We start from the raw sequence: 57,671 nt of genomic DNA on the forward strand, positions 1-57,671 counted from the left end.
GCCAGCCGTATCTACTTTACCGAGCACGCCAAAGTACCGGCCGAGTCCAGCTACCACCCGGGCTTTGTCAGCCGCAAGAAGCAGGGTCTGCCCTGGGTGATGGATCTGCTGGCCAAGGCCTGATCCTCACTCGTCATTACCTATTCCCAAGCCCTGCCACTGCGCAGGGCTTTTTCATCGCAACCGCCAGTCGCACTCCCCCCTCTTGCTGACCATCTTGCTCACCACTGCAGTCTCTCGCTTACTCCTTTCACGGCTTATTGACAATTAACGCCATAACTTTGCTTACATATTTGCGGCTGTTATTTATCAGGGCTTTGCTGCAGGATAATCGCCGCGCACAATCTTTTCAGTTTCCATTCAGGTGATCGATGAACATAACCCCCAAGCAGAGAACCCTGGCCATCACCATGCTGATCGCCGTGGTGCTCCTCGGCTGGCTAATCTGGCCCAGTCAACCCCCCAAGGCGATGCTGACCGCTCAAGTGACCCGCGAGGATATTGCCCAGACCGTACTGGCCAGTGGCGTGCTTCAGGCCGTGGAGCAGGTGGATGTGGGGGCTCAGGTCTCCGGTCAGGTTACCAAGCTGGCGGTCGAGGCCGGTGATCAGGTCAAACAGGGAGACCTGCTGGCCGAGATCGATCCCCTGATTGCCCAGAACAACCTCAAGACGGCCGAGGCGGAGCTTGCCAGCAACCGCGCCCAGCTCAAGATCAAGCAGGCTCAACTCAAACAGAACGAGCTCGCCTGGCGGCGCCAGCAGCAGATGTTCAAGCAGGAGGCGAGCTCACGGGCCGATCTGGAGAGTGCCGAGGCCCTGTTGGCGGTCACCCGAGCCGAACTGCAAAACAGCCAGGCCAATATCGACAACGCCCTGATCAAGGTTGAGCGGGCCAAGACCGAGCTGGGCTATACCAAGATCCTGGCGCCGATGGATGGCACCGTCATCAGCATTGTGACCCGTCAGGGCCAAACCCTGGCTGCCAGCCAGACGGTACCGACCGTACTCAAGCTGGCCAACCTCGAGACCATGACGGTCAAGGCGCAGATCTCCGAAGCTGATGTCACCAAGGTCAAAGCCGGCATGCCGGTTTACTTCACCCTGATCGGCGACCCGGATACCCGCTATCAGGGTACGCTTCGCGCCGTGGAGTTAGCGCCTACCAACATCAACGATCAGGCCACCACCGGCACCACCACCAGCAATGCGGCTGTCTACTACTACGCCCTGTTCGATGTACCCAATCCCGACCATACCCTGCGGGTTGCAATGACCACCCAGGTGACCATAGTGCTCGGCGAACGCAAGCAGGTGCTCACTGTGCCGCAAACCGCCCTCGGCAAGTCGCTGGGTGATAACGAGTATGAAGTCACCGTGATCAAGGACGATGAAACAACCGAAACCCGCCATATCAAGACTGGTATGAAGGATGAGATCCGCATTGAGGTGATCAGCGGGCTGAGTGAGAAGGAGGAGGTGCAGCTCAATCACGGTGCCCCCGCCGACAATGATGAGATGGCGGTGATGCTATGAGTGAGCCCCTGAACCAGCTGCCGTTGATCCAGCTGAAAGGGGTCGAGCGACGCTACCAGAGCGGCGACAGCGAAGTCACCGTGCTCCACCCTCTTGACCTCACCATCACGGCAGGAGAGATGATCGCCATTGTCGGCGCGTCCGGCTCCGGCAAGTCGACCCTGATGAACCTGCTGGGTTGTCTGGATAGCCCGAGCGGCGGCCAGTACCTGTTTCGCGGACAGGACACCGCCACCATGGATGCGTTGGCGCTGGCCCGACTACGCTGCCACCACTTCGGCTTTATCTTTCAGCGCTACCACCTGCTGCCCCACCTCGATGCCGCCGCCAACGTGGAGATCCCAGCCGTCTATGCCGGCACCAATCGCCCGGATCGCCAGGCACGTGCGCGTCAGCTGCTGGGCAGACTGGGTCTGGCCGATCGCAGCCACCATACCCCGGGCCAACTCTCTGGCGGTCAGCAGCAGCGGGTCAGTATCGCCCGGGCGCTGGCCAATGGCGGCGAAGTGATCCTCGCCGATGAACCGACCGGCGCACTGGATAGCCAGAGCGGCAAGGAGGTGATGGCGATCCTCAAGGAGCTGCACGCTCAGGGCCACACCATCATTCTGGTCACCCACGATATGAACGTGGCCAGCCATGCCGACCGGATCATCACTCTCAAGGATGGTCGGATTGAACAAGATAGCGGCCCCTGCCAAACGGCGGTGTTGGCTCCAGCCACCGCTGTAGCCCCTCAAAAAATAGCGCCCACTAAAGGCGCCATGGGCCACGATTGGGATCGTTATCGGGAAGCGGGACGGATGGCAATCCATGCCATGCTAGCCCACCGGATGCGCACCTTCCTCACCATGCTCGGCATCATCATCGGCATCGCCGCCGTGGTGAGTGTGGTGGCGCTGGGGCAAGGGGCGCGCGCCAAGGTGATCGACCAGATCAATGCGATGGGCACCAACACCATCGAAATCTTCCCGGGTAAAGGATGGGGCGATGAGAAGATGGCCAGCATCCAGACCCTCAACAAGGGGGATCTCGATGCCCTGTTGGGGCAACCCTATCTTGCGGGCGCCAGCCCCGAGATCGGCAGCTCAGGGCAGTTGCGCTATCGCAACAAGACCAACAGCGGCAATGTGACCGGGGTCGGTAACGACTATTTCAAGGTAAAGGGGATGACGCTGGTCAGTGGTCGCTTACTGGAGTGGCAAGATATCCAGCAGCGTGCCGCCGTTGCCGTGGTGGACAAGAAGAGCATCACCAGCCTGCTTGGCAAGGAGGAGCCGGTCGGCAAGGTGGTACTGGTCGGCACCTTGCCGGTGCGGATTGTCGGTGTGGTTTCGCAGGAGACCGGCTTCGGCCCCACCAGCCAGTCGGTCAATATCTGGCTGCCCTACAGCGCGGTGATGAGTCGCCTCATCTCGCAGCACCACTTCAGCCAGATCACCATCCGGGTCAAGGACGGGGTACAACCGGCGCTGGCCGAGCAGGCGGTGATCGAGCTGATCACCAAGCGCCACGGGGTGAAGGATTTCTTCACCTTCAGCAGCGACAGCATCATCAAATCGGTGGAGAAAACCACCGCCACCATGACCCTGATGGTCTCGGCCATCGCGGTGATCTCGCTGATCGTCGGCGGGGTGGGCGTGATGAACATCATGCTGGTGTCAGTGGTCGAGCGCACCCGCGAGATCGGCATTCGCATGGCCGTGGGCGCCCGCCAGTCGGATATTTTGCAGCAGTTCCTGATTGAAGCTGTGATGGTGAGCCTGCTGGGGGGTATCTTCGGCGTCGGCCTCTCGCTAGGCATTGGTGCGCTCTTTGCACTGCTGGTGGACTCCATCAAGATGCAGTTCTCGCTCTTCTCCATCCTGATGGCCTTTGGCTGCTCGTCACTCATCGGGATCCTGTTTGGTTACCTGCCGGCACGCAATGCGGCGCGGCTCGACCCTGTTGTCGCACTGGCGAGGGAATAACAATGCACAAACTCTCCTGGCTGGCTCTCTCTATGGCCCTCAGCGGCTGTAGTCAGCACAGCACCTATCAAAGACCCGAGTTGGCAATCGCCCCCACATGGCAACAAGCAGAGGGCGCCCAACTGGCTGCGCAGGCTGGCCTCTGGTGGCGGGAATTTCATGATCCCCAACTCGACAAATTGGTCGAGGCGGTTCTAGCCGCCAACCCGGACATGCATGTGGCGGCCCTCAAGCTCAAAAGCGCCAGACTGGGCGCCGAGCAGGCCGATACCAACCTCACCCCCTCGGTCAATGGCACTATCGCAGCCAGTGGCAACAAGGATCTGAAAAGCGGCAAAGGCACCAACAGTCTGGGCCCCTCGCTGAGCCTCAGTTACGAAGTGGATTTGTGGGGCAAGCTTGCCTCGGTGCGAGATCAGGCAAGCTGGGAGGCGGCGGCAAGCGAGCAGGATCTCGCCAGCACCCGACTCCTGCTGATTGGCAATACTCTGGAGCAGTATTGGCAGCTCGGCTATCTCGGCTCTGCCATCGCACTCGGAGAACAGCAGCTGGCCAACCTGACGCGAACCGAGCAGCTGACCCAGACCAAATACCAGGCTGGCGCCATTACCCGGCTCGATCTGGCGCAGGCACGCCAACAGTTGGCCGGAAAACAGGCTGAGCTGGCCTCCCTCAAGGCGCAGCAGGAGCAGGCTCGCAATGCCCTGCGTCTGCTGCTGGGACGCAGCAGCGGGCCACTGGAGTATGCACCCGCTTCCCTTGCAAACCAGACCATCCCTGAACTTGCGGTGGGTATCCCGGCTGATGTGCTGGCGCGCCGCCCTGATGTCAAAGCGGCCGAATTGCGGCTGCGCAAGACGCTGGCAAAGGGGGACGAGATCCGCACCAGCTTCTACCCCAGCCTGACCCTGACCGGCAGCGCCAGCACCGCATCCGATAGATTGGCGCAGGTGCTGCAAAATCCGGTAGGTACGCTGGGAGCCAGCCTCGCCCTCCCCTTCCTTGAATACAACCGCACCCAGCTCGCCATCGCAAGCTCAGAGCTGGATTACCAGATTGCTGAAACCGAGTTTCGCAAACAGCTCTACACCGCACTAGTGGAGGTGGAAGACAATCTGGCCGCACGCCACTATGGCCAGCAGCGACTCGATTATCTGCAGGAGCAGCTGAGTTATGCCCGGGAGGCCGAACGGCTGGCCAAAGCTCGCTTTCAGGCAGGAGCGACCGGCGTGCAAGCCTGGCTTGATGAGCAGAACCGACTGTGGGATGCCCAGCAGAGCCTGCTGGCCCAGCAAAAAGAGCAGCTCACCACCACAGCCAAAATCTATCGCGCCCTGGGTGGCAGCGATAGCGTGACGCCCCGATAGCGCTTCACCTGGGCATTCCCCACTCTGCCGGCAGAGTGGGGAATATCATCGCCATAGACCATACAGAATTTCCTCTCCCACACTGCAGCCGAACTTCATTGCCCATTATCAGGGGCAGTCATGGCAGCGCAGTCAATTACATGCATCGGTGACCCAGAATATACCGGCCATACCTTACAGCTATCTCTATCCCTCACGCTCCCTGACCAGAGATAACGGTTACCGGATATTCAATCAGCAGAGAGCTTGGCTCTTGCCGAGCGGCGCCCCGTGAATCGTGAGAGACATATCCGAAGCGCATATCTGCGCGACGCATACAAATAGCGATATCACGCAGTTAATCCTGCACGACAAAGTTAATCGCGAACAATGAGTGATATTGAGCAAAGTAACAGTGAAGTGAAACGACGGTAAAAAGGATACAAGCGAGGATGTAGATAACAGTGGGGCGAAGGGGCAGATTGGATAACCACGAGTAAAACGGCAAAAATAATGCCGCCCAAGGGCGGCATTATTCAATCTCTAAACCTGACGAATTAGATCAGGAAATCGTTCAAGTCTTTACCCAGAGCTACTTGAGCAGCAATGGCTTTCGGCATACGGCCTTGACCGGTCCAGGTTTTTTCCTGGCCATCTTCTTCGTACTTGTATTTAGCCGGACGCGGAGCACGCTTGCTCTTGGCTGCGCCAGTCGCAGCAGCCGGAGCAGCGGCAGTCGCCAGCAGCTCGCGAGGATCAATACCAGCCTGCTGCAGCATTTCGGTGAATTCATTCAGCTTGCGCTGACGCTCTTCCTGTTCAGCACGCTCCTGTTCAACAGAATCGGCGCGCTCTTGGTAAACCAGGTCAAACTTCTCTTTAGCTTCCAGCAGTTGCTCAAACGGCAGCTCACGAATAGCCGCACGCAAACTGCGAATGTTCAGCAGAACTTTCAGAAACTCGTTCATTATTTCCTCACAAAAAATCGATCACAGGGATTACCGTGTCAGAATAGCATGGACAATTGATAACAACATACTGTTTTTCTGTATTTGTATTATTTTTTATTTTGTACTCACTATGCTCTCTTGACACGAAGCGTGATAACAAATCAATGCTCCGTTGTGATCGCAATCCCCCCTCCCTCTGATGGATTATGACCTCAAATATCATAGGGCTCATTAATACCCCATTACGCTCTATCAGAAGACTCCCGTTATAGTAGGTCCAAATATGTCAAACCACAGCGACCTTGATATTCATCAGGTGAAATACTAAAACTAGCAAGTAACTTGCTTGCAGAAAAAACTCAAGCAAACATAAAATTTAATCATTAAAATCATAGTGTTAGAATGCTTTCGATAATGATTTCATATGTCTGAAGAAACATGAAAAGCCTGCATTTGAACATAACAGGCTTTAACCTTTTGTTAGATTACGCTAATTCGCGAGAGCATTACTTTGTACCGATTGCTCAACACTACTAGTCACCGATGTCGCTACAGAACCAGTGAGAAGAGGCTCAGAAGGATAGAGTTTGAGAGCTTCTAGACGCATCGCATTAGCAGCCTCTTTGCGACCTAGTGCGTTAAGTGCGATCACCATATTGGCGTATATGTTGGCACGTGGAGTATGACGTACAAAGGCCTGCCCCCACTCCAGATAAGCCTCCAGTTCAGCCTTGTTGTGTGTCTGCAAACCGACCATTAGACGGACAGCGTTTACATCAAACTCTACTCGTGTCAGCCATGCCATAGGATTGATAATCTCCAGCAATAGCGTCGGCTCTTTATAACCTCCTCGCTCGTATTTGGTGACGACCCAAGCGGTATGAAGGGCAGTCAGCATAAATGGGACAACCAATAAAGGAATGGCTATTGCAATAAATCGCAACAACAACCAGGGACGATACACCATATCCCACCACGATGATCTACCACAACGCACAAGACAGGTTTCTTCAATCTCGCTGTCAACGACATAAATCAGCGTCAGCAACAACCACCACAACACGATCGCATGGTAAAAGGGATATTCCGTCTGGGTATGGAGCAATATCGGTGTAACCAGGGCAAGCAGTGCCATGGCATTTACCCAACGAACCTTCGCCAGACGCCACAACAATGCCCCTCCCATGATCACTATGCCAACCATGGGGGCAATGCCCCCCTCAACAGACCAATAGAGAAACTCGTTGTGGGGGTGGTCGAGGTTGTAAATTACCATTCCAATATTTGGATCTACCTGCCGAGCCTCTGTGTATGCGTGGAAGAATGCAGATTCAAATCCACCATATCCGACTCCCAGTAACCAGTTCTGAAAAAGTAAACGAAACGTAAAAGGCCAGATATCTGACCGGGCACCACCCGAAAGATATTCATTCATCCCCCGACTCACACCTGACACCCAATACTGAGAAGCGAATCCAAGAACTGCTCCCAGCAAAACCAGGCCGAGCATTCGTACCAATAAACGTTGACGATGCAACTGGGGTCCAAGCAGAATAAATGCTAGCAATCCCCCAAGCTGCCCCACCCGAGACTGCAGCACAATCAACAACAGGCTTGCGGCCAAAATCACCCCATAGCTAACCCTTCGCAACCAAACGTGATCATTGCCGCGTAGCACCAGCCAAATGGCCAACGCAATCCCGGTGGCCATAAAAGTCGCCATCACATTTGGCTGTTGAAAGATCCCGTACGGACGATTTGCGTTGGTGTCGTAGCCAATCCAGTTACCTGGCGTCAACAAATAGAACTGTACAAGACCAAGAGCAGCTTCCATTGCGATCGCAATCAAGACGAGATAGAGCAAGCGATCACGCAGTAACCGTTTAAAGCGCCATTGATACAGACCGAATAAAAACAAGAGACCAGCAAATAGCCCCAATAATCTGGGCATAGCATAATCCTTGAGTGGAAATCCTGGATAGAACATGGGAAGCAGAAGCAAAAGTGCACCAATCCATAAAGCCGCTTGTAGTCGAGAAAAGACCAAACGTTGGCGTAAAGTCACTTGCCACAACCCCAACCCAATTGCCAGCGAGGCAAATATCCATCCCCATGCGTTAAACGGCAGATAGAGCCCAGCGCCTCCCGGGTTATGCATAAAAAAATGCATCCCCAGCAACCAATAGAGCGCACATAAAACCATCATGATTCGCGTTAACATCACAGCCCAGCTCCTTAGGCCCACCCATTATTGAAAGGGCATACAAGATACAGACAAAAAGAGAGGGGGCACATTGCCCCCTCGATTACATCAACGATTCCTATTATGCCTCTTCTGGTCGGCGAAATGCATGGCGAATCAGAACAATACCAATACCAACCATTCCTCCAAGCAGGGTCGCCAACACCACAATCAAGGGACGTTTCGGCTTGTCACGGCTAAGGGCTTCATCTGGAGCATCAAGATAGGAGAAAGGACGAAATGAAATACCGTCCAAAGATATGCTTTTTAAACGTGCCATCTTTACCTGCAGAGACTGCAATTTGGGTTGATAAACCTCAAGGTCGATGGATTTCAGTAATGACAGTTTTTCCTCCAAACCTTTCGAACCCAAAGAAATGAGGAGACGATCCCGAACGTTATAATTTTCCAATGGAGCACTGACTCCAGCCGCTTTGGCTACTTTGTTAGCCATCGCCAATTCTATTATTTCCTGTTGCAGGGCACGTTTAGTGTCCTCCTGCATGATCAGGTACTCAGTTTTCATGCCATCCAACTGCAGATCACGCTGTTCAGTAAGCCGGTGTGTCAACTGCTTCTGCTGCATTCTGACAATATAATCAATATACTCTTCTAACATTGCCAGCGACCTCTCGGAGGTAGGGGCCGCAAACTTGAGCTCAACACCCGGCACCTCCCCCTTCTTATCTACGGGCTGAGCAGTGACAGATTTACTCCAGTCGCGCAGCCAACGCACCTGCGCCTTGCTATCCAACCCATGGTTTTTTACAACCTCTGCAAATAAAGGGCTGGCTTTGAGATAGTTACGGCGATTCTCGTAACTGTTGAACTCCAGAATAAATTCCTGGTGTAGATCTTTTCCACTGGGAAAACCGCTAAGACCCAATGCAGTTGCATGCTTTGCCACTTTCAGCATCGGAGTCATGTCCTCCGGCTTAGGCTCTGCAACCACTGCCGAAGCTGACCACTGCTGCGGAGCCAACAACGCATAAGAGATACCACACACTGCAAATACGCCAGCAATAAGCACTATCAGCAGCTTCTGGCGCCACAACACCAGCATCAGCTCACGAAAATCAATCTCATCAGAGGCAGCAGGTACTACCCACTGTGCCGGTACATCTGGACTTTTTTCTTTCATCACTGTCTCACGTTAGGTTAAAACAAAAGATACAGGCATTTCAGTATGTAGCAACTCAAACAATTCGATATATGCACAAAGACTGGTCTAAAATAACATGAGTACCCAGTTAACTAAAACTCATTGTTTCCGCCTAATCCAAGCTAAAAAACGCCATATTGAATTCAAACCCCAAAAATAGAGCATAAAAAAACATAAAAAAAGAATAAAACTTAATAATTCAGGAGCCCGTATTGACTCGAAGTAAATACCAATTACAGCACATGCTGTTGCCAAAAAACAAATAAAGCATAACGCCTGATTAGGAGATAACCCCGCACGCATACATATATGATGTAAATGTTCTCTGTCAGGTTTAAAGGGGGAGTGTCCTTTACGAATGCGCCTAATCATAATCGCTACCATATCAATCAACGGTATAGCAATTAACCATAATGCTGTGACAGGATACATCTGCGCTTTAGGACCCTGCGTACCTTGTAGCAAGGTCCAGATAACCGTAAAGCCTATCAACATACTCCCTGCATCCCCCATAAAAACCTTGCGACGCGTTCCAAAAGGAAATCCAAGATTAAGAATGACATAGGGGATGACAACAATCATCATCAATAAACAGAAGCGAGCCAATAATAACTGTTCATCAATATAATTAAGGTACGCTAACCCACCAAAGGTGACTAGAGTTAGCCCGCCTAGCAAGCCATCGATACCATCAACCATATTAAAAGCATTGATGGCGCCCAGAACGGCAAAAACAGTCACAATATAACCAAGAGGCCCTAATACAATTTCATGGCCAAATGCTAACCCCCCCAAACTTTTTAGAGAAAGTCCAGCACCAAAGATCATGGCGCAAGAGATTAATATCTGCACGACCAAGCGAATACGATAGTCAACATCATATTTATCGTCTATTGCACCCATGATAACCAAGACCGAGGCACACAAAACATAGATATCTGAACTAGTTAATAAGTCAGGTTTGAACCATAACGCCAACATCAAAGTCAAATATATAGAAATGCCACCAACCAAAGGAATTGCGCCTTGGTGTAGTTTTCGCTCGTTAGGTCGATCAACTAGATTTATTTTTTTAGCCACCTTTCGTAAAAAAAATAAGAATATAAAAGCTGTAATGAAAAATGTTGCATATTCCATTCTATGCCACCAAAGAAAGATATAAATATATGGTTAGAAATAAAATCAACTCACTCAAAAATAAAATCCAGCCCCTAATAAATTAAGCAATTAAAATCAGTGTCAATGAAACGATTAAACGAAAAGCTGTTCATATTTATCGACGATACTACACCATTGATAATTATCACTTGCAATTTGCTTCATCCTCTCCCCAGAATGAACTACATGTTCATCATACTTTTCAATAAGCTGGCGCAACGTTTCTATGCTATTAAAATATAGAGCACTGTTATCTGTAGTATAGCGATTGAAAATACAATCAAATGCATATATTGGCATGCCAAATTGCATGGCTTCAACCAAAGAAGGATTGGTACCACCAGCAGAATGACCATGCACGTATCCCTTACATTGCCTTCTCATCTTATAGAGCACGGAGATATCATAGATAGGATCAACAATCTCTATATTTTCATAATGCGAAAACCTGCTTTTAAGCGCACGTCCATATTCACTTGCCTCCCAGTTACCAATGAAGCACAATTTCTCTCTAGATTTAGAAAAGGCAGTCAGGATCAATTCAATATTATTCTCAGGCTCTATCCGACAAAGTGAAAGATAAAAATCATCTTTGACATAATTTTCCTGGTGCTCGACTTGTAATGCATGGTCCCCACCATAAGCTATGACCTCACTGACAACACCATATTCATCCATTACATAATCAGCGATACCCTGATTATCTGATACGACAGTATCTGAAAAACGAACAGCAAGTTTTTCCGAAAATTTCAAAAATTTTTTTGTCAGCCATCCCCACTTATCGCGCCGCCACTCCAGTCCATCAATATTCGTAACAATACGTGACGAACTAAACAACCGATAGATGGGTAAGAACAAACAACCAGAGACCCCCAATATCAATGTGACATCAGGTTTTTTCTTAAGGCAAATTATCAGACTTAATATATCATAGGGTATACTAGAGACCCCATTAGCCTTGATCGGGAGATATAACAACGAAGCATCTTTATAATTATCAGATTTTATTTGATAAGCGTGAGAAGAGCAAAATATATGATATTTTACACTGTCTGACTGAAAGTCGACAAGATTTTGCACTAAAGATTCAAAACCGCCATAGCAAGCCGGTATACCGACAGTACCAATTACAGCAACATTATTCATCAAATCGAGCCCTAATTATAAATATTTATCACCACGAATTCTTTATCTGAAATATTTCAGAACTTCATAAATGGGAGACGATATATTTTTATAGAAGATATTTGTTTTTGATAGACAAATTGTAATGGCTAGTACTCTTATAAAAAGATCACGTGTTGTCGCTGATTGTATAGAGACATATCGAGTATTCTGTCATCTATAATTGGATAAGTAATCTCCCCTGCGCAATATCTCACTCCCATTGCTCATGTTTAGATTGTTTAGATTGTTTAGATTGTTTAGATTGTTTAGATTGTTTAGATTGTTTAGATTGTTTAGATTGTTTAGATTGTTTAGATTGTTTAGATTGTTTAGAAACATAAAATCAGGGAAATCTTGACTAACAAGAGAATACTTTATAGAAAATGAACGATTTAAGATGTTTGGAAGTCCCTAGAGCATTAACCCTGATCTTTATTTTTTAACCGTAGTGCAAGTTGATATGCCTCTAATGTTTGTTTAGCCGTGTGGTGCCAAGTAAACATAGAAGCAATTCTATTTTTTAAATCTGGATTAAATTCCTTGCTCATAACGGATATAACCCCCTTCCTTATTGACTCAACATCTCCTGGTTCACAATACTCTGCATAATCCTCAAAATAAAATTTTGTATCCCCTCGATCAGTAACCAGAATATTGCAATGCATCATTGCGGCTTCAAGAGAGGATAGACCAGGAGTCTCCATCCAAGATATTAACGCATGAGCCTTTGCTACATGGTACAACTCTGCTAGTTCTTCTTGATCTACATGATTAATAAACACCACATTCGCGCCAGCTTCACGAACACATTCATCATAATAGGCTTTACTATTGGGACTTGGCTTGCCCACGATAACTAATTTATAGGGTAAATCTTTTACGGCCTTAATAAGGTCTAATTGACACTTTCTGATTTCAACACGAGCAGCACTAAGCAAGCAACCTTCAAACTCTTTATATTTACCTGAGAATTTTCTTGAATGATCGAAAACCGATGTATCAACCGCGTTAGCTACCCATAAACCGTTATATACATCAAGCTTCATATCAGACACAACACGATCAAGCTCAGTAGGACTATTTGGTAAAAGGACATCTATATTTTTTGCAATGAATTGCTGGGAGCGATAGTGTCCTTTAAATAAGTAACGCAACATTCCATAATGGAAATTACCATTAAAAATAATTCTTGCAGTGGTTTTTAGATACTCTAGCGAATACTCAGAAACATTATTAGCAATCCATTTCTGAAGGCCTCTCCTAGTTTTTCGATCACATTCATTGTAACTTCCCCAAATAGTAGAAAGCACTGTTGGAATGGAGAGTTTTTTTGCTGTTATCACATGATGTAAAATATCTTGTGGATTTCTCAGGTTAAAGAAATGAATTAAATCATAGTCAATGAAATTTGGTTTACTATCACCTGCAATGGCAACAATAATTCCTAGCTGCTCTAAATGTTCCTTAGTTTTCAATAACTGTATTGTATCACCACCAGGACCGGAAAAAACTGTCGGTCTTGTAATAAACAGAACTTTCATCTCACTACCTTTTTTTATAATTTAGAAAATAAACCTGCTCAATAAAAAATATTATTGAGACATAAAATGAAATATATAAAAACTCATGAGTAAGCATAGGAACTATTGTTGTGACAAGAATAAAATAAATTAATACTTTCGCCTTGGAATAAAATTTTAACTTGATAGAACTGAAAAGTAAAAATCCGACAAAAATAGAATAAGCGATAAAACCAACTAAGCCAAAGTAATAGAGAATAAACATAATCCCATTCTCTATATATTTAGTCCCCGCACTATGAACCTCAAAGTTTGGCGACATAAATGTGCCAAACATTATACCACTTATCCCCATCGAAAAATAATTTGAGCTAATATTTACTAACATATCAATGCGACTTGATATCGTTTGCAGCGTGAACAGTTTAGTCTCGAATGCGAAGAGCTCAATAAAAATGAAACTCAAAGCAATTATAGGAAGAAATAAAAATAAAAATCTATAAAAAAATACTAACATACCACCCAATAAAATAGTTCTATTAATAGAAAGCAGCAACCCCATAAAAGGGATATACCTTTTAAATGCACCTTTTATGCTATTATAATTAAACATCAACACAAGAATTGCTAGAGAAGCAAACGCTTGCGGCGTCGTAGTGAACCCCTCAAAAGCATAAATGTTTGGCAACCCCTTGTTTGCTAGGGAAAATATAAAAACACCTTTCCCTAAGACTAAAGAAATGAAAGAAGCTATAAAACCAAAATAAAAACATAACTCAACACCTAATTTCACTGCGTTAAAGTATAGTTTATTACCAAAAGGATAAGTCACTAAAAAATAAAGATGAAGCATTAGAACAAGAGGATATAGGTCAACATTATATCCTTCACTTGCTATTGCAACTAAATATTTTATTATAAAAACTGAAGAAATAAACAATATAGATAAGTAAACATATCGATTAACCTTGAAGAAGTATATATTAATCGATATTAAAATAATGATCGCGATTTTACTAAAAAATCCGCCAACAAGTGAGGGTGATGCACATATAAAAGTAGACAATACAACTAAGTAATAGAGTAGGCTATGATGACTTAACGCCACTTTTTCCATATATACCGTCCCAGAGGCCTCTCAGTGAACTTTTAATAAATCTAAAGTCGTTTTTTTTAAAACTATTGATTAATGCAGAGGAGACTGCTGAAAATATGAATAAAAAGTGATAGAATTTACCACATTCATTGGGCCATTTTCTGTTTAAGAGAAAACTATTTCTAATAAAATAATAGTAAGCATTTATACTTCTATCTAAAGAGTTTGACTTTCTAACAACACTCGATTTAGTTGTAGATAACAACTTATACCCGGATTCTCGTATTCTTAGAGACAGATCAACCTCTTCCCAATATAAAAAAAACGCCTCATCAAATAACCCAACCTCTCGAATAACATTCCTATCTAATAAAATACAAGAGCCAGCACAATAATCAGTTTCATTTATCCCCTCAAATGTAATTGGAAATTTTTTGTACGTTTGCTTAAAACCATGAAGTATAATTTTATCATAAATCACCACACCAAACTCATCAAAAGTTCTAATCATCACTGCGCCTACATTATTATTTTGCAGCTTTGCAGAGACCAATTCATATAACGTGTCAGCTCTAACTTTGACATCAGGGTTTATTATTAATATATCTCCTGGAATACCGTTCCCTTCAAGATATTCGAACCCTACATTATTTCCCTTAGCATATCCGAAGTTTGAACTATTAAAGATTATATGAATTTCAAACTCTGGAAAAAAATCGATTAAATCATTTAACCTCTCAGAATCATTGCTAAAATTATCAATAATCAACACCCTAAAGTCTTTAAAAACTGATTTTCTTATAGAAGATAGGAGCGTAAATATCTCAGCAGAGCTATTCCAATTTAAGATCATTATATTTATCACATTCGCCCCTTAATAACTCGGAGAAATGAACCTACAAAAACTCTTAAATGCTTATACAATGTGGCATATTTCGCTGCCGCCATCATTCTTTGATTAGACATGCTGAAAAACACAAAACCACCTATTTGCTTAGCAATATGACGCACTAAAATTGTTGATTTTCTTTCAAATTGCGTCACTTGCACTTTAGACAGTTGTTCAATATCATAATCGGTAACAGTTATGACATTGTTAATAACCATTTTTTCTACTATAGATTTACCAGTTTCACTTCTTGCAAGTACAAGCCCTTGCCCGTCTGATTCTGTAAATAAAGGATAACCCCTATCGTCGCTATGCCAAACATCAGCACTAACAATATCAGCCACCTCACCAGTACCATCAGCGCAAAGTTTACATCTACTTTGTATCGTTGGCCCTAGAATCTCCCCCCAAGAACGAGAATACTCCATTGTAGTAGAGAGGCCATTTTGCACTAAAGTCGTTTTTCCTGGCCAACCTTTGCCTCGAAAATAGAAGTTTTCAACGGGGATATCAACATTATAATCTAAAGCTTCAGCAACCCTTCTAACACCTGATCGGCTTGGTGTACCCGCACAGAAGAAACTAACAATTAATTTAACAGCATTTTTTACGTCATTATCTATTGACATTAAGTTGCGCAAAGCTACGCAATCACACGGTTTACCAACAAACGCAATCCTCTTGTTAGGATTGTCTCTTAGAGTCTGCAAAAAATACTCTAATGGTGATGCAGGGCTATAACGAGATCCTGTGGCCTCAAGTAAATCTTCTCTAGACCTACTTACTTTAGAAAAACTTTCTAGTGGATTACGCTTATCTACACCTATCTGAATAACAAGATCGACTATATTCTTATCTAACGCATATAGTAGAGTTTGAGTAACAATGCCACCAGATGAACCTAAATAGCGTATCTCATTATCATTTGAATAACCGATATAGCATTTTTCAATTGGCCCCCAGATCGGGTGGCTTGAATTAGTTTTAATACTTGCCTGATTTATACCAGGGCAAACAGTTCTGAAAATAGCCTGCTCATCACCGTTTAACTTTTTGCTGCATACAGGGCGATTATATTCCCCCTTATTGACAACAATTTTACTAGGGAATAGAGATGAACACAGACCGCAACCTGTACATAAATCGTTTTTTAAAACTTTCTGAATCACATCCATACTATTATTTCAACACCCCTTCCAAAGCGCTAGTGTATTTTTCAGTCAATTGGTTTTTTTTGTCTGTTAAGCCTTGAAGTTCTAATTTTATTTGGATGCGTTTATTAAAATGGTCAACATTCATTTTTATTGCATTTTTTAAGGATAACTCTTTAGCTTCTAACACCTTATCATAGCCTAGCGTTGTATATAATCCCTTAAACTTGCGACTGTAAGCATAAGGTGTAACAGGTACACCACTTGAAAAGGCTGCAATTGTGGCGTGCATTCTTGCTCCAGTGAAATATTCAAAACTGCTTATATAATTTTTCACCTCAATAGGATTCGTAAATCTTGGCGCTACAATACAGCGTGGAAATAACTCAGCCACCTCGATGCATGCAGCATAGTCGTCTTCGATTTTCTGAACGGGTGAGGTAGCTATTACATGAGAAACCAAGTGTATTTCAATATTTTCAACTGACAAGAAACTTTCTATTAGCTCATTAATATAATCTTTATAGTTATGAGCCAAACCAAACTGGTTATCTCTTGTATATCCGCCATTCCAGAGTAATCCAGAAACATTAATTCCAACTTTAATTTTATCACTAACCTCACGAACCGTAGAATAAGGCATAGATAATGCTACATCAGTGCCTAGATTACAGGACCCAAACTCCTTACCAACTTTAAAACTAATATCGTCTCTTGCAAATACTAAACTTGTATTTCTGATAATGAATCTAGATACAATTTCAGCAAACCTAGATTTAAAGGGTCCAATGGTTTGGGGCGACAACACTGATTTTCGAGCAAAAATTGCATTAACTAGCTTAGTAAAAACTTGAATTAGAAAACGACGATTACCATATATATCAGAGAAACTATCACCGGCTCCAATATCTAATACAAGATCAAAATCTTTTATCATTTTTATGTAAGATTTCAACTTTATTGGGTTAGAAATCAGTTCTTTGACACTGATTGTTATATGCTCGAATTTGCGACCTATTTGACGCTCCACAAGAGCCTTATTTTGCTCACTGGTTACCTCATTATCACCTATAGTAAAAAAATCTGCATCAATACCCAAATTTTGACAAACCCGATCAACTAAAATCATATTGCCAATAGAAAGTGCACCAACACCTAAGTTCCCTGACGATACATTATGCCAAAGGAAACCAATCTTTACTTTATTCATCTACTTCCCCTCCCCAAAAATGCCAAATGAACGTAAGTTTTCATATTTGTCTTTCAACCACCATTGCGAGGATTCAATTTGCTTTTGCTTCTGCTCTTCAAAACGATACTTGATAATCTTTGCTGGTACTCCAGCTACAACTGCATAAGCAGGAACATCTTTTGTAACAACAGCTCCAGCCGCAATTACTGCACCTCTACCAATTTTTTTGCAAGAAGCAACAATAATTGCATTGTGACCAATCCATACATCATCACCGACTTCAAATGAAGTACGACTAACCCTATCTTTTTCAACATAACCCAGTAAAGAGTTATAAAAAAAAGGATGTAAAGATACCTCTTCAAGAGGATGATTAGCATTTAAAAATTGGCACGTTCTAGAAAAAGAGCAATACCGACCAATTTTGGAATTTTGGGGGATTCTCAAAGGGTCAAAGCAACCATAGCTGTATAAACCTATATCTGTATTATATAATTTTTTAAAAAAAAACCTTAAATACTTACTTTCGAATTCATTTAACTTTATTTTCCTTCCAATTAAAAACAATACTTGATAAATTTTCATCATTATATATAGCCCACAAATAAGAGGTTAAAATAAATAAATTTGAAAAAACAATCACACCCAGCAAGGCATTTTTAAAAGGGTAAATTTGGCAGATGAGTAATACTGAGGTTATTTCTATAAGAAATGATATGATGTTAACCTTAGCCCTTAATTTCTGCATACCGGAAAGAATTAGAAGGCAGCCCAAAACCGCATTGTTAAATCTTATCATAACAACGAAACTACATATACTTAGAACACCTAACAAGTCAATATATTTACCATTTAAAAAACCAGAGAAATCCAATGGTGAGAGATAATAAAAGAGAGAAAATAACAGTGCACAACAAGGCAAGGAATTAACTACTAGAAAGAAATTTTTTATTTTGTTTCTTACAACCTCTTTTAAAGCCCAATTACTTGCTAGGCTAGGATAAAAAACATTATTAATAGCTGAAAAAAGTGTTGTGAATGCCTGAATTATTTTTTGCGCATATCCAAATATAATAAACTCTGATGAAGCCAAAAATAATTTAGCAATAAAAACTTGAAAAAAAGGTTGAATGTTCATTGATAACGAATCAACAAAAAACCTCCTGCATTGAAATAACTCACCCTTGATATTTTCCCATGTCACATTATCTCGTTTCAGCTTTAAATATAAGAATACAAAAACACAAAACTTCACTACTGAAGAAAATAAAAACAACGTATCAAGCTGTACATTTAATACAAGCAAGCAAGCTGAAATTAAGAACGGGAAAAAATGAACTAATGTAGTAAAGAAAAACTCTAACCAATATTTACTTTCAAACCTCAGACTGAATGAGAAGGACTCCAGCCAGCATGTAAGGACAGAGTTAATAAATATTAATAGGAAAAGCATATTGAAATCATAAAAAAAAGAAAAAATTAAAAATAAAAAAATAATAGATAACGATGCAAAGCCCCTCACCAAATAGGATTCATGAAGAGCTCTAGACTGTTTTTTTTCTGTAAAATCTACGACTATCTTCGTGCTGTAACCCATATCAACTACAGCAGCTAAAAATGCAGCTATAACAGAAATATATATATATTGACTAAAAACACTCGGTTCATAGAAATGCCCTATTAAAAAAAACAACCCAAAGTTACTAATTGTTTTTGCTGCAGTACTGAAACTGCTAGCAATAAATGAATTTGATTTAATCACAGATTATAGCCAAATGTTAAATTAAGAGCTTACTGCAAATATACTTACTAGCATAACCATCACCATATGGATTATGAGAAAAACTCATCTCTTTGTAAATATTAACATCATTAAGTAATTCAGAAAGACTAAATACTATTCGCTCAACATCAGTGCCGACTAGTTTAACAGTTCCAGCTGCAACAGCTTCAGGACGTTCAGTAGTATCACGCATCACTAATACAGGTTTTCCTAGTGAAGGAGCCTCCTCTTGGATTCCACCCGAATCAGTTAAAATAATATAGCTACGCATCATTAAATAAATGAATGGCAGATACTCTTGAGGCTCAATCAAAATAATATTTTCGATACCACCTAAAATGCGGTTAACCGGCTCACGTACATTAGGATTTAGGTGCATTGGGTAGAGAATCTGCACATCAGGATTGGCTTTAGCTGTGATAGCTAAAGCTTCACATATTCGTTCAAACCCATCGCCAAAACTTTCGCGGCGATGTCCAGTAACCAAAATTAACTTTTTTGTCTCATCTAAAAATGAGAACCGAGAGGCTAATGTAGCTTGCAGAACACTATTTTGTTCAATCTTATCTTTTACCATAAGTAGCGCATCTATTACAGTATTTCCGGTAACGATTATGCTATCTTCAACATAGTTTTCTTGAATCAAATTTTGCTTAGATGTTTCAGTAGGTGCAAAATGGTATTTTGCCAATGCGCCAGTGAGCTTGCGATTTGCTTCTTCAGGCCATGGAGAATAAATGTTCCCTGTGCGCAAGCCTGCTTCGACATGTCCTACAGCAATTTGCTCATAATAAGCAGCCAAACTGGCAGCAAAGGTAGTTGCAGTATCGCCATGTACTAACACAACATCAGGTTTAAATTCTTGTAGAACCGGTTTTATCTCAAGCAAAATACGGGCTGTAATATCATTTAATGTCTGCCCAGCCTTCATAAGATTCAAATCATAATCTGGTTTAATCTCAAATAATGATAATACTTGATCTAGCATTTCACGATGCTGGGCGGTGACACAGACTTTCGCCTCAAAACGTTCATCAGCAGCTAAAGCATGTACCACAGGTGCCATCTTTATTGCTTCTGGCCGGGTACCAAATACCGTCAACACTCTCTTTTTTAACATATCAATAGCCTTTTAAATTCACTTTTAAGTAGCTGTTCACCAGATTACGAAATCTGACATGCTTAAAGGATTTGAGAAAGGAACTAATTGTTCTTACTCACCAGCTTTTGATTCATCTTCACATTTAACTTAAAACTAATTTTCCTGCCAACTTATACAATGCGATACTCACCTTATCGAACTCCAATATTTAACCGATAATACAATAAAGCACCTATCACCAAACATCCTAAACTTGCGGCCAATAATACATCTTACAGTAATAGCCACTGAGCCACCGCCGGACTAACTTTTCAAAATATTGTAATATGGTATTCAAAATTAGGCGGGTACAAACATTCACCTTGTGGGCATCTATTTACATTTAAAAGGTAACCGCCAAATTCAATGTAACAGCATCTTGATCTTTCTTTGACAAACTCACCTTACTTGTTATCGGCCACCTAATCCCGACTAGTGGGTCATCCCAATGGATTGAGCCTTCACTCTGCGGTGAATAGTAATTGGTTGTTTTATACAAAAACTCGGCCGTCTCTGTCAGAGTAACAAAGCCATGCGCAAATCCTTCCGGGATCCACAGCTGTCGCTTGTTTTCTCCAGAAAGGTAAACGCCTACCCATTGCCCGAAGGTCGGGGAGCTTTTACGAATATCTACCGCTACATCAAACACTTCACCGGCCACACAACGCACCAGCTTGCCCTGGGCATGGGGCGGCAATTGATAGTGCAATCCACGCAACACCCCTTTCGATGATTTGGAGTGATTATCCTGCACAAACGTCACCGGATACCCTACCGCCTCTTCAAACAACTTGTGGTTGAAACTTTCAAAGAAAAAACCTCGCTCATCACCAAACACTTTTGGCTCAAAAATAAGCACATCTGGAATTGCTGTCTTGATTACATTCATCTGTCTATCCACACTTGCTTCAATTTTTAATGGGGGAAGTATTTTCCCTCCCCCATATCACATCAGGCTTTGGCAACCATTCTTAACAGATATTGTCCATACGCATTCTTTGCCAACGGCGCTGCAAGTTCACGCACCTGGTCGGCATTGATAAACTTCTGGCGATACGCAATCTCTTCCGGGCACGCCACTTTCAATCCCTGACGGGTCTCGATAGTTTGAATAAAGTTGCTCGCTTCAATCATGCTTTCATGGGTACCGGTATCCAGCCAGGCATAACCACGGCCCATCATGGCCACCGACAGATTGCCTTGCTCCAGGTAGATACGGTTCACATCGGTAATTTCCAGCTCACCTCGGGGCGACGGCTTCAGGCTCTTCGCGATCTCCACCACGCTGTTGTCATAGAAATAGAGGCCGGTCACCGCATAGTTGCTCTTGGGCTCCAACGGCTTCTCTTCCAGAGAGATAGCGGTCCCCTCTTTATCAAATTCCACCACCCCATAACGCTCGGGGTCATGCACATGGTAGGCAAAGACGGTCGCGCCACTCTCTTTGGCCGCTGCGGCCGCCAACTGTTTCTGCAGGTCGTGGCCGTAGAAGATGTTGTCCCCCAGCACCAGTGCACAGGGGTCTGACCCGATAAACTCTTCACCCAGAATAAAGGCTTGTGCCAACCCGTCCGGACTTGGCTGCACCTTGTACTGCAAATTCAGGCCCCACTGGCTGCCATCACCCAGCAATTGCTCAAAGCGGGGAGTGTCTTGCGGCGTGCTGATGATCAAAATATCGCGAATTCCCGCCAGCATCAGGGTGCTGAGCGGATAGTAGATCATCGGCTTGTCATAGATGGGCAACAGCTGCTTGCTCACTGCCATGGTCACCGGATAGAGACGGGTGCCAGAGCCACCGGCCAGAATAATGCCTTTACGTTTGGTCATGATGCTTGTTTCTTATTTTTAAATTGCAAAAGAAAAGGGTGGCTTGCGGCCACACCTTTCTGTTTTATCCCTGCCAGCCAGAGAGGCGTTCAACACATCTCTGGCCAGTGATTTACTTACCGAGGATCTCGGTCAACATCCGCTCCACACCGACGGTCCACTCCGGAAGCACCAGCTCGAAGGTGCGCTGAAATTTGCCAGTATCAAGGCGGGAGTTATGGGGGCGTTTGGCCGGGGTCGGGAAGGCACTGGTCGGCACCGCATTGAGCTGCGTCACCGCCAGTTCAACACCGGCCTCTCTGGCTTTGGCAAACACCAGCTGGGCGTAGTCAAACCAGGTGGTGGTGCCGGAGGCAATCAGATGGTACAGCCCGGCGACCTCGGGGTTGCGCTGCGCCACGCGGATCGCATGAGCGGTGCAATCAGCCAGCAACTCGGCGCCGGTCGGAGCGCCAAACTGGTCATTGATGACTGACATCTCGCTACGCTCTTTGCCAAAGCGCAGCATGGTCTTGGCAAAGTTGGCACCCCGAGCGGCATAGACCCAGCTGGTGCGAAAAATCAGGTGACGGGAACAAAGCGCGGCCCCTTGCTCACCCGCCAGCTTGGTTTCGCCATAGACGTTGAGCGGAGCGGTGGCATCGGTTTCCACCCAGGGGCGCTCACCGCTGCCATCGAACACATAGTCGGTGGAGTAATGCACCAGCCAGGCACCCAAGGCTTCCGCTTCTTTGGCAATCGCAGCCACGCTGGTCGCATTGAGCAGCTCGGCAAACGCCCGCTCGCTTTCGGCCTTGTCGACTGCGGTGTGGGCTGCGGCGTTCACGATGACATCCGGCTTCACCAAGCGCACAGTCTCCGCTACGCCGGCCGGGTTGCTGAAATCACCGCAATAGTCAGTGGAGTCAAAATCAACGGCCGTGATACGCCCGAGCGGCGCCAGTGCGCGTTGCAGCTCCCAGCCTACCTGACCGTTTTTACCAAACAGCAAAATATGCATCAGGCACGCTCCCCGTAATTCTGCTCAATCCAGGATTGATAGGAGCCACTCTTCACGTTGTTGACCCACTGCTGGTTATCCAGATACCACTGTACGGTTTTGCGAATGCCCGACTCGAACGTTTCTTGCGGTTGCCAAGCAAGCTCACTGCTCATCTTGCTGGCATCGATGGCATAGCGGCGATCGTGGCCGGGGCGATCCGCCACATAGGTGATTTGCTCACGATAAGAGCCCGCCTTCGGCACCATCTCGTCCAGCAGATCGCAGATGGTGTGGACCACCTCCAGATTCTGCTTCTCGTTATGGCCGCCGATGTTGTAGGTCTCCCCGACCACGCCTGTGGTCACCACCTTGTAGAGCGCACGCGCGTGGTCTTCCACATAGAGCCAGTCACGGATCTGGTCGCCCTTGCCATAGACCGGCAGCAGCTTGCCATCCAGCGCGTTAAGAATGACCAGCGGGATCAGCTTCTCGGGGAAGTGGTAGGGACCGTAGTTATTGGAGCAGTTGGTGACGATAGTCGGCAGACCGTAGGTACGGCGCCAGGCACGCACCAGATGGTCACTGGAAGCCTTGGAGGCAGAATAGGGGCTGCTGGGGGCGTAGGGGGTGGTTTCGGTAAAGAGCGGCAATGGCTCACCGGCAGCCACTTCATCCGGATGGGGCAGATCCCCATATACCTCGTCAGTGGAGATATGGTGGAAGCGGAAGGCCGCCTTGCGCTGATCATGAAGACCATTCCAGTAAGCGCGTGCCGCTTCCAGCAACATATAGGTGCCGACGATATTGGTCTCGATAAAGTCAGCCGGCCCTGTAATGGAGCGATCAACATGGCTCTCGGCGGCCAGGTGCATCACCGCATCCGGCTGGTGCAGAGCAAACACCCGATCCAGCTCGGCACGGTTGCAGATATCCACCTGCTCAAACGCATAACGCTCGCTTGTCGATACATCGGCCAGGGATTCCAGATTGCCGGCATAGGTGAGTTTATCGAGATTGATAACAGAATCTTGGGTATCACGGATGATATGGCGCACCACGGCAGAGCCGATAAAGCCGGCACCGCCGGTCACGAGGATTTTCATAGATATGTATCTCTTGCGAGGCGTTGATGTGACATCGGATAGAGGCTGGCTGTTCACTGGTGCACTGTTGAAACACCTAAATAGACGGCAATTTAACCATCTCAAACAGCAACAAAACACCGAGTGAACATTATTCACACAAATCACCAAATAACCCCAAGGCTACCGCCCCTGGGTTACAGCTCCCACCATGCTGCTTTTGACCTGATTGTGTTTGCTGTTGGTCATCATGTCCTCCAGCATTTTTCTGTATTGATTGTGTTTGGCAAAGACATACAAGGCTCAAGACCAAAAAGGTCAATGTCCGACGACTCACCACTTACCAGCCCGATAAGACGCAGATTCTATCTCGTTTCCTACAAACCTGCACCGCAAAAGTCGTTCGCCAACTACCATAGATAAGGATTCGATAAGGGGCGACGGAAGAGCGAATAACTCCTCATACACATCTGGGCGCAGCCAGATAATCAAGACCAAGTTACCGTTTTTACAACAAAAAAATAGAGCGACATTCCAAGTCGCTCTATTTATTACTCACTCATAACTGATTTATTTGTCTTATTGTGATCTGCCCCCAGAACTCAAGGGGTCACTTTGCTCAGTCACCTTTTGACTCAACTGCTGCAAGCATGCGCGCCTCTTTGCTCTGGTGGCTGGTGAAGTAGCGCATCACCAGCACGAAGAAGAGCGGAACGAAGAAGATGGCCAGCACGGTGGCACTGATCATTCCCCCCATTACGCCGGTACCGATGGCGTTACGGCTGCTGGCACCAGCACCGGAGCTGATCACCAGCGGCAACACCCCGAGGATAAAGGCGAGCGAAGTCATCAGGATCGGACGCAGACGCAGGCGTGCCGCCTCCACTACGGCTTCACCCAGTCCCATCCCCTTGTCATAGAGCTCTTTGGCAAATTCCACGATCAGAATCGCGTTCTTGGCCGACAAGCCTATGGTGGTGAGCAGGCCTACCTGGAAGTAGACGTCGTTCTCCAGCCCACGCAGGGTGGCGGCCACAATGGCTCCCAGTACCCCGAGCGGCACCACTAGCATCACCGAGAACGGAATGCTCCAGCTCTCGTAGAGGGCCGCCAGACAGAGGAACACCACCAGCAAGGAGATGGCGTAGAGCGCTGGCGCCTGTGAACCGGCCTGACGCTCCTGGAAGGAGAGCCCGGTCCACTCGATGCCCACCCCTTCCGGCAGCTGTTTCACCATCTGTTCGATGGCAGCCATTGCATCACCGGTACTCTTGCCGGGCGCAGCTTCACCGACGATCTCCATCGCTGGCACACCGTTGTAACGCTCAAGACGCGGCGAGCCGAAGCTCCACTCGGTGCTGGCAAAGGCGGAGAAGGGCACCATCTGACCGGCGCTGTTGCGCACATACCAGAGTTTCAGATCTTCCGGGTTCATCCGGAAGGGGGCATCCGCCTGCATATAGACCTTCTTGACCCGGCCACGGTCCACGAAGTCATTGACGTAGGAGGAACCCCAGGCAGTAGCCAGGGTGTTGTTGATATCCGCGATGGAGAGCCCCTGCGCCAGCGCCTTCTCGTAGTCGATCTTGATATCGAGTTGCGGCGTATCTTCCATCCCGTTCGGGCGTACCCGCACCAGTGTGGGATCCTGCGCCGCCATACCGAGCAGCTGATTACGCGCCGCCATCAGCTTGTCGTGACCGATACCGCCACGATCCTGCAGGAAGAAGTCAAAACCGGTCGCCGTCCCCAATTCAGGAATAGATGGCAAGTTGAAGGCGAACACTTGCGCCTCCTTGATGCTGAACAGATAGCCCATGGCGCGACCGATAATGGCGTTGGCACTGCGATCAGGACTCTTGCGTTCGCTCCAGTCCCTGAGTTTGATAAACGCCATACCGGTATTTTGACCGCTACCGGCAAAACTGAAGCCCGATACAGTCAATACGGCATCCACGTTATCCTTCTCGTTGTCCAGGAAGTAGTCACGCATCTGGGCCAGCACCACCTCGGTGCGCTGCTTGGTAGCTCCGACCGGCAGTTGCACCATGGACATGATGACCCCCTGATCCTCTTCCGGCAGGAAGGAGGTGGGCATCCGCATAAAGAGCACTGCCAGCACCGCCAGCATGGCGCCGTAGATAATGCTGTAACGCACGCCCTGCTTGATCACCTTGCGCACACCGCGCTGATAGCGCTGGGTACCGGCATCAAAGGCGCGGTTGAACCAGCCAAAGAAGCCGCGCTGGGCGCCAAACTCGCCGTGTTTCATCGGCTTGAGCAGAGTGGCACAGAGGGCCGGGGTCAGGATCAACGCCACCAGCACCGACAGCACCATGGCCGAGACGATGGTCAGCGAGAACTGGCGATAGATGGCACCAGTCGAGCCTCCGAAGAAGGCCATCGGCACGAACACGGCGGATAGCACCAACGCGATCCCCACCAACGCGCCGGTGATCTGGGTCATCGACTTGCGGGTCGCTTCCAGCGGGGAGAGATCCTCCTCGCTCATCAGCCGCTCCACGTTCTCAACTACCACGATGGCGTCATCCACCAGCAACCCGATAGCCAGCACCATACCGAACATGGTGAGGGTGTTGATGGAGAAGCCGAACGCCGCCATCACCCCGAAGGTACCGAGCAGTACCACAGGCACCGCAATGGTCGGGATCAGGGTGGCGCGGAAGTTCTGCAGGAACAGATACATGACGCAGAACACCAGGAAGATCGCCTCGATCAGGGTCTGCACCACCTCCTCGATGGAGATCTTCACAAACGGCGTGGTGTCGTAGGGGTAGACGATCTCCATGTTGGCCGGGAAGTAATCCGACAGCTCATTGAGCTTGGCACGTACCTTTTCGGCGGTATCCAGCGCGTTGGCGCCGGTAGCCAGCTTGATGGCGACCGCGGCGGTAGACTGACCGTTGTAGAGCGCATCTGCGTCATAGCTTTCGCCCGCTAGCTCGACCCGGGCCACGTCTTTGAGCCGTACCTTGGAGCCATCCTGATTCACCCGCAGCAGGATGTCGTTGAACTGCTCCACGGTAGAGAGACGGGTCTGCCCCATGATGGTGGCGGTGAACTGCTGATCTTCCACCGACGGAGTACCACCCAGCTTGCCGAACGCTACCTGGGCGTTCTGCGCCTTGATGGCCGCCTGCACATCCCCCGGGGTCATCTGCACCCGGTTGAGCTTGTTGGGATCGAGCCAGACCCGCATGGAGTACTGACTGCCGAACAAGGTGATATCCCCTACCCCGTCCAGACGACTCAGGGGCTCCTTGATGTTGGAGACCACATAGTCCGCCAGATCGTCGTTGTTCATCGAGCCATCGTTGGAGATGAACGCCGCGACCATCAGGAAGCTGCTGGAGGTCTTCTGTACCCGAACCCCTTGCTGCTGCACCTCTTGCGGCAGCAACGACATCGCTTGCTGCAGCTTGTTCTGCACCTGCACCTGGGCGATGTCGGGATCGGTCCCCGGCTGGAAGGTGAGGGTCACCGACACCCGTCCCGCAGAGTCCGACTGGGAAGACATGTAGAGCAGGTGATCCAGCCCGGTCATGTTCTGTTCGATGATCTGGGTGACCGAGTCTTCCACCGTTTTGGCAGAGGCCCCCGGATAGCTGGCGGAAATACCGACCGCGGGCGGCGCAATGCTCGGATACTGGGCGACCGGCAATTTGATGATGGCCAGGCTGCCCGCCAGCATGATCACCAGCGCGATCACCCAGGCAAAAATGGGTCTGTCTATAAAAAATCGAGCCATGAGGCGACTACTCCATCCTACTTGTTGGCCGGGGTGTTGGACGCAGCTTGAGCAGACTGTGCATCAGCACCCTGCTCGGCGGGATTGACCACGGCGCCCGGTCGCACTTTCTGCAAGCCAGCCACGATCACCCGCTCGCCGGAGGTGAGCCCTGACTCCACCACCCAGTTGCTGCCGACGACACGGCTCAGCTGCACGTTGCGCAGCTCCACCTTGTTGTCAGCGGTTACCACCATCACGGTGGCGCCGCCATTGGGGGTGCGAGTCACCGCAGTTTGCGGCACCAGCAGTCCTTGTGCCCGCTCTCCCTCTTGCAGGGTGGCGCGCATAAACATGCCGGGCAGCAGCAGCTGGTGAGGGTTGGGCACAATCACCCGCAGGGTCACCATGCCGGAGGTCTCATCCACGGTCACATCGGAGAACTGCAGCGAGCCCTCTTCGCCATAGGTGCTGCCATCTTCCAACTGGAAGGTCACCTTGGCTCCCTTCTGCTCGTCCTGGGTCAACTTGCCCTCGGCGACCAGTCGCTTGAGGCGCAGCAGATCAGCGGTGGACTGACGCACATCCACATACATGGGATCGAGCTGCTGGATGGCGGTCAGGCTGTCAGCCTGCTGGGCAGTCACCAGCGCTCCCTCGGTCACCGCGGATTTACCGATACGACCGCTGATGGGGGCAGTGATGCGGGTGTAACCGAGATTGATCTCGGCAGTGCGCAGGGCCGCCTTGCTCGCCATGATCTCCGCCTTGGCCTGCTTCCAGCTGGCGTCGGCGTCGTCATAGTCCTGACGGCTGATGGATTTGACCTTGAGCAGCTCCTGATAGCGCTGCGCCTTGAGGCGGGCACTCTGCTCGTTGGCCTCGGCCTTGGCCAGATTGGCCTTGGCGCTGGCAACCGCCGCCTGATAGACAGCCGGGTCGATCTGATAGAGCAGATCGCCCGCCTTCACATCGCTTCCCTCGGTAAAGAGGCGCTTGAGGATGATGCCGCTCACCTGCGGACGCACTTCGGCCACCCGCAGCGGGGCGCTGCGGCCGGTCAACTCGGTAGTCAACATCAGCGGACCGCTCTGCAGGGTCACCACGTTGACCGCCGCGGGGGGCATGCCGCCCTGTCCCTGGGGTGCGCCCCCCTTGTCACCACAACCTGCCAGCAAGCCTGTAGCCAGCAAGGCAAGACCAACTGAACGAGCAAGAATATGTTTATGCATGAAACACCTGAGCCTTTGCCAGTCAATGAACAATCAGGGCCGCATGGGCCCTGTTGGTAAATAGTCGAAAGATGAGGCAATATACATACATTCATAAATGTATGTAAGTGACTTTTTGCTTGCATGAGGCACAAATTTCGATGGCCAGACGAACCAAAGAAGAGGCGCAGCAAACCCGCTGCCACATCATGAGCACGGCGCTGGATCTGTTCTGCTCTCAGGGCCTGGCCAAGACCAGCCTGACCGACATCGCCAGGGCGGCAGACCTGACCCGCGGTGCCATCTATTGGCATTTCAAGAACAAGGATGAACTCTTCATTTCGCTCTGGCAGGAGCTCTGCAGCCCCCTCGCCCACCAGCTCGATGCCTGCCTCAATCCAGATGAGCCGGATCCGCTGGGGCAACTGCGCCTCTTCTTCGAAGGGGTGCTCCACAGCTTCATTCACAATCCAGCCCAGCGGCAGATGTTCACCATACTGTTCAATCTCGAATCGCTGGAGGGGGAAGCCATCTCATTGCGCGAGCATATCCGCAGCCAGTCCGCCAACTTCTTTCGAGACCTGGAGACCACCCTGGCCAATGCGGTACGGCGGGGCCAACTGCCCGCCAACCTCAACCTGCAGCGCGCCGCCACCCTGCTCCACTGCACTCTGGATGGCTACATCATCAACTGGCTCCACTTTCCGGGGCGGATCGACCTGCAGGGCGAATCCGCCTTTATGATAGAGAGCATGTTCACCATGCTGGCCCAGCCCCACGGGCCTGCCTGCGGCCGCTAACCTGCTCCGGCAACTTCCTCACATCCAAATCGGGGACTGACCGCACGTTTTGGCAGTCAGGCCCCGATTTGTTACCCTGTGCGCCCCCTGCTTGAGGTAACCCCTGTGCCACACTCTGACGCCATCCCCGCTTCCCGGCCATTGAACGACCAGCACACCCACGTTCGAGCGGCCTTTGTGGCACGTCTCAAACCCGGTGCTCACCTGCTCAATGGTCAGTGCGGAATGGGGGAGGATCTGTGCTGGCTGCGTGCAGAAGGGTATGTGGTCACTGCCTGTGACGCTGTGCTGGCTGACGCCAAAGTCGCCTCGCAGCAATCCGGACAAGCAGTGCGGGTCTGCCCACTGGCGAAGATGCACTCGGTGCTCCCTTACGATGGCATCTGGCTGAGCCGCCCGCTTGATGGCGACGCGGCCACCCTTGTTCCCCAGTTGCAACAGCTGGCGACCCTGCTCAAAGCGGGCGCTCCGCTCTGCTTCCCCCTGCAGCCAAGCGGCAAAATAAGTCACGCTCAGCTACAGCAACTGGTCACCACATCCGGGATAGCGCTGCAACTGGCGCCGATGGAAGCCGTATCAGCCAGTACGTCAGATTCCGCAAGTCAACACGCCAACCAGTACGTCATGTTGCTGCATGGCGATCATCAGGCCACCTAACGGGCTAATTCATCACGGATTTTCCCGTTCAACGCCAAGCCGACAGCTAGTCGGCGATCTTGGCTTTCGACAATATTTAACTCGGCGTTAACGCAGAAAAGGCAGACATAACACGGCTTACGTGTTAAAAAGTGTGATTAATATCAAAATTTAATAACAAAACAGACAATACAACCAACTCCGGATTTCCTTATGAAACTTGTCCTGAAACTCATTGCTGGCATCCTTGCCGGTCTCTTGCTCGGTCTCTACGCCCCTGAGTGGGTGGCGCGCGTGCTGTTTACGGCCAAGACAGTGATAGGTCAGCTCATCACCTTCACCATTCCGCTCATCATTCTGTTCTTTATCATGAGCGGCATCGCCAGCCTGCCGAAAAACTCCGGCAAGCTGCTGGGCAAAACCGTGGCCCTCTCCTACTGCTCCACCATTCTGGCGGGGCTGTTCGCCTTTACCGTGGCGAGCCACCTGATCCCGCAGTTCACCACCGCCGCCGAGCCCACCACGGCCACGGCCATCAAGCTTGCCTCCTACGTCAATCTGGAGATCCCGCCGCTGTTTGGCGTGATGTCGGCACTGGCCGCCGCCTTCGTGTTCGGCATCGGCATCAGCGCCACCCAGGCCACCGATCTGCGCCGGGTCGCCGATCAGGGTCGTGACATCATCGACCGCCTGCTGGCCAAGGTGATCATTCCGCTGCTGCCGTTCTACATCGCCGGCGTCTTTGTCGAGATGACGGTAGAAGGCACCGTATTCGCCACCCTGAAAACTTTCGGCGTGGTGCTGGTGATGGCGATCCTGATGCACTGGATCTGGCTATCCGTGCTGTTCGTTGGTACCGGTCTGGCCCTTGGCCGCTCACCGGCCCAGCTCATCAAGAACATGCTGCCCGCCTACTTCACCGCGCTGGGGACCATGTCGAGCGCCGCCACCATTCCGGTCGCTCTGCAATCGAGCAAGAACAACGGGGTGAGCGACGGCATCGCCAACTTCACTGTGCCCCTGTGCGCCACCATTCACCTCTGTGGCTCCACCATTACCCTGGTCACCTGCGCCACCGCGGTGATGTTCCTCTCCGAGCATCTGGCCATTCCGGGCATCGAGACCATGCTCCCCTTCATCATGATGCTGGGGGTGATCATGATCGCCGCACCGGGCGCGCCAGGTGGTGGCGTGATGTCGGCGCTGGGCCTGCTCACCTCCATGCTCGGTTTTGGTGAAGCCTCCATCGCCCTGATGATCGCACTCTATCTGGCGCAGGACAGCTTCGGCACCGCCTGCAACGTCACTGGTGACGGCGTGATTGCCCTGTGGGCGGATCGCTTCGCCAACGGTAGCGAGAGCGCAGCAAGTGCAGCCCCCGTGGCCGAGGCCGAACAGGCGTAAACTCGCCGAGATAGCCCGACCATCCTCTGCAAAACCGCAGGCCCGAACCATGTTCGGGCCTGCGTCGTTTCTGCCACCTTCACAGCTTTTGTGCGTATTCCTCCTCCCCCTCTTTACCCCTCTCTGCCGTAAACAGCACTGGCGCAGCTCTCTACACCCGACAAAATTATTGGCATATGCTACATATGAGCGTATAAATGGCTTATGCCAATTAGGAGCCACCATGCCAAGACCCAAGATTGCCCGCCAGATCTGTGGCCGCCCCGCCAACAGCTGCTTCAAACCCAACGGCCGCCCCATGCATCAGCTGGAACAGGTCACGCTGGCCCCTGACGAGTTCGAGGCACTGCGCCTCGTCGACCTTCAAGGAATGCAGCAGCAGGAGGCCGCCCTGGTGATGGGGGTCTCCCGCCAGACCCTGGCCAATATCCTGAAAAAAGGGCGCTACAAGGTGGTGGAGTGTCTGAGTCTGGGCAAGGCATTGATGATGCAACCCGCCGAGCCCGACCACCCAACCAGTGGAGAAGAGCCGACATGAATGCTGTCACAACCATGACCACCACCCTCTGCAACAGCGCCCTGATGCTGAGTCAGGGGTTGCTGGCTGGCCACTTTACCCGTGCCGAGCAGCTGCAAATTCTTAACCCCGAAGGGAACGTTATCGCCACCCTGCCCAACCCGGCCGCAGCCGAAGGCTGCCACGGCAAGCAAGCGCTGCTCGACGCCCTCGCCCATCATCAGGTGGGTCAGGTGGTGGTGCGCAATATCGGCGAGCGAATGCTAAGTCGCCTGCTGGCGGCCAATATCCGGGTACTGCAGTGCCGCTCTGCCCGCCTGCCGCTGCCAGCGCTGCTGGCCCCCGTCAATCTGCAACCTCTCACCGAGGCCAGTCAGGGCCGCCCATCTCGTCGTCATCAGAGCAAGGCGACTATCCGTGCCATCCAGCCCGTCGGCGCAAGCCACAGCCATGCGAATTGTCACGGTGGTTGCAACAGTGGTTCCAATCACTGTTGCGCCAGTAGTGGCAATCAGGCAGAGAGCTCACGACAAGGCCATACTTGTTGCCACGGCAGTGAGGGCGCCAACCAGCAGAGCGGTTGCTGCCATCATCACTGATGCCATCGCCGTGCATGTCATCATCAAGGAGAAGAGATCATGTCCATCTGGTTGTTGAGCCTGCTCGCCTCGTTTGTGCTGATCCTGGCCATGGGCACCATCATCTGGTGGCGCCAATACCAGCTTGCCCAGAAACGGGAAGATAAAGAGGTACGCCCCTGTGGCTGCTCCAGTGCCTGCGCGGATCACCTCTACCAGATCAGCGAGCCGACGCCCAAAAAGTAACCTGACCGCAGCCGCCCTAGCCGCAGATAGAAGGTCGGCAAACTAAAGGCGCGTGGAATCGAGAGGCGCATAAAAGAGAGGGGGCACCAGCTGGTGCCCCTTCTCTTGTTACGCTTTTCATTCATGCTTGATCCGCCGTATTGCCCCTTAAGCTCATCACACGCGCTCAACCCGGCTCGGCGCCGCTGGCCGGCACACTCGGAGTGCAGGCCGGATCCTGATACTGCTGATAGATGGCATAAAACTCGGCCTTGTTGTGCAGGGCTGCGGCGACACAGGCGGGATCAAACTGGCTGCCGGCATGCTCCTCCAGATAGGCAAACGCCGTCTCGAACGGCCATGCCTTCTTGTAGGGGCGCTCGCTGGTCAAGGCATCAAACACATCGGCCACCGTCACGATGCGCGCCGCCAGCGGGATCGCCTCTCCCGCCAGCCCCAGCGGATAGCCGGTGCCGTCAAAGCGTTCGTGATGGCTGGCGATGATATTAGTCAGCATGTCAGTGTGATGAATGCCATCGAGACCAAACTCGTTGATCATCAGGCTGATCATCTCCCGTCCCTTGCCGGGGTGGATCTTCATGATCTCGAACTCTTCCGGCGTCAGCTTGCCCGGCTTGAGCAAAATGGCATCCGGCACCGCGATCTTGCCGATGTCGTGCAGCTCGGAGAAGAGGTAGATAAACTCCACCTCCTCATCGCTCAGCCCGCAAGTCGGGGCCAGCGTCTTGGCAATCAGCCGAGAGTAGGCCGACATCCGGTGCAGATGGTTGGCGGTCTCCTCATCCCGATAGCGGCTGAACTCCCGCGCCGTGGTCAGCGCGCCGCCAAGGGTCTGGATGGAGAAAAACTCCACCGCAATGATGGCCGAGAGCGCCTGGGCATAGGCCGACAGCTCGCTGCGGATCGGCTCCTCGAAGTATCCCGGCTCCATGGCATCGCAAAACAGAAAACCAAACAGCTTGCTGTTGAACAGCAGCGGCTCGGTATAGCTGGAGGCATAGCCCGCCTCCAGCACCTTGCGGCTGTGCTCCGATGCAGAGCCACGCAGGGCATCCAGATTGCCGAGCACCCGGGGCTGCTTGTGCTCCGCCAGATAACTCAGGGAGGGAACATCGCTCAGCTTCACCTCATATTGCACCAGTGGCGAGGGCCCCTCGGTGCTGTGGGCAAAGGTCTTGAGCTGATCGGTATGGGGATCGTAAATCGCGATGGCCACCCGACTCAGCTTGTCAAAGCGCTGCCTGAGCGTGGCATGTACGCTCTGCATTTTTTCGCCAAATGAACTTTCCATCGCCTTCTCCAACGGGTTCCCGTACCGGGAGTATAGTGACTCCCGGTGCTCTCCTCTCTGTCACCAGATCAATATTGAGAGGAAAATCAACAAAGCAGCGTCCCCACAACAAGCCCGCACGGCAGAGGCAATAGCCCTATCAAGGGCGCGCCATTAACGACTGTTGGTGCGGCCCAATCTTGCCTGGTCGGAGATATTGTTCGGTTCTGCCATGCTGGCTGTATAGTTTTTGGTTAACCATTCCGGTAAAATCCGCGCCCTTAAAGAAGAGCCACCTAAGAGTGATTGAGCGATGTCCAACACAAAACAGGCCCCCAAAGTAGGATTCGTCTCCTTGGGTTGCCCCAAAAACCTGGTCGATTCCGAGCGCATCCTGACCCAGCTGCGTACCGAAGGGTACGATGTGGTGCCCAGCTATGACGATGCCGAGCTGGTCGTCGTCAACACCTGCGGCTTTATCGACAGCGCGGTGCAAGAGTCGCTGGAAGCGATCGGCGAAGCGCTGGCCGAGAATGGCAAGGTGATCGTCACCGGCTGCTTGGGTGCCAAAGAGAACCAGATCCGCGAGATCCATCCCAAGGTGCTCGAGATCACCGGCCCCCACGCCTATGAAGAGGTGCTGGGTCACGTCCACAAATATGTGGAGAAGCCGCAGCACAACCCCTTCACCAGTCTGGTACCGGCCCACGGCGTCAAGCTGACCCCGCGCCACTACGCCTATCTGAAGATTTCCGAGGGTTGCAACCACCGCTGCACCTTCTGCATCATCCCCTCCATGCGCGGGGATCTGGTGAGCCGCCCCATCGGCGACGTGCTGGCAGAAGCCAAGCGCCTGAAAGAGGCCGGCGTGAAGGAGCTGCTGGTGATCTCCCAGGACACCTCCGCCTACGGCGTCGATGTGAAGCACCGCACCGGTTTCTACGACGGCATGCCGGTCAAGACCAGCATGGTCGCCCTGTGCGAAGAGCTGGCCAAGCTCGACATCTGGGTGCGCCTGCACTACGTCTACCCCTACCCGCACGTAGATGACGTCATCCCGCTGATGCGCGATGGCAAGATCCTGCCCTACCTCGACATCCCGCTGCAGCACGCCAGCCCGCGCATCCTCAAACTGATGAAGCGCCCGGGTACGGTTGAGCGTACTCTGGAGCGGATCCAGAAGTGGCGCGAGATCTGCCCGCAGATCACCCTGCGCTCCACCTTTATCGTCGGCTTCCCGGGCGAGACCGAGGAAGATTTCCAGATGCTGCTGGACTTTATCGACAAGGCGGAGCTGGATCGGGTCGGCTGCTTCAAATACAGCCCGGTCGAAGGGGCGCTGGCCAACGAGCTGCCGGATCCGGTACCGGAAGAGATTCAGGAAGAGCGCTTCCAGCGCTTTATGGAGCTGCAACAGCAGGTCTCCATCCGTAAACTGGCCCGTAAAGTGGGTCAGGAGATGACCATCATCATCGACGAAGTGGACGAAGAGGGCGCCACTGGCCGCTCCTTTGCCGATGCGCCGGAGATCGACGGTCTGGTCTACCTCAACGGCGAAACCGGCCTCAAGCCGGGCGACATGGTCAAGGTGCGGATCGACGAATCCGACGAATATGACCTGTGGGCCAGCCTGATTGGCTAATCGTTGCTGACCACCGCTCAATGAAAAAGCGCCTTCGGGCGCTTTTTTATGCTTCCAAATTGTACTTCTACACCTGTAAGCCCCACTTTGCGGTACAAAACTGGCATATCCGTATGCAAGGGTGTGTAATAGTCGTTTGTGTTTGGCGACGACTCGAAACCCCATGCAACTCAAACCCCTTCTCAAGGGGCGCTTTCAGCCCCACTGGCAGGCCAGCCATGATCTCATCGAACAGGTGGTCATCTCCTGCATCACTGAGCGGCGCCTGATCCCCGAGGGGGAGCCCCTGATGCGTCAGGGGGAGCTATTGCGGGATCTGGTGCTGGTGCCGAATGGCCTCATCGCCATGGGCCACACCGCCATGAATGGCCGCCGCTTTCAGCTCGGCACGCTTGAGTGCGACAACCAGCTGTTTGGCGAGATGGAGTTCTTCACCGGCTACCGCTGCCAGCTCGACATCATTGCCGAGGAGCCGCTGGAAGTGGCCCGCATCGACGGCGAGCAGCTGGAGCAGGCGCTGGTCGCCCACCCCAAGGTGGCGCTCTTCTTTGCCACCGCCATTGCCATCGACTATCAGGACACGGTGGATATCTTCACCTGCCGGATGCTCTACCCCATCAGCTACAACATCGCCCTCGACCTCTATCACAGCCACTGCCACGACAACCCGGTGAGCGGCTTTCGCAAGGGGTATCAGGAGGCGGAACGCTTCGGCACGACCGACCGGGTCTACCGGCGGGCGGTGAAAGAGCTGATGGACAAGGGACTGGTGGAGCGCGGTGAGGAGGGGTTGCAGATCCGCGATCTGGCGGGGCTCAGGGCCTTTCTGGAGCAGCCATAAGTCGCGGGTATCAGTCGCCGCCTGAACAGCAACAAGCGGAACAGCAACAAAAAAGAGGGGCGGTCGATACCGCCCCTCTTGCTGTTTACTCTCCCGCTCAGGCCAGACAAGGCTGGGGCCGGGCCATGCGCAGCGACGCCACCAGCATGGCGAGGATCACGCCGTAGATAAGCGGGATGGCGTACATCACCGCCTGCAGACCGATCACCTGCTCCAGCAGGGCGCTGATGGCCGGGCTGAACATGGCCCCCGCGCTGCCGCTGATAAGGATGTAGGAGACGTTCTTGCTCGATGCCTGCCGCACAAACGACACCCCGTAGGCGATAAAGGCGTTGTAGAGCGCCGCGCAGACAAAGCCGTAACCATAGGTGAGGTATGGCAGCTGGCTCAGGTTGTCGGTGGTGACAATAAGCGCCGTCATCCCCATCGCCAGCGTGATGATCACCAAGAGGAAGGTGCGGATCGCAACGCGGGTCACGATGGCGGTCGAGACCAGCGCGCCGAGCAGGGCAGCCGTCCAGTATTGGGTGATGATATTGCCCGCCTCCTCGAAGGGGATGCCGAACTTGTTCTTCACGAACATGGGCGCCCAGGTGAGGAAGGTGTAGAGCGCCAGCATGCCGAGAAAGAGCCCCACCCCGCCGCTGATGATGCCGAGGTTCCACTCCGAGTGCTCGTTGCCGGCGCTCTCGCCGCCCGCCTCACAGCTGCGGAAGTTGGTCAGCACCGCCACCAGCATGGTCGCCAGTGCCACCACGCCCACCGCCAGATAGCTCCAGCTCCACGCCATGGCGTGAGTGAGCGTATAGGTGGTGACAAGCGGGAAGACCACCCCGGCCACGTTGAAGGTGGCATCCTGCACCACCAGCATGGTGCTCTGCATCCGCGCCTGCCAGACGCTCACCACCAGCGTCCCTGCAATGCAGAGTCCCACCCCACCGCACAGGCCAATCACCGTCATGGCCGCCATCACCACATAGAGCGAGCCGGTCAGATGAAGCGAAGCCGCCGCCAGCGCGATCAGGCCGTAGCAGAGCAGCGTCATCCGCTTGAGGCCCACCTTCTCGATGAGGAAGAAGGCGGCAATGGTGCCCGCCAGCGCCCCGCCGTTGAGCAGGGAGAAGATGGAGGCCACCTGATTGACGTCGGCGCCGAACTTGGCGGCGATGGGGTCGATCAGCATGCCGAACTGGGTCGCAAAACCGGCCATCACGAAGTTGGCCAAGAAGCTGATGGCAGTGAGGGAGAGCTTATTGTTCATATTGGATCTCTCTTGGGGTCAGGGTGCGTGCAGGGTTGGGCGGGCCGCGGCGCTTACAGCGCGGTGTGCAGCGCCAGCTCGATCATCTGGTTGAAGGAGAGTTGCCGCTCCTCGGCAGTGGTCTCTTCACCGGTCAGGCAGTGGTCGGAGACGGTCAGGATGGCGAGCGCCTCGATCCCCTGCTGATGGGCCAGCCCGTAGAGACCGGCCACCTCCATGTCGATGCCGAGCACGCCGAACTTCTCCAGCGCCGGAATGAGGTTTTCATCCGGATCGTAATAGAGATCGCCGGTGAAGATATTGCCCACCTTGACCGGAATGCCCTTCTCCTGCGCCTGGGTGTACGCCTTGTGCAGCAGGGCAAAGTCGGCCGAGGTCGCCATCTGGTAACCGGCGCTGCGCTTGGCATTGGTCGGGGAATCTGTGCCCGCCGCCTGCGCCAGAATGACGTCGCGCATCTGCACGTGGCGCTGGGTCGCTCCCAGACTGCCGATGCGGATGATCCGCTTGACCCCGAAGTCGTTCACCAGCTCGTGGGCGTAGAGCACCATGGAGGGGATCCCCATGCCGTGGCCCATCACCGAGATACGCTGGCCGTTGTAATAGCCGGTGTAGCCCAGCATATTGCGCACATTGGTCACCTCGCGTGCATTGGTCAGAAAGGTCTCGGCGATATAGCGGGCCCGCAGCGGGTCCCCCGGCATAATGACGGTCTCGGCGAAATCGCCTGGGTTGGCATTGATATGAGCGGTCATGGTTGTTGTGCTCCAGTTTGACTCGTTTTATTGTTTTGATGTGGCCATCCTAGCCGCCACCCCACCTCCCCTTGCAGGACAAAAGTCCTGTTGTCCCGATCGAGATCCCAGTTCCGGTAACTTGTTGTCTGCTACATCGCATACCGCATGCTTTTCGACGTTGCTTGCCAAGGCTTGCCCATCACAGCCACCGGCCATTCCCGACCTACCGGTGTAAAAAAGCGGGAGGGCAACGCCCCTCCCGCTCGGTAGGCCCTGCGAATGACGCTACAGGCCGACAGCATTGTTCACTCTGCCGGTTGACACGCAATGCCAGCCATGGGCTGGCTAGCTCAAATCATGCAGTGCCTTGCCAAGGGGCGGCGTGAGGCGCAGATCCGAAAAACGCACCACCAACCCCTGTCGCTCGGGGGTGCAGCACATCACTCCGATAAAGCAGCGCTCGCCTGGCGGGAACGGAGCGAGCCGCAGCAGTGGCCACACCTCGCCATCGGTGGAGTATTGCAGACGCAGACAATCGGCCAGCCGGGTCAGGCGCAGCCAGAAACGGCGCGGATTGCCGCTGAAAATACCGGTGGCCCAGTCAGATCGCAGATTGGTGAGCACGCTGCCGATCATCGGTTGGGCATCGTTGTACTCTATCCCTGCTTTGAGCCAGTGCGCCTCGTCTTGCAGCAACATCAACCCCGCCTGATCGTAGAGGGTGGTGAACTCCCCTTCGACACAGACCTGAAAGGTAAATTCACCCTCGACCTCACAGCCATAGAGATGCCCACTGTGGCGCTCGAAACCATACCAGGTGCTGCGCCAAAAATCGGTCTGCTTGTCCGTTACCACCAGCAAGCCGTCGCTTGTTTTGTGCCATTCGGCCGGTTCATTGAGCCAGCACCATTCAAGCCCTTCCCTCATCCTCTTTTGCTCCTGTTCTCGCCATGTTTCCCGCTGTCACCGGCCCATAACTCTCGGGCGCGCTCATACTATCGCTGGTCATTCGGCAACGAGCCCCAGCTGCGAGCGGCCAGCCAAAGGGACTCTATTGTGTCGCCATCATGACTGGCGAGCAAGCCGTTGGGGCCAACCTTGCAACCGATAGGCGATCGGGCAAGTAAAAGGGGGCCCCTATTGCACGACGATAAGATACCTCGATATGGGCTCGAGTCGACTAACAGGTGGTCGATAGAGGGTACGCTTCAAGCCCGCCAACATCAGATGGCATATCAGGCATCACACGAAACGAAAAAGCCCAAGCAATTTAATTGCTTGGGCTTGGTATGTGGCGGAGAGACAGGGATTCGAACCCTGGGTGGCATTGCTGCCACAATTGATTTCGAGTCAATCCCGTTCGGCCACTCCGGCATCTCTCCGTGGGGAGAGAGTTTTACCCAAGCTGGGCCGAGGATGCAACATAAATTTCTTATATATCAAATGGCTGAATCAGCTATCTGAGAGCAGGCTCACAATGCTTCACGCACGGCCTGCGTTGCGAGGCCACTCTTGTATGGCTCTGTATCCACCCGCTCGCACACCCGGCCATTATCCACGTCGTGATATTCCCCCATTGCCATCAGGCGCCTCTTTTTCCTGCTTGGCACTCAAATTTATGGGTGATGCCGATTTTGGCTGGTTTCCTATGTATCCCCAAATCATTGCGGGTGCGCGGCAAGCTGGTAATCATGGGCTGATTGAGGAACAATCGCGCCATCCTGGCGGCTGTGTTGATGATGTTCCGCCCCGATTGAACTGATGGATCTCCTTATGCGATTGCCGAAACTCATACCCCTCTCCATAACGCCCGCCCTTTCCCTGCTGCTGGCAGCGATCCTGCTCTGCGCCACGCCGGCAGAGGCCAAACGCTACCCGCTGCCACCTGCCGGGAGTCGCCTAATCGGTGAGCTGGAGGATTACATCATCCAGCAGAATGAACATCTGGAGCTGGTTGGCAAAAATACACAAATTGGATTTTTGGCGCTGCTTGAAGCAAATCCGGGTGTAGACCCCTATTTACCCAAGCCGGGCACCCGCTTGACGCTGCCCACCCAGATGCTGCTGCCTGATGTGCCTCGCGAGGGGATCGTCATCAATCTGCCCGAACTGCGCCTCTACTACTTCCCCAAAGGGAAGAACGAGGTCATCGTGCTGCCCATCGGGATTGGCGATATCGGCCGCGAAACACCCGAGATGACCACCACCGTCATCGAGAAGAATCCCAACCCGACCTGGGTTCCCGGCCCCATGGTGCGCAAATCCTGGCTGGAGCAAAAAGGGATCACCCTGCCCGCCGTGGTGCCCCCCGGCCCGGAGAATCCCCTCGGCAAGTTCGCCATGCGCCTTGGCTATGGCAAGCGCGACTACCTGATCCACGGCACCAACAAGGATTTTGGCGTTGGCCTGCGGGTAAGTGCAGGCTGCATCCGGCTGCGACCTGACGATATTGAGGCCCTGTTCAAGATTGTGCCGATCGGCACGCCGGTACGGGTCATCAATCAACCGGTCAAGGTCGCCATCGAACCGGATGGTCGGCGCTGGCTGGAGGTACACTCCCCGCTCTCCCGCACCGAAGAGGAGCTTGAAAATGGCGCCCCGCTGGTGCTATCTCCGGCCATAGAGAGCTTTATCAGTGCACCTGACGTGATGCAGGATGAGGTGACGGCGGCGCTGGAGAGCAAAAACGGCCTGCCCCGCCCCATCAGCAGCCAACTTGTCAGTGGCTAAGTCACCAGCGCCCGAGTCGCACCGGAGTCACCTTACCTCATGAAATTCCTGCCCCTCCTACTCCTGTTGGCCTGTCACTCCTTGTGGGCCAAGGACATTCTCTGGATGAACAATGGCGATCGTCTGACCGGTAACATCGAGGAGGTGACCGAACAGTCGGTGCGCATCGCCCTGCCCTACAGTGGCGCAGTCACCGTCCAGCGGGAGGCCATCAAACGCTGGCGCATCGATAAAGAGGACAAACCCAAGGCAACGGCAAAGGGTGGGCTCAAGCTGTTCGAGGATGACCAGGATGAACGCAACGCCTGGCTCTGGACCGGCAGCGGCGATCTCAATGTCAAACTCAAACAGAATGACAAGCAGACCAACAACGTCAACCTCAAGTGGAAAAGCGAGCTGGCCAATCTGGACTGGCGTTACAGCTTCTCCGGTGAATATACCTATGAGACCGCTGACAACGTCACCGACAGCCATGATTATCAGCTCAACCCTACGCTGGACTACTTCTTCAACCAGCAGTGGTTCTTGCGCACCTCACTCGATGCCGAATATGACATGCTGGATAAAGATCGCTATCTCTATATGGACTATGGCTCGGGGCCTGGCTACCGCTTCTGGAACGACAAACGCCGCCGACTGGAGCTGATGGCCCAAGGGGGATTAAGCCGACTCTACTTCCGTGAAGATAGCGAGGTTCCCAAGATTTTTCTGGGTGAACGGGTCATTGACTACCCCTTCGCCGGTTTTAACTGGGATTATCGCCAACCTTTCTCCCTCTGGCAGGAGAAAATGGAGCTGTTCAGCCAGGGGCGCTATCTGAAATATCTGGCACAAGCCTCCCCCTATTTCACCCGTAATCAGGATCTGAAAGGCAGCATAGGATTGCGCTACTATTTCAACGACCATCTGCGCCTCTCCTGGTCGAGTGAGCTGGATTGGGAAGATGCTGACATCCTTGTCGACACAGGCAGCCCGGCCCCCCGGGAGAGCGAACTAAGACACCTGCTCAGCCTTGGTGCCAGTTTCTAGCCTCGGCTCCCCAACACGCAAAGAGGAGCCATATCGGCTCCTCTTTGCTTCAGGCAGACAGGCTCGCTAGATCAGCCCCCAAGCGGCAATCTGGTAGATCCATACCATCGCCAGCAGGGTGCCAACCAACCCCATGATGACGCCGATGCGCACCATCTGGTGACTCTCCACCAGACCGGTGGCGTGGGCCAGCGCATTGGGCGGGGTACTGATGGGCAGCGACATCCCAAGCGAAACCGAGATGGTAACCGCCAGGATCAGGGTATGACTGCCGCCCCACTCGGCCAGCTCCGGCATGCTGACCGCCAGTGCCGCCACCAGTGGCAGCAGCAGATTGGCGGTTGCGGTATTGGACATGAAGTTGGCCATCACCACTGCCAGCAGACAGGCGCCGACCAGCACCGCCAGCGTGGAGTATTCGTGGAACGGAATATGGGTGATGAGCCGCTCGGCCAACCCGGAGTCCTCCAGCGCCAGCCCCAGCGCGATACCGCCCGAGACCAGCCAGAGCACGTCGAGGGAGATCTTGTGCAGATCGTCCTTGGTGATGATGCCGGTGGTCAGGAACACAGCTACCGGGATCATGGCGACCACGTAGGAGCTCATGCCGTGCAGATCCCCCAGTAGCCAGAGCACTATGGTGGTGATAAAGGTGAGGTAGACCACCCAGGCGCGAGGGGTCTGCATAAAACGCCCCTCAATCTTGAGATCCATCCGCTTGAGGGTGCTCGGGAAGAAGCGCCCCAGCAGGAACCAGCCAAGCAGCAACAGCAATACCACAAAGGGCACCGCAAATCCCATCCACTGACCGAACGAGATGGCATGCTCGCCGGTCAGGTATTTGAGGGCCACTGCGTTGGGCGGAGTGCCGATGGGAGTGCCGATCCCGCCGAGGTTGGCCGCCAGCGGAATGGCCAGCACAAAGCCGATTTTGGCCGGGTCCTTGTCGGGGAACGCCGCCAGCACTGGGGTAAGGATGGCCAGCATCATGGCGGTGGTGGCGGTATTGCTCATGAACATGGAGAAGGTGGCGGTGATCAACATCAGCCCCAGCATGACGATCCGGGGATCCTGACCAAACGGGCGCAGCAACACCCGCGCCAGATTGACGTCCAGATGGTATTTGGTCGCCGCAATAGCGAGGAAAAAACCACCAAGAAACAGCATGATGACCGGCGAGGCAAAGGTCGCCATCACTTCAGTCGACTTGAGCAACTCACCAAACCCCGGTTCGGCCTTGTCGGCAGTCATGAACCAGAGCCCCTTGTCGGAGAGCAGCAGCAGCTCCAGCACGATGATCAGCACCGAGGTGGCGAAGATAGGGATGGGCTCCAGGATCCAGCAGAGGGCGGCCAGCACGAAAATAGCCACGACCCGCTGCTCGATGACGGTGATCCCCTCCAGCGGGATCCAGTGGGTCGGGATCAGCAGGATGGTGAGGCTCAGCAGCAGTGGCAGAATAATCTTGTTATTGATGGGCACTATTGTCTCCAGGATCGGGAGTAAGAAGCCAATAGTGGCATAAAATGCTATCGCCTCACGCGGCCAACTCGCCAAAATGAGAGCTGGCTAACTGCACGGCGCACCGTTTTGTGAGTCATATCAAGCTGGGGTCGGCGCACTATGGCTGACGCCTCAACCCTTGCAACAAACAGGCAAAAAAACGGGCCCGCTGTTCGTTGCACACGACAGCGGGCCCGTTTCACCATTCATGCCGATGAGGGGGCTCAGAAGTAGATGCGGGTCACCGACTCGATGACGCAACCCGGGCGGCGGATCCCTTCGATCTCAACCTTGATCTCTTTGAGCAACTCCAGCCCACCCTTGATGGGGGTGACCCGGGCCAGCTTGGTGCGGGCGCGGATGTTGCTGTCCACCTTGATGGGGTACGGGAAACGTACCTGATCCAGCCCGAAGTTCACCACCATGCGGGCGGTCGGGAACTCGGGGGTGGCCTCATCGACCGAGCCGGTCAACTGCGGCAGCAGCGCCAGGGTCAGGAAGCCGTGGGCGATGGTGGTCTTGAAAGGCGACTCGGCGGCCGCACGCTCCGGATCGGTGTGGATCCACTGGTGATCCCCGGTCACTGCAGCAAACTGATCGATCATCTGCTGGCTGACGTGCAGCCACTCGCCGACATGGGTCTCTTCACCAATGCGGGCCTGCAGGGCGGCATAGAGCTCGGCCGCCTCGGCCCCCAGCTCAACAGCGGGTTCCTGAGCCACGGCAGGCTGACCGTTGGCTACTTGTGCCACGGTTGCTGCATCCTGTTGTTGCTCGCTCTGGGACTCGGCTTGCAAGTCCAGCACACGACCCAGCAAAGGGTGAAGATGTGCCTTTTGCTGAAACTCACGCCAGTAGTCGCGGATCGCCGGAGAGAGCCAATCCTTGAGCTCAAAGGGGTGCTGCGCCAGAATTTCGCGCTTGCGCTTCAGAAAATCGACAACTTTCATCTACCGATCCCTATTTGATTCAATGCCTGTAAAGAGGTCTAACCAGTCCTATTTTATTAAAGTTTCAGCTGTAAGTGCAAAAAAAATCTCGGCGTACACCTGTACCAAGGCGGAAGTAACTACTTACACAATGCAAACCAGCACGATCTGCCAATGAGGAAATCGATTGCCAAAGATGCCGCCAGCAGGGAAAATTCGCGGTGCTCATCATGAAAAAAGGCCCTCATCGGGCCTTGTGGTGGGGACTCAGCGCGCGCTAGACCAGCCGCGACGCAATTCCTCTTCATCCAGAAAGGACCAGGCGAGGATCCGGCTCACCTTGTTGCCCTGTGCCATGTCGATCACCCGTACCTGACGCGCCCCCACCCGGTTCAATGCCTTTTTCGCCCCCGGCAAGTTCTCTTTTTTCGACACCAGCGAGCTGAACCAGAGGCACTGAGTGGCAAACTCCTTGCTCTGGGCAATCATGTTGGCCAGAAACGCCGCCTCGCCCCCTTCGCACCAGAGCTCGGCCTTCTGGCCGCCGAAGTTGAGCACAGGGGCGCCTGTCACCTCCTTGCCCAGATTGCGCAGCTTGCGCTCCGTCCCCTTACTCGCCTCTTCCAGCGACGCATGGAACGGCGGATTGCACAGCGTCAGGGCGAAGCGCTCCTTCGGCCCTATAATGCCGCGAAACACATGGTTGGGGTTACCCTGCAAACGACACTCAATCTGGTTGCCGAGTCCGTTGCTCTTGGCCAGCAAAGTGGCCGCCTTGACCGAGACCGGATCGATATCCGATCCCACAAAACGCCAGCCATATTCGCGGGCCCCCAGCAGCGGATAGATACAGTTTGCCCCCACCCCGATATCCAGCACTCTCACCCCCTTGCCGGTAGGGAGCTGGCCTGCGCTCTCGGCCAGCAGGTCGGCCGCCCAGTGCAGGTAGTCCACCCGTCCCGGGATAGGCGGGCAGAGGTAACCGGCAGGCAAGTCCCAGTGGGCAATCCCGTAGTGATGGGCCAGCAGGGCGCGATTGAGGGTCTTCACTGCATCGGGATCGGCAAAATCGATTGTGCGGGTGCCGTAGTCATTGATAAAGACGTGGGCAGCCAATTCGGGAGTTCGCAGGCAGAGCGCCTCAAAGTCGTAACCCGCCTGATGGCGATTACGGGAGTGAAGTCCGGATTTACGGTCGCCCGACTTGGGGCCACCGGCTGATGGGATGCGGGGTTTCATGCTGAGCCTGCCGAAGAAAACGGGCCCACACTATAGTGATTTGACTCGGGAAAGTCTAAACGAGGGCAATAAAAAACCGGGCTATCGAGCCCGGTTCAAGTGAGGTTGGAAAAACAGTCCGTACTGCGAGCCGTTTGTCCAGCCTGACTCAGATATCGATCCGGCGAGCTTGCCAGAACTTGTTGCGCCAATATTGGCTATCCAACTTGGAGCGCGTCACACCGGCGCGGGTCGAGGCGTGGATGAATTCACCATTGCCGACATAGATACCAACGTGGTTGAGACGACGATTGATTTTGAAGAAGACCAGGTCACCCTCGACCAAATCCTGCTTGGAAACGCGCGTCCCTTCGTGGACTTGGGAGCGGGTATCGCGGGGTAATTCGATACCGACGGCATTGCGGAACACTTCACGGGCAAAGGCGGAACAGTCGATACCGCGCTGGCTGCTGCCACCCATCCGGTAAGGAACACCACGCCACTCTTTGTATACAGTCAGGATTTCATTCACATCGGGTGTCTGGGAAGCTTCCGGTTCGATGACAGGTTCAACCATGGAAACTTCGATCTTGCTCGCGACCTCGGGTTGGGGTGCCGAGGCACAACCCACCATTCCGAGCGCGACCAGCAGTAGCATCAGGTGGCGCAATCCTTTATCCCCGCTAAATAGTAAATCTTGTTAAAATACGGCCCCAAAGGGCAATTTATAAGGCAACAGCACCCGACTATATCCAAGAATTCTATCGAGGCAAGTGAAAATCCCTATCAAGCTCACATTTTTGCAAGAAAATGCACGATTTTTCATAATTAATGTGATCATGACCAAACAATATACAATCGCAAAAAGAGCCTTAGGCCTCATAGATAACTGGCTTTTATCCCTGCTTCAGCACCTTTTTAAAGTGAAAAATCATGATCGAAACCGATCTTTTTTTGTTAAAACCGGCCAGGGTATGCCAGGAGCTGCTTGCTCAATTGCCTGAATGGCTGTCAACCGATGAGCAGCATATCTGGCAAGCCATGACCCATCCTGAACGGCGTCAGGAATATCTGGTGAGCCGCGCCCTGTTGCGCCAGCTATTGGCCGAGCGGCTGCAACAACCCGCCGCCACTCTGCAATTTTGCAACGGCCCCCACGGCAAGCCCCGACTGCATGATGATGCTTGGCAGTTCAATCTGAGCCACAGTGGCAGCTGGCTGGTGCTGGCGCTCTGCCCGCAGGGGCCGCTTGGAGTGGATATAGAACTGGGCAAACGGCGGCGGCATCCCCTCCCCCTGGCCCGCCGCTTTTATGCACAGAGTGAATATGAGTGGCTCTGCGCACAGCCTGCTCAAGAGCAGGAGAGCGCCTTCTACCGGCTCTGGTCACGCAAGGAGGCGGTACTGAAAGCCCACGGTGGCGGCATAGCGGCGGGGCTGGAGAAGGTGCGGTTTCTCCCGGAGGAAGAATGGCGACTCGACAACCGGCTCGATGACACCCCTTATCAGGTACAGGATTGGCCCTTTGCCAGCGGCTGGCTAAGTCTCGCGGCGGCGGCAGCCCCTGTGACCTTTTACCGGCTGGATGAGCGCTTGAATTGCCACTCGCTTAACCCCATGTTACTCAACACCCTTTCTGAAGAGTCCAACTCATGATCGTCGACATTACTCCCCAGAATTTTCACGCTGAACTTATCGATGCGTCCATGAAGAAGCCGGTCGTCATCTATTTCCATGCTCCGCAGATGCCGGAGTGCCAGGGGATGACACCGCTGATCGAATCACTGGTTGGGCCCGCCAATGAGCAGGTCACCCTGGCCAAGGTGGATATGAACGATCCCCAGCTGCAACCGCTGGCCAGCCAGCTCGGCCTGCGCGCCCTGCCGGCGCTGGTGCTGTTCCATCAGGGTCGCCCTGACGAACAGGGGATCATCGAAGGGCCGCAGGATGAAGCCACCCTGCGCCAGTATTTCGCCGCTTTCGCCCCCAAAGAAGAGGAAGAGTTGCTGGCCAAGGGGCAACAAGCACTGGCTGACGAGCAGCCCAGCATCGCCTATGCCCATCTGACCAAGGCACACCAGCTGGCTCCTGAACGTCACGACATCAGCCTGTGGCTCATTCAAGCTGCGCTCGACCTCAACCTGCTGGATGAAGCGCAGGAGCGCCTCGGCACCATCCCGATGGCGGCGCAGGATGGCCACTTCCATACCCTGAGCTCACGACTGGCGCTGGCCCTGCAAGCGGCAGACAGCCCGGAGCTGCGCGCGCTGGAAGCCCGCCATGCAGAACAGCCTGATGATTTTGCCCTGACTCAGGAGCTGGCGGTGCAATACAACCAGGCTGGTCGTCAGGAAGAGGCGTTGGGACTACTGCTGGAGATCCTCAAGCGGGATTTGGCATTCGGCGATGCCAGAAAGACCTATCTCGATATTCTGGCGACCATGGGCAGCACACCGGCGGCACAGAGCTACCGTCGCAAACTCTATAGTCTGCTCTACTGATAGGAATCGAACTGGCTGGTAATGATGGGGGAGTGCCGGGAGACCGGCATGACCTCATGGGTCAAGTACGAAGAAGGTATTGTGGAAATAAGTTGCTGTGGGAATAGTGGAGATACGGTGAATTTCAGGCAAAAAAAAATGGCGCAAAACTGCGCCATTTTTTTCGCATGGATTACTTCTTGTAGGAAGTAGCCATGTTGTCGATGCGCTGGTTAGCACGCATAGCTTCTTGCTTGGCTTCGGCAACATCAGCAGCGATTTTGGACTGATCAGCACGAACTGCGCTAACATCTTGAGCCAGTTGGTCAACTTTGTTAGACAGATTCTGAACGGAAGTTTCCAGTTCGCTGGTGTTTGCACAACCGCCCAGCAGAGCGGACAGACCAACAACACCTACCAACAACAATTTTTTCATTTTTAAAGCTCCCTTGAACTCGCCAGACGTTTAGCAAGCGGCGTGATTATGGCACAAAAAAATAATACTTTGCATAGCCCTCACCACAGATAAATGCATTAAAACCCTCATTTTTTTTTGAATGAACAGTTTTTGTCCAGATTCGTCTAAAAAATGAGTGCCGTGTGGTGGGGGCACGGACAAAGGTTAACCAAATTTTTGCCTTATTACAATTTCGTATGAGGCTCAGGCTGTACGTTCTGACAACAATTGACGATATTGCACCAGATCCTCGATGGTCAGCACCGGCATCTGGTGCTTGCGACCGAACGCAACCAGGTCTGGCAGACGCGCCATCGAGCCATCTTCTTTGGTCAATTCACACAACACACCAAACGGTTTGAGGCCAGCCAGCTGCATCAGATCGACCGTCGCTTCGGTATGACCCCGGCGGGTAAGCACCCCACCGGTTCGCGCACGCAACGGGAAAACATGACCCGGACGGTGCAGATCACCCGGTTTGGCGCCGTCTGCGATGGCTGCACGGATAGTGGTGATGCGATCAGCCGCCGAGACACCGGTCGTGACCCCCTGCGCCGCTTCGATGGTCACGGTAAAGGCGGTCTGGTAGTGGCTGGAGTTGGCCTCCACCATCATCGGCAGTTCGAGCTGGCGAACCCGCTCGTCGGGCAGGCAGAGGCAGACGATGCCGGAGCACTCGCGGATCATCAGCGCCATCTGTTCATTGGTCATGGATTCGGCGGCGAAAATGAGGTCGCCCTCGTTCTCCCGATCTTCATCGTCGGCCACCAGCACGCCGCATCCGGCACGCAAGGCAGACAGGGCCGCTTCGACACGGGCAACGGGATCACCGAATTCACTGAGTAGAGACTGATTCATGGTAAAACTCCTAAACAAGACAAGGACCAGAATCAGGGCATGGAAAGGCAGACAGAGACGGGCATGCTGCGGCCAGCCCACAAGGGCCAACACGGCAAGGTCTGTCTTATCCTCTTTCATCCGGACTATGACCGTCGGCTCCGGCATCTCACCGGATCTGCTGACCCCGACCTGGCAATCAGCCAAGTCGGGCGCTCGCGGGCTCCCCGAGTCAATCGGGATACCGCCGGTGGGGAATTGCACCCCGCCCTGAGAATAAGCGCAGACAGCCTAAAGAAAAACGGTTGCAGATACCAGCCAAAATCCCCCGCAGGCTGAAAAGCGTTTCAACATTGCGCCCGGGATCCCGCTCTGCGGCCCGCTCGCCAGCGCGAAAGACCATGACTGGCGAATTTCTTTATGGCTCGGATCGGTTTATGGCATAGTTCCCGAAACAAAAAAACAGGGCCCGAAAAGAGAGCCTGAACAACGCAGCCGGCGCAGACAGCAGCGCCAACACCACAAACGGAAAATGACAGAGATGGAAAAGAAAATACTGCTCACGGATTGCCCGGATGCCAAAGGGCTCATCGCCAAGATCACCAACATCTGCTACAAGCACCAGCTCAACATCATCAAGAACGATGAGTTTGTGGATCACGAGAATGGCCGCTTCTTTATGCGTACCGAGCTGGAAGGCCGCTTCAACGACGAGACCCTGCTGGCCGACCTCGATGATGCCCTGCCCACCGGCGCCCAGCGCCGTCTGGTCAAGGCGGGCAAGAAGCGCATCGTCATCCTGGTGACCAAAGAGACTCACTGCCTCGGCGATATTCTGATGAAGAACTACGCGGGCGCGCTGGATATGGATATCGTTGCGGTGATCGGCAACTACGACACCCTGGCCGAGCTCACCGGCAAGTTCGATATCCCGTTCCACACCGTCAGTCACGAGGATCTGAGCCGGACCGAACATGAAGAGCAGGTACGCACCATCATCGACAGCTATGAGCCTGACTATGTGATCCTGGCCAAGTACATGCGGGTGCTGACCCCGAGCTTCGTTGAGGCCTATCCGCGCAAAATCCTCAACATCCACCACTCCTTTCTGCCCGCCTTCATCGGTGCCCGCCCCTACCGGCAGGCGTTTGATCGCGGCGTCAAGCTGATCGGCGCTACCGCCCACTTCGTGACCGACGATCTGGATGAAGGCCCCATCGTCGAACAGGACGTGATCCACGTCGGTCACGCCTTCAGTGCGGAGGACATGGCCAAGGCGGGTCGGGATGTGGAGAAATCGGTGCTGAGCCGCGCGCTGGAGCTGGTACTGAACGAGCGTGTGTTCGTCTACGGCAACAAGACGGTGGTCTTCAAGTAATCAGCTCACATGGCTCGTATACAAACACCAGAAACAACAACGGCTCCCATGGGAGCCGTTGTTGTTTCTGCGCCGAGTGTCAGAGCGGCTGATCGTTTACTGTCACCGCGCCCTTCTCCAGCTTCAGCTCGGAGGTCAGCGCTTGCTTATCGGCCTTCAGATAACCCATGAGGGTCAGCTGATCGAGCATGGGGGCCAATTGCGGTACCGCCTTGCCCAGCTTGTCGCTGAGGCTGGCATGCAGCACGCCGCTGAGGGCCTGCATCCCTGTGTCGCTGTTGAACAGCTGCTCCAGCGAGGTGGAGGCCAGCTTCACGTCCCCCTTCATGGTCACCACCTCACCGTTGAGCTTGGCGCTGAGATCGGCCAGTTCAAGGGTCGCGCCACGTTTGAGCATCTTATCCAGCGCCTGCTGAATAGCGGCATCTTCAACTCCCTTGCCACCAGCGGCCTGCAGCCCCTGATACCCTTCCAGATCCAGACCGTTGAGGTTGAGCGCCAACTTGCTGTCGGTCACCGCCAGGGTGTCGGTCTCGTTCTCCAGATCCAGCTTGGCAATGCTCATCTGATAGCTGCTGGAAAGAGTCTGGGCATCATCGCCGGTAAGACGGGTCTCGGTCGTCATCCCCTTCAGGGCAACCCGAACACTGTCAGGCAGTTGTACCGTGAGGGCGGAGAGACTCATCTCGCTCTGTGGAGAGAGAAAGACGCCGCTGATCTCGGCAACATCGGCACTCCCTTTCAGGTCGGCCAGCACCAAGTCCATCTTGCTCTGCTCTTCATGAACCGTCATCCCCTGCCAGGTCATGGTGAGGTGACCACTGCCCTCCAGATTGCCGTGAAACTCGCCGTTCAGAGGCAGGAAGCTGAACTCGTCCAGCCCCTGTTTTACCTTGAACTCATTGGCCCAGAATCGGCTGCTGTTGGCTTGGGTCCAGAGGCTGGTTGCCGACTCCAGACCAAGTTGCCACTGCTCCATGCCCAGTGCGGTGAAAACTGGCGCCAGGGTGCCATTATGGGTATCAAGCTGGAAGTGGCTCTTGATATAGAGCGGCAGGATCCGGCTCTTGACCAGCAGTTGTAACTCGATGGGCTGGCTGCCTTCCAGCTCGCTGTCGATGGAGGCCAGCTCCTCGGGCGTGATCACCACCTTCAGGATGCCATCACGGGTAAAGAGGTTACTGCTGCCCGGCAGCCACTGCATGTCGATGCCGGTTTCGTCCTCCACCTTGGCGATCTGCTCCGCCATGATGTTGTCGAAACTGCTGCCCGTGTACCAGCACGCGGCCAGACCACCACCAACCAGTGCCGTACCCACGGCGAGGGCCACTATCTTTTTCATATATCCATGTGTCTCCAGGGAGTTGTCACTGCACTCTACGGGGCGGACTCGGGACTAGGCAAGTCCAATCAGAGGAGGAGCCAACATTCTTGTGGCTCGTAATCACCTCACAGCAAGGGGCTGAAGAGATAGAAGATGTTCTCCATCGCTTTCTTGTACCAGGGGCGCGCCTGCCATTGGGCCAGGGTCATCGGGGTGGCTTCCGCCATATACCCCTGCACCAGCCGGGTCATCTGGGCCACGAAAGAAGGGTTGTCCACCAGCAAGGTCACCTCGAAGTTGAGCCAGAGGCTGCGCCGGTCGAGATTGACCGTGCCCACCAAAGCAAAGTCGTCATCTACCAGCACGCTCTTGGTATGGAGCAGGCCGGCATCGTAGCGATAGATCTCCACTCCCGCTTCCAGCAGCTCCTCCATAAAAGCGTTGCAGGCATAGTTGGCCATGATGGAGTCGTTACGTGCCGGCAATACCAGCTGCACCTGCACCCCACGCGCCGCAGCCGAACTGAGTGCGGCGGCCAGCGGATCGTCCGGGACAAAATAGGGGGTCGTCAGCACCAGATGGCTGCGCGCCTGGTAGATGGCCAGCAGCAGGCTCTGCTGAATACAGTCACCACCAACGAAAGGGCCTGACGGGATCAACTGGGCGCGGTAGTTGGTCTGGGGCCAGGCTTCCGGCTCATGCTGCAGACTGTCGAGCAGCCGCTCGCCGGTCTCCACCTCCCAGTCCCAGACGAAGATCGACCACATCAGCGGTACCATGGGACCTTGCACCCGGATCATGATGTCGACCCACTGGCCAACACCGGCATCCTGCTTGAAGAAACGCGGATCAACCATGTTCATGGAGCCGGTATAGCCCACCTTGTCGTCGATCACCACCAGCTTGCGGTGCATCCGTAAATCCTGCCGCTGGAACGGGATGCGCCAGGCGCCGACCGGCAGCACCTCCACCAGCTTGACCCCCGCCTTGCGCAGCTTTTTCGGCCACCCGGAGCGGAAGAAGTGCTTGCTACCCACCGAATCGAGCAACAAACGACAATCCACGCCGCGTAGCGCGACGTCCATTAGTGCCTCGCACACCTCGTCGGCATCACCGCCGGGGTGCCAGATATAGAACTCCAGATAGCAGGAGAGGGTAGAACGGCGAATATCCTGGGCAATCTCATGCAGGATCTGGTCAGGTTGGCTGAGCAGAGTCATCCGGTTGCCTGAGAGCATGGGCATAGCCAGCCGCCCCTGGATTAGATCGTGCAATGGTTGGGCCTTCTCCCCCACCTCGCAGCAATGCTGGGGGAAAAGGCGGGCCAACTGACGGATCCAGATAGCATAAGGGCGGTACATGGCCTGTGCCCGCTCGGCACGTCGACGCCCCAACTTGATTTCACCAAACAGCAAGTAAAAGCCGACACCGGCAAACGGAATGGCGTAGATCAGCGCCAGCCAGGCCAGCGACACCCCGATGGGGCGGCGCTTCATCACCACCCGAAACGACACACCCGCGACGATAACGGTATGAAAAAGCAGTAGCAGCCAGCCCAGAAAGCGGGAGAACAGCAGGTGAAGATCATGTTCCAGACCGTTTAGCAACGGTAACTCCTTCTCATCAACAAACAGTGGTCGGCAGATCCTGCCAGTCAGGAATGGTATGCTGTAAGGCAAATCCATTCTATCAGGTTGCCCCCATGATTCTGCAATCCATGCTGCTCAGCCTGGCCATGCTAGGTCAAGGCTCATATGACATCAATGAGCAGCAGATCAATCAGTACCTGCAATCCCAAGTGCAAGTCGACAAACAGCTGGAACTACCGGGCATCATCAAGGCCCATGTGAAGCTGGAGCAGAGCGATGTCCAGATTGGCCGTCAACAACCAGACACCGCCCGAGTCTATGGCAAGGGCAAGCTCAAGATCGCCCTGCCCGACAATACCGAATATGACGCCCGCCTGCAGATGACCTATGAGGCGAGGCCCCGCTATGACAAGAGTCAGAGCGCGCTGTTTCTCGACAACATGAAACTGGTGGAGTACAAGCTGGAACCGGAGGCGGCAGAGAGAAAGTTCGGCATGATGCTCGGCATGCTGCTGCAGAGCATGGAGAAGCGTCTTGAGAGCAAACCGGTTTACCGACTGGATGACAAGGATCCGCAACAAGCCTGGCTGAAAGAGAACCTGCTGGGGCTGGAGCTGTCACCGGGTAAAATCCACCTACTGACCAGACCCCGCTAGCCCGCTCAATTCAGGAGGGGCTGGGTGGTATCCCGTACCAGCAGCTCCACCTGATAACCCTGCTGCTGCTGTTGCTCATAAAGGGAGAAGAGTGACCCGCTCAATTGGGTGAGGGAGATATCGGCAAAACCGGCCTTGAGATAGAAGGGTTTCTCGAAAGGCAGTACCTGACAGACTACCGGTTTGTCCTCCAGGCCGTGACAGGCGTGCTGCAACAGCCGTGAACCCAATCCCAGCGACTGGTAGTGAGGCAACAGACGAAAGCCGCACAGATGATAAAACTCCTCCTCGTCCCGCAACCGAACTGCCCCTACCAGCCAGTGAGCATCACGTACGACAAAGACCCGCTCGGCCAGATCCGGCACATAGTGGGAAAAAGTCGTCTCGTAATAGTCCTTGATAAGGGAGAGATCGGCGTCACAGTACTCCTCGAAGATGAGTTCCATCGCCAGCATTCCTGACACAAAAATACCTTTATAATCAATTATAAAAATAGATAAAGACTAACTAGCCAGACCAGCTGACATAAGCAAGATAGCACGCATTTTGTTAACAAAAAAGCGAACATCCTAGAGCACTTCCATAAGGCGATTATGACCATTGGCTACCGGAAAGTTCCACCGTTTAGCTCTTCTCCTGGCCATACTCTGGCATCCCCCCATCCCTCGGCCAAATCCCCCTTCAACTTCACAACTCCCTGTTTGTACGCTTGTTCTGCACTCGCCATGGTGCTTTACTCAACATGATGATCCCTGGAAGGAGTGTGACGGTTGAAAGCATGGATGCTGGCAGGCCATATGTTGTTGATCCCCCTGAGCGGATGGAGCCAGACTCCCCCTCCCGCGGAGGTGATCTTCCTGACCGCCGCTCCCTCCCCCTTGCGTCCGAGCAAAGATGCCACACCAGCCCCACAACCCGACACCGCTCAAACGACAGCAGTCGCCACCAACGGCAAGAAGCAGATCCAGGTCTATAAATCGGTGCAACAGAACGGGGTGGTACGCTACTCCGACATGGCACCCGAACAGGGCCATTACGAGCTGCTGCTGTTCAACGACTGCTTCGCCTGCGATCCCAAATCCAGCGTCAACTGGCAGACCACAGGGCTGTTTCTCTATGACTATGCCAGCACCATCAAGGCGGCCGCCAAAACCTATCAAGTTGAGCCGGCGCTGATCCGGGCGCTGATCCATGCGGAATCCGCTTTCAATCCACTGGCGGTCTCCCGCAAGGGGGCGATGGGGCTGACCCAGCTGATGCCCGCCACAGCGCGGGAGTTAGGGGTCGGCAATGCCTTGCTGGCGGAGCAGAATATTTTCGGCGGGGTGAAATACCTGGCGGGACTGCTCAAGCAGTATGACGGCAACGTGGCGCTGGCGACCGCGGCCTACAACGCAGGCGCGGGCGCCGTACAAAAACATGGCGGTATCCCGCCCTATGCGGAAACCCGTGCCTATGTGGAGCGTGTCCAGCTCCTCCACCTGCGCTACAAAGAGATGCTGCAGGCCAAAGGGCTCTGAGGTTAGCCTCGGTTAATGCTCTTTTCTCGCCCCTCCAGAAACAAAAAACACGCCCGCAGGCGTGTCGATACCACACTTTGTTTCGCAAATGATTACTTCTGCTCAGTCGCCACCAGGCGATAAGCCAGCGCACCCAGAATGGCACCGACAATCGGGGCAACCCAGAACAGCCACAGCTGGCTGATAGCCCAGTCACCGACAAACAGCGCAACACCGGTACTGCGAGCCGGGTTGACCGAGGTATTGGTCACCGGAATGCTGACGAGGTGGATCAGGGTCAGGCACAGACCGATGGCGATCGGCGCGAAACCGGCAGGCGCACGGCTATCAGTGGCCCCCATGATGACAAACAGGAAGAAACCGGTCATCACCACTTCACACACCAGTGCGGCAGTCAGGCTATAACCACCCGGAGAGTGCTCACCGTAGCCGTTGGAAGCAAAACCGGCAGAGAGATCAAACCCGGCCTGACCGCTGGCAATCACGTAAAGCACGGCAGCAGCGGCAATGCCGCCCAGCACTTGCGCCACGATATAAGGCAGTACACCGGATGCCGGAAAACGACCACCCGCCCACAGACCAACGGTCACGGCCGGATTGAGGTGGCAACCGGAGATATGGCCGATGGCAAACGCCATGGTCAGCACGGTCAGACCGAAAGCCAGCGAGACCCCCAGCAGACCAATCCCGACGTGAGGGAAGGCCGCAGCCAGCACGGCACTGCCGCACCCGCCCAATACCAGCCAGAAAGTGCCCATAAACTCAGCAGCAACAGGTTTCACATTATTTCTCCCATTTGAGATAACACCGAACAAGACCCGAGAAGGGCCCATGCTTGAACAAGCGCAGCATTATGGGAGTGTGAGCCCAGATTGCGAACCCGGCAGGCGGGGCTCACTCAATGTGACATTCGTCACAATTAGTTGATTAG

At 53.0% G+C, this 57,671-nt stretch carries 52 protein-coding genes, 1 tRNA gene and 1 riboswitch (1 of these 54 only partly in view); of the genes, 19 read left to right on the plus strand and 34 right to left on the minus strand.

Annotation, left to right across the window (positions count from 1 at the left end):
* The 4 genes from I6L35_RS20130 to I6L35_RS20145 form a co-directional block, all read left to right on the plus strand.
* Nucleotides 1-123, plus strand: partial view of a manganese-dependent inorganic pyrophosphatase gene (locus I6L35_RS20130; RefSeq protein ID WP_216979162.1) — the 3' portion only. 768 nt of this gene lie to the left of the window's left edge; the window shows 123 of its 891 coding nt (coding positions 769-891); its start codon lies off the left edge, out of view; its stop codon occupies nucleotides 121-123.
* Nucleotides 124-371: 248 nt separating this feature from the next.
* Nucleotides 372-1,535 carry a macrolide transporter subunit MacA gene (gene macA / locus I6L35_RS20135; protein ID WP_216979163.1) on the plus strand — a complete coding sequence of 388 codons (1,164 nt, stop codon included), beginning with the start codon at nucleotides 372-374 and terminating at the stop codon, nucleotides 1,533-1,535.
* Entirely contained in the window at nucleotides 1,532-3,505 is a 1,974-nt protein-coding gene (locus I6L35_RS20140) for a MacB family efflux pump subunit (RefSeq protein ID WP_216979164.1), read from the plus strand. The genes macA and I6L35_RS20140 overlap by 4 nt, the downstream gene beginning before the upstream one ends.
* A gap of 2 nt (nucleotides 3,506-3,507) precedes the next feature.
* Complete coding sequence (locus I6L35_RS20145; RefSeq protein ID WP_216979165.1) at nucleotides 3,508-4,872, plus strand: efflux transporter outer membrane subunit; 1,365 nt, start codon at nucleotides 3,508-3,510, stop codon at nucleotides 4,870-4,872.
* A 536-nt stretch (nucleotides 4,873-5,408) separates the two neighbouring features.
* Here the strand turns inward: I6L35_RS20145 and I6L35_RS20150 are convergent.
* The 19 genes from I6L35_RS20150 to I6L35_RS20240 form a co-directional block, all read right to left on the minus strand.
* Nucleotides 5,409-5,819, minus strand: coding sequence for an H-NS family nucleoid-associated regulatory protein (locus I6L35_RS20150; protein ID WP_005344269.1), 411 nt, complete (start codon nucleotides 5,817-5,819; stop codon nucleotides 5,409-5,411).
* A 472-nt stretch (nucleotides 5,820-6,291) separates the two neighbouring features.
* Nucleotides 6,292-8,022: a PglL family O-oligosaccharyltransferase gene (locus I6L35_RS20155; protein ID WP_254204505.1), complete on the minus strand. Its 1,731-nt coding sequence runs from the start codon at nucleotides 8,020-8,022 to the stop codon at nucleotides 6,292-6,294.
* 103 nt (nucleotides 8,023-8,125) lie between these two features.
* Nucleotides 8,126-9,184, minus strand: a complete 1,059-nt coding sequence (locus I6L35_RS20160) for an LPS O-antigen chain length determinant protein WzzB (RefSeq protein WP_216979166.1) — start codon at nucleotides 9,182-9,184, stop codon at nucleotides 8,126-8,128.
* Between the two features lie 120 nt (nucleotides 9,185-9,304).
* Nucleotides 9,305-10,342: a UDP-N-acetylglucosamine--undecaprenyl-phosphate N-acetylglucosaminephosphotransferase gene (gene wecA / locus I6L35_RS20165; protein WP_216979167.1), complete on the minus strand. Its 1,038-nt coding sequence runs from the start codon at nucleotides 10,340-10,342 to the stop codon at nucleotides 9,305-9,307.
* Nucleotides 10,343-10,456: 114 nt separating this feature from the next.
* A complete protein-coding gene (locus I6L35_RS20170) occupies nucleotides 10,457-11,512 on the minus strand; it encodes a DUF1972 domain-containing protein (protein ID WP_216979168.1) in 1,056 nt (351 codons plus the stop codon).
* Between the two features lie 440 nt (nucleotides 11,513-11,952).
* Nucleotides 11,953-13,074, minus strand: coding sequence for a glycosyltransferase family 4 protein (locus I6L35_RS20175; RefSeq protein ID WP_040098636.1), 1,122 nt, complete (start codon nucleotides 13,072-13,074; stop codon nucleotides 11,953-11,955).
* A 4-nt stretch (nucleotides 13,075-13,078) separates the two neighbouring features.
* Nucleotides 13,079-14,170 (minus strand): hypothetical protein, encoded by a 1,092-nt coding sequence (locus I6L35_RS20180; protein WP_216979169.1) that lies wholly within the window; start codon nucleotides 14,168-14,170, stop codon nucleotides 13,079-13,081.
* The gene (locus I6L35_RS20185) at nucleotides 14,142-15,014 is read right to left on the minus strand and encodes a glycosyltransferase family 2 protein (RefSeq protein ID WP_082032610.1); all 873 of its coding nucleotides are present in this window, start codon (nucleotides 15,012-15,014) and stop codon (nucleotides 14,142-14,144) included. The genes I6L35_RS20180 and I6L35_RS20185 overlap by 29 nt, the downstream gene beginning before the upstream one ends.
* Nucleotides 15,011-16,213 carry a Coenzyme F420 hydrogenase/dehydrogenase, beta subunit C-terminal domain gene (locus I6L35_RS20190; protein WP_082032611.1) on the minus strand — a complete coding sequence of 401 codons (1,203 nt, stop codon included), beginning with the start codon at nucleotides 16,211-16,213 and terminating at the stop codon, nucleotides 15,011-15,013. The genes I6L35_RS20185 and I6L35_RS20190 overlap by 4 nt, the downstream gene beginning before the upstream one ends.
* Before the next feature lie 4 nt (nucleotides 16,214-16,217).
* Nucleotides 16,218-17,399, minus strand: coding sequence for a polysaccharide pyruvyl transferase family protein (locus I6L35_RS20195; protein ID WP_040098640.1), 1,182 nt, complete (start codon nucleotides 17,397-17,399; stop codon nucleotides 16,218-16,220).
* Nucleotides 17,400-17,969 carry a CatB-related O-acetyltransferase gene (locus I6L35_RS21285; protein WP_082032612.1) on the minus strand — a complete coding sequence of 190 codons (570 nt, stop codon included), beginning with the start codon at nucleotides 17,967-17,969 and terminating at the stop codon, nucleotides 17,400-17,402. It lies immediately after the preceding gene.
* Entirely contained in the window at nucleotides 17,914-19,143 is a 1,230-nt protein-coding gene (locus tag I6L35_RS20205) for a lipopolysaccharide biosynthesis protein (protein WP_156130005.1), read from the minus strand. The genes I6L35_RS21285 and I6L35_RS20205 overlap by 56 nt, the downstream gene beginning before the upstream one ends.
* 16 nt (nucleotides 19,144-19,159) lie before the next feature.
* Complete coding sequence (gene wecB, locus I6L35_RS20210) at nucleotides 19,160-20,284, minus strand: non-hydrolyzing UDP-N-acetylglucosamine 2-epimerase (RefSeq protein ID WP_040098642.1); 1,125 nt, start codon at nucleotides 20,282-20,284, stop codon at nucleotides 19,160-19,162.
* Nucleotides 20,285-20,648: 364 nt separating this feature from the next.
* Nucleotides 20,649-21,194: a dTDP-4-dehydrorhamnose 3,5-epimerase gene (gene rfbC / locus I6L35_RS20215; RefSeq protein ID WP_040098646.1), complete on the minus strand. Its 546-nt coding sequence runs from the start codon at nucleotides 21,192-21,194 to the stop codon at nucleotides 20,649-20,651.
* A gap of 62 nt (nucleotides 21,195-21,256) precedes the next feature.
* Complete coding sequence (rfbA, locus tag I6L35_RS20220) at nucleotides 21,257-22,135, minus strand: glucose-1-phosphate thymidylyltransferase RfbA (protein WP_216979170.1); 879 nt, start codon at nucleotides 22,133-22,135, stop codon at nucleotides 21,257-21,259.
* Nucleotides 22,136-22,247: 112 nt separating this feature from the next.
* Nucleotides 22,248-23,135: a dTDP-4-dehydrorhamnose reductase gene (rfbD, locus tag I6L35_RS20225; RefSeq protein ID WP_216979171.1), complete on the minus strand. Its 888-nt coding sequence runs from the start codon at nucleotides 23,133-23,135 to the stop codon at nucleotides 22,248-22,250.
* The gene (rfbB, locus tag I6L35_RS20230; RefSeq protein ID WP_216979172.1) at nucleotides 23,135-24,220 is read right to left on the minus strand and encodes a dTDP-glucose 4,6-dehydratase; all 1,086 of its coding nucleotides are present in this window, start codon (nucleotides 24,218-24,220) and stop codon (nucleotides 23,135-23,137) included. Before rfbB ends, rfbD begins: the two co-directional genes overlap by 1 nt.
* A 598-nt stretch (nucleotides 24,221-24,818) precedes the next feature.
* The gene (locus I6L35_RS20235; protein ID WP_216979173.1) at nucleotides 24,819-27,968 is read right to left on the minus strand and encodes an efflux RND transporter permease subunit; all 3,150 of its coding nucleotides are present in this window, start codon (nucleotides 27,966-27,968) and stop codon (nucleotides 24,819-24,821) included.
* 17 nt (nucleotides 27,969-27,985) lie between these two features.
* Nucleotides 27,986-29,179, minus strand: coding sequence for an efflux RND transporter periplasmic adaptor subunit (locus I6L35_RS20240; protein WP_216979174.1), 1,194 nt, complete (start codon nucleotides 29,177-29,179; stop codon nucleotides 27,986-27,988).
* Nucleotides 29,180-29,319: 140 nt separating this feature from the next.
* Here I6L35_RS20240 and I6L35_RS20245 point away from each other — a divergent pair, with 140 nt between their 5' ends.
* The 6 genes from I6L35_RS20245 (at nucleotide 29,320) to I6L35_RS20270 (ending at nucleotide 33,339) form a co-directional block, all read left to right on the plus strand.
* Nucleotides 29,320-29,958: a TetR family transcriptional regulator gene (locus I6L35_RS20245; RefSeq protein WP_005359187.1), complete on the plus strand. Its 639-nt coding sequence runs from the start codon at nucleotides 29,320-29,322 to the stop codon at nucleotides 29,956-29,958.
* Between the two features lie 105 nt (nucleotides 29,959-30,063).
* On the plus strand, nucleotides 30,064-30,615 hold the full coding sequence (locus tag I6L35_RS20250) for a hypothetical protein (protein WP_216979175.1): 552 nt from the start codon (nucleotides 30,064-30,066) through the stop codon (nucleotides 30,613-30,615).
* Nucleotides 30,616-30,807: 192 nt separating this feature from the next.
* Entirely contained in the window at nucleotides 30,808-31,998 is a 1,191-nt protein-coding gene (locus tag I6L35_RS20255; protein ID WP_167557922.1) for a dicarboxylate/amino acid:cation symporter, read from the plus strand.
* A 223-nt stretch (nucleotides 31,999-32,221) separates the two neighbouring features.
* The gene (locus I6L35_RS20260) at nucleotides 32,222-32,536 is read left to right on the plus strand and encodes a DUF134 domain-containing protein (protein ID WP_005338107.1); all 315 of its coding nucleotides are present in this window, start codon (nucleotides 32,222-32,224) and stop codon (nucleotides 32,534-32,536) included.
* Complete coding sequence (locus tag I6L35_RS20265) at nucleotides 32,533-33,114, plus strand: NifB/NifX family molybdenum-iron cluster-binding protein (RefSeq protein WP_216979176.1); 582 nt, start codon at nucleotides 32,533-32,535, stop codon at nucleotides 33,112-33,114. Before I6L35_RS20260 ends, I6L35_RS20265 begins: the two co-directional genes overlap by 4 nt.
* A 39-nt stretch (nucleotides 33,115-33,153) precedes the next feature.
* Nucleotides 33,154-33,339, plus strand: a complete 186-nt coding sequence (locus I6L35_RS20270; protein WP_005338109.1) for a hypothetical protein — start codon at nucleotides 33,154-33,156, stop codon at nucleotides 33,337-33,339.
* A 166-nt stretch (nucleotides 33,340-33,505) separates the two neighbouring features.
* On the opposite strand, the gene I6L35_RS20275 is transcribed toward I6L35_RS20270, so the two are convergent.
* Nucleotides 33,506-34,630 carry an HD-GYP domain-containing protein gene (locus I6L35_RS20275; RefSeq protein ID WP_216979177.1) on the minus strand — a complete coding sequence of 375 codons (1,125 nt, stop codon included), beginning with the start codon at nucleotides 34,628-34,630 and terminating at the stop codon, nucleotides 33,506-33,508.
* A gap of 292 nt (nucleotides 34,631-34,922) precedes the next feature.
* Here I6L35_RS20275 and rimO point away from each other — a divergent pair, with 292 nt between their 5' ends.
* Both rimO and I6L35_RS20285 read left to right on the plus strand, forming a co-directional pair.
* Nucleotides 34,923-36,251 carry a 30S ribosomal protein S12 methylthiotransferase RimO gene (rimO, locus tag I6L35_RS20280; RefSeq protein ID WP_216979178.1) on the plus strand — a complete coding sequence of 443 codons (1,329 nt, stop codon included), beginning with the start codon at nucleotides 34,923-34,925 and terminating at the stop codon, nucleotides 36,249-36,251.
* A 163-nt stretch (nucleotides 36,252-36,414) separates the two neighbouring features.
* The gene (locus tag I6L35_RS20285) at nucleotides 36,415-37,092 is read left to right on the plus strand and encodes a Crp/Fnr family transcriptional regulator (protein ID WP_216979179.1); all 678 of its coding nucleotides are present in this window, start codon (nucleotides 36,415-36,417) and stop codon (nucleotides 37,090-37,092) included.
* A 97-nt stretch (nucleotides 37,093-37,189) separates the two neighbouring features.
* On the opposite strand, the gene tsgA is transcribed toward I6L35_RS20285, so the two are convergent.
* From tsgA to I6L35_RS20305, 4 genes are all read right to left on the minus strand, one after another.
* Entirely contained in the window at nucleotides 37,190-38,353 is a 1,164-nt protein-coding gene (gene tsgA, locus I6L35_RS20290; RefSeq protein WP_216979180.1) for an MFS transporter TsgA, read from the minus strand.
* 53 nt (nucleotides 38,354-38,406) lie between these two features.
* A complete protein-coding gene (gene deoD, locus I6L35_RS20295; RefSeq protein ID WP_216951706.1) occupies nucleotides 38,407-39,108 on the minus strand; it encodes a purine-nucleoside phosphorylase in 702 nt (233 codons plus the stop codon).
* 327 nt (nucleotides 39,109-39,435) lie between these two features.
* Nucleotides 39,436-40,017 carry a DUF1349 domain-containing protein gene (locus I6L35_RS20300; RefSeq protein ID WP_216951707.1) on the minus strand — a complete coding sequence of 194 codons (582 nt, stop codon included), beginning with the start codon at nucleotides 40,015-40,017 and terminating at the stop codon, nucleotides 39,436-39,438.
* 365 nt (nucleotides 40,018-40,382) lie between these two features.
* Nucleotides 40,383-40,472: transfer RNA gene (locus tag I6L35_RS20305), tRNA-Ser, on the minus strand.
* 391 nt (nucleotides 40,473-40,863) lie between these two features.
* On the opposite strand from I6L35_RS20305, the gene I6L35_RS20310 reads away from it, so the two are divergent.
* Both I6L35_RS20310 and I6L35_RS20315 read left to right on the plus strand, forming a co-directional pair.
* Entirely contained in the window at nucleotides 40,864-41,820 is a 957-nt protein-coding gene (locus tag I6L35_RS20310) for a L,D-transpeptidase family protein (RefSeq protein WP_216979181.1), read from the plus strand.
* Nucleotides 41,821-41,859: 39 nt separating this feature from the next.
* Entirely contained in the window at nucleotides 41,860-42,849 is a 990-nt protein-coding gene (locus I6L35_RS20315; RefSeq protein ID WP_216979182.1) for a DUF481 domain-containing protein, read from the plus strand.
* A 66-nt stretch (nucleotides 42,850-42,915) separates the two neighbouring features.
* On the opposite strand, the gene I6L35_RS20320 is transcribed toward I6L35_RS20315, so the two are convergent.
* From I6L35_RS20320 to I6L35_RS20335, 4 genes are all read right to left on the minus strand, one after another.
* Nucleotides 42,916-44,331: a DASS family sodium-coupled anion symporter gene (locus I6L35_RS20320; RefSeq protein WP_005353291.1), complete on the minus strand. Its 1,416-nt coding sequence runs from the start codon at nucleotides 44,329-44,331 to the stop codon at nucleotides 42,916-42,918.
* A gap of 245 nt (nucleotides 44,332-44,576) precedes the next feature.
* On the minus strand, nucleotides 44,577-45,302 hold the full coding sequence (locus I6L35_RS20325) for a MaoC family dehydratase (RefSeq protein WP_019445964.1): 726 nt from the start codon (nucleotides 45,300-45,302) through the stop codon (nucleotides 44,577-44,579).
* Nucleotides 45,303-45,548: 246 nt separating this feature from the next.
* Nucleotides 45,549-46,520 carry a 23S rRNA (adenine(1618)-N(6))-methyltransferase RlmF gene (gene rlmF / locus I6L35_RS20330; RefSeq protein ID WP_194495805.1) on the minus strand — a complete coding sequence of 324 codons (972 nt, stop codon included), beginning with the start codon at nucleotides 46,518-46,520 and terminating at the stop codon, nucleotides 45,549-45,551.
* Between the two features lie 148 nt (nucleotides 46,521-46,668).
* The gene (locus tag I6L35_RS20335; protein WP_005334331.1) at nucleotides 46,669-47,157 is read right to left on the minus strand and encodes a C40 family peptidase; all 489 of its coding nucleotides are present in this window, start codon (nucleotides 47,155-47,157) and stop codon (nucleotides 46,669-46,671) included.
* A gap of 275 nt (nucleotides 47,158-47,432) precedes the next feature.
* Between I6L35_RS20335 and I6L35_RS20340 the strand changes: the two genes are divergently transcribed.
* On the plus strand, nucleotides 47,433-48,155 hold the full coding sequence (locus I6L35_RS20340) for a 4'-phosphopantetheinyl transferase superfamily protein (protein ID WP_216979183.1): 723 nt from the start codon (nucleotides 47,433-47,435) through the stop codon (nucleotides 48,153-48,155).
* Nucleotides 48,152-49,000 carry a tetratricopeptide repeat protein gene (locus tag I6L35_RS20345; RefSeq protein ID WP_064339775.1) on the plus strand — a complete coding sequence of 283 codons (849 nt, stop codon included), beginning with the start codon at nucleotides 48,152-48,154 and terminating at the stop codon, nucleotides 48,998-49,000. Before I6L35_RS20340 ends, I6L35_RS20345 begins: the two co-directional genes overlap by 4 nt.
* Before the next feature lie 172 nt (nucleotides 49,001-49,172).
* Here the strand turns inward: I6L35_RS20345 and I6L35_RS20350 are convergent, their stop codons facing one another.
* Nucleotides 49,173-49,415, minus strand: coding sequence for an Lpp/OprI family alanine-zipper lipoprotein (locus tag I6L35_RS20350; RefSeq protein WP_005334342.1), 243 nt, complete (start codon nucleotides 49,413-49,415; stop codon nucleotides 49,173-49,175).
* 225 nt (nucleotides 49,416-49,640) lie between these two features.
* The gene (gene ribB / locus I6L35_RS20355; RefSeq protein ID WP_064339774.1) at nucleotides 49,641-50,294 is read right to left on the minus strand and encodes a 3,4-dihydroxy-2-butanone-4-phosphate synthase; all 654 of its coding nucleotides are present in this window, start codon (nucleotides 50,292-50,294) and stop codon (nucleotides 49,641-49,643) included.
* Between the two features lie 104 nt (nucleotides 50,295-50,398).
* A riboswitch (FMN riboswitch) is annotated at nucleotides 50,399-50,555 on the minus strand.
* 259 nt (nucleotides 50,556-50,814) lie between these two features.
* On the opposite strand from ribB, the gene purU reads away from it, so the two are divergent.
* Entirely contained in the window at nucleotides 50,815-51,651 is an 837-nt protein-coding gene (purU, locus tag I6L35_RS20360; protein ID WP_150997233.1) for a formyltetrahydrofolate deformylase, read from the plus strand.
* A gap of 79 nt (nucleotides 51,652-51,730) precedes the next feature.
* Here purU and I6L35_RS20365 read toward each other — a convergent pair whose 3' ends face one another.
* Complete coding sequence (locus tag I6L35_RS20365) at nucleotides 51,731-52,993, minus strand: DUF945 family protein (protein ID WP_216979184.1); 1,263 nt, start codon at nucleotides 52,991-52,993, stop codon at nucleotides 51,731-51,733.
* A gap of 107 nt (nucleotides 52,994-53,100) precedes the next feature.
* Nucleotides 53,101-54,582: a cardiolipin synthase gene (cls, locus tag I6L35_RS20370; protein WP_216979185.1), complete on the minus strand. Its 1,482-nt coding sequence runs from the start codon at nucleotides 54,580-54,582 to the stop codon at nucleotides 53,101-53,103.
* 95 nt (nucleotides 54,583-54,677) lie between these two features.
* Between cls and I6L35_RS20375 the strand changes: the two genes are divergently transcribed.
* Nucleotides 54,678-55,220: a DUF1439 domain-containing protein gene (locus I6L35_RS20375; protein WP_005344183.1), complete on the plus strand. Its 543-nt coding sequence runs from the start codon at nucleotides 54,678-54,680 to the stop codon at nucleotides 55,218-55,220.
* A gap of 5 nt (nucleotides 55,221-55,225) precedes the next feature.
* On the opposite strand, the gene I6L35_RS20380 is transcribed toward I6L35_RS20375, so the two are convergent.
* Nucleotides 55,226-55,666 carry a GNAT family N-acetyltransferase gene (locus I6L35_RS20380; protein WP_005344181.1) on the minus strand — a complete coding sequence of 147 codons (441 nt, stop codon included), beginning with the start codon at nucleotides 55,664-55,666 and terminating at the stop codon, nucleotides 55,226-55,228.
* 336 nt (nucleotides 55,667-56,002) lie between these two features.
* Here I6L35_RS20380 and I6L35_RS20385 point away from each other — a divergent pair, with 336 nt between their 5' ends.
* The gene (locus I6L35_RS20385) at nucleotides 56,003-56,740 is read left to right on the plus strand and encodes a lytic transglycosylase domain-containing protein (RefSeq protein WP_216980335.1); all 738 of its coding nucleotides are present in this window, start codon (nucleotides 56,003-56,005) and stop codon (nucleotides 56,738-56,740) included.
* A 92-nt stretch (nucleotides 56,741-56,832) separates the two neighbouring features.
* Here I6L35_RS20385 and aqpZ read toward each other — a convergent pair whose 3' ends face one another.
* On the minus strand, nucleotides 56,833-57,522 hold the full coding sequence (gene aqpZ / locus I6L35_RS20390; protein WP_005361747.1) for an aquaporin Z: 690 nt from the start codon (nucleotides 57,520-57,522) through the stop codon (nucleotides 56,833-56,835).
* Nucleotides 57,523-57,671 lie beyond the last annotated feature (149 nt).

The organism is Aeromonas sp. FDAARGOS 1405, assembly GCF_019048265.1.
GTDB classification, from domain to species: Bacteria; Pseudomonadota; Gammaproteobacteria; order Enterobacterales; family Aeromonadaceae; genus Aeromonas; species Aeromonas veronii_A.

Bases quoted from the DNA above. Each gene is read 5' to 3' on its own strand.
- I6L35_RS20195 (WP_040098640.1), bottom strand. From the start codon at position 17,399: ATGAATAAAGTAAAGATTGGTTTCCTTTGGCATAATGTATCGTCAGGG.
- I6L35_RS20160 (WP_216979166.1), bottom strand. From the start codon at position 9,184: ATGAAAGAAAAAAGTCCAGATGTACCGGCACAGTGGGTAGTACCTGCT.
- I6L35_RS20300 (WP_216951707.1), bottom strand. From the start codon at position 40,017: ATGAGGGAAGGGCTTGAATGGTGCTGGCTCAATGAACCGGCCGAATGG.
- I6L35_RS20260 (WP_005338107.1), top strand. From the start codon at position 32,222: ATGCCAAGACCCAAGATTGCCCGCCAGATCTGTGGCCGCCCCGCCAAC.
- I6L35_RS20340 (WP_216979183.1), top strand. From the start codon at position 47,433: ATGATCGAAACCGATCTTTTTTTGTTAAAACCGGCCAGGGTATGCCAG.
- I6L35_RS20365 (WP_216979184.1), bottom strand. From the start codon at position 52,993: ATGAAAAAGATAGTGGCCCTCGCCGTGGGTACGGCACTGGTTGGTGGT.
- deoD (WP_216951706.1), bottom strand. From the start codon at position 39,108: ATGACCGCTCATATCAATGCCAACCCAGGCGATTTCGCCGAGACCGTC.
- I6L35_RS20325 (WP_019445964.1), bottom strand. From the start codon at position 45,302: ATGAAAGTTGTCGATTTTCTGAAGCGCAAGCGCGAAATTCTGGCGCAG.
- I6L35_RS20170 (WP_216979168.1), bottom strand. From the start codon at position 11,512: ATGAATAATGTTGCTGTAATTGGTACTGTCGGTATACCGGCTTGCTAT.
- I6L35_RS20155 (WP_254204505.1), bottom strand. From the start codon at position 8,022: ATGTTAACGCGAATCATGATGGTTTTATGTGCGCTCTATTGGTTGCTG.
- I6L35_RS20180 (WP_216979169.1), bottom strand. From the start codon at position 14,170: ATGGAAAAAGTGGCGTTAAGTCATCATAGCCTACTCTATTACTTAGTT.
- I6L35_RS20380 (WP_005344181.1), bottom strand. From the start codon at position 55,666: ATGGAACTCATCTTCGAGGAGTACTGTGACGCCGATCTCTCCCTTATC.
- purU (WP_150997233.1), top strand. From the start codon at position 50,815: ATGGAAAAGAAAATACTGCTCACGGATTGCCCGGATGCCAAAGGGCTC.
- I6L35_RS20145 (WP_216979165.1), top strand. From the start codon at position 3,508: ATGCACAAACTCTCCTGGCTGGCTCTCTCTATGGCCCTCAGCGGCTGT.
- wecB (WP_040098642.1), bottom strand. From the start codon at position 20,284: ATGTTAAAAAAGAGAGTGTTGACGGTATTTGGTACCCGGCCAGAAGCA.
- rimO (WP_216979178.1), top strand. From the start codon at position 34,923: ATGTCCAACACAAAACAGGCCCCCAAAGTAGGATTCGTCTCCTTGGGT.
- macA (WP_216979163.1), top strand. From the start codon at position 372: ATGAACATAACCCCCAAGCAGAGAACCCTGGCCATCACCATGCTGATC.
- I6L35_RS20285 (WP_216979179.1), top strand. From the start codon at position 36,415: ATGCAACTCAAACCCCTTCTCAAGGGGCGCTTTCAGCCCCACTGGCAG.
- I6L35_RS21285 (WP_082032612.1), bottom strand. From the start codon at position 17,969: ATGATGAAAATTTATCAAGTATTGTTTTTAATTGGAAGGAAAATAAAG.
- I6L35_RS20245 (WP_005359187.1), top strand. From the start codon at position 29,320: ATGGCCAGACGAACCAAAGAAGAGGCGCAGCAAACCCGCTGCCACATC.
- rlmF (WP_194495805.1), bottom strand. From the start codon at position 46,520: ATGAAACCCCGCATCCCATCAGCCGGTGGCCCCAAGTCGGGCGACCGT.
- rfbA (WP_216979170.1), bottom strand. From the start codon at position 22,135: ATGACCAAACGTAAAGGCATTATTCTGGCCGGTGGCTCTGGCACCCGT.
- ribB (WP_064339774.1), bottom strand. From the start codon at position 50,294: ATGAATCAGTCTCTACTCAGTGAATTCGGTGATCCCGTTGCCCGTGTC.
- I6L35_RS20335 (WP_005334331.1), bottom strand. From the start codon at position 47,157: ATGCTACTGCTGGTCGCGCTCGGAATGGTGGGTTGTGCCTCGGCACCC.
- I6L35_RS20255 (WP_167557922.1), top strand. From the start codon at position 30,808: ATGAAACTTGTCCTGAAACTCATTGCTGGCATCCTTGCCGGTCTCTTG.
- tsgA (WP_216979180.1), bottom strand. From the start codon at position 38,353: ATGAACAATAAGCTCTCCCTCACTGCCATCAGCTTCTTGGCCAACTTC.
- I6L35_RS20175 (WP_040098636.1), bottom strand. From the start codon at position 13,074: ATGAAAGTTCTGTTTATTACAAGACCGACAGTTTTTTCCGGTCCTGGT.
- rfbB (WP_216979172.1), bottom strand. From the start codon at position 24,220: ATGAAAATCCTCGTGACCGGCGGTGCCGGCTTTATCGGCTCTGCCGTG.
- I6L35_RS20150 (WP_005344269.1), bottom strand. From the start codon at position 5,819: ATGAACGAGTTTCTGAAAGTTCTGCTGAACATTCGCAGTTTGCGTGCG.
- I6L35_RS20315 (WP_216979182.1), top strand. From the start codon at position 41,860: ATGAAATTCCTGCCCCTCCTACTCCTGTTGGCCTGTCACTCCTTGTGG.
- rfbC (WP_040098646.1), bottom strand. From the start codon at position 21,194: ATGAATGTAATCAAGACAGCAATTCCAGATGTGCTTATTTTTGAGCCA.
- I6L35_RS20275 (WP_216979177.1), bottom strand. From the start codon at position 34,630: ATGGAAAGTTCATTTGGCGAAAAAATGCAGAGCGTACATGCCACGCTC.
- rfbD (WP_216979171.1), bottom strand. From the start codon at position 23,135: ATGCATATTTTGCTGTTTGGTAAAAACGGTCAGGTAGGCTGGGAGCTG.
- I6L35_RS20140 (WP_216979164.1), top strand. From the start codon at position 1,532: ATGAGTGAGCCCCTGAACCAGCTGCCGTTGATCCAGCTGAAAGGGGTC.
- I6L35_RS20375 (WP_005344183.1), top strand. From the start codon at position 54,678: ATGATTCTGCAATCCATGCTGCTCAGCCTGGCCATGCTAGGTCAAGGC.
- I6L35_RS20235 (WP_216979173.1), bottom strand. From the start codon at position 27,968: ATGGCTCGATTTTTTATAGACAGACCCATTTTTGCCTGGGTGATCGCG.
- I6L35_RS20190 (WP_082032611.1), bottom strand. From the start codon at position 16,213: ATGGATGTGATTCAGAAAGTTTTAAAAAACGATTTATGTACAGGTTGC.
- I6L35_RS20345 (WP_064339775.1), top strand. From the start codon at position 48,152: ATGATCGTCGACATTACTCCCCAGAATTTTCACGCTGAACTTATCGAT.
- wecA (WP_216979167.1), bottom strand. From the start codon at position 10,342: ATGGAATATGCAACATTTTTCATTACAGCTTTTATATTCTTATTTTTT.
- I6L35_RS20385 (WP_216980335.1), top strand. From the start codon at position 56,003: ATGCTGGCAGGCCATATGTTGTTGATCCCCCTGAGCGGATGGAGCCAG.
- I6L35_RS20270 (WP_005338109.1), top strand. From the start codon at position 33,154: ATGTCCATCTGGTTGTTGAGCCTGCTCGCCTCGTTTGTGCTGATCCTG.
- I6L35_RS20240 (WP_216979174.1), bottom strand. From the start codon at position 29,179: ATGCATAAACATATTCTTGCTCGTTCAGTTGGTCTTGCCTTGCTGGCT.
- I6L35_RS20265 (WP_216979176.1), top strand. From the start codon at position 32,533: ATGAATGCTGTCACAACCATGACCACCACCCTCTGCAACAGCGCCCTG.
- I6L35_RS20310 (WP_216979181.1), top strand. From the start codon at position 40,864: ATGCGATTGCCGAAACTCATACCCCTCTCCATAACGCCCGCCCTTTCC.
- I6L35_RS20350 (WP_005334342.1), bottom strand. From the start codon at position 49,415: ATGAAAAAATTGTTGTTGGTAGGTGTTGTTGGTCTGTCCGCTCTGCTG.